The 57671-nt window shown below is 41.0% G+C and carries 47 protein-coding genes (1 of these 47 running past the window's edge); 30 read left to right on the top strand and 17 right to left on the bottom strand.

Going from position 1 to position 57671, the window contains the following annotated elements; genetic code table 11:
- A protein-coding gene (locus tag HWQ44_RS24115) for a Mu transposase C-terminal domain-containing protein (protein WP_292724041.1) crosses the window boundary here: on the bottom strand, positions 1 to 1417 show its 5' portion. It extends 323 nt beyond the left edge of the window; the window shows 1417 of its 1740 coding nt (coding positions 1-1417); its start codon is at positions 1415 to 1417; the stop codon falls past the left edge of the window.
- A 694-nt stretch (positions 1418 to 2111) separates the two neighbouring features.
- Here HWQ44_RS24115 and HWQ44_RS24110 point away from each other — a divergent pair.
- A complete protein-coding gene (locus tag HWQ44_RS24110) occupies positions 2112 to 2426 on the top strand; it encodes a YkvA family protein (protein ID WP_292724039.1) in 315 nt (104 codons plus the stop codon).
- A gap of 95 nt (positions 2427 to 2521) precedes the next feature.
- On the opposite strand, the gene HWQ44_RS24105 is transcribed toward HWQ44_RS24110, so the two are convergent.
- Together HWQ44_RS24105 and HWQ44_RS24100 are read right to left on the bottom strand one after the other, a co-directional pair.
- Positions 2522 to 5728, bottom strand: coding sequence for a glycoside hydrolase family 15 protein (locus tag HWQ44_RS24105; protein WP_292724037.1), 3207 nt, complete (start codon positions 5726 to 5728; stop codon positions 2522 to 2524).
- Between the two features lie 237 nt (positions 5729 to 5965).
- Positions 5966 to 6157 carry a hypothetical protein gene (locus tag HWQ44_RS24100; RefSeq protein WP_292724035.1) on the bottom strand — a complete coding sequence of 64 codons (192 nt, stop codon included), beginning with the start codon at positions 6155 to 6157 and terminating at the stop codon, positions 5966 to 5968.
- Between the two features lie 455 nt (positions 6158 to 6612).
- On the opposite strand from HWQ44_RS24100, the gene mgtE reads away from it, so the two are divergent.
- The 5 genes from mgtE (at position 6613) to HWQ44_RS24075 (ending at position 11617) form a co-directional block, all read left to right on the top strand.
- Positions 6613 to 7965, top strand: a complete 1353-nt coding sequence (mgtE, locus tag HWQ44_RS24095) for a magnesium transporter (protein WP_292724032.1) — start codon at positions 6613 to 6615, stop codon at positions 7963 to 7965.
- A gap of 193 nt (positions 7966 to 8158) precedes the next feature.
- Positions 8159 to 9238, top strand: a complete 1080-nt coding sequence (locus HWQ44_RS24090; RefSeq protein WP_292724030.1) for an aspartate carbamoyltransferase catalytic subunit — start codon at positions 8159 to 8161, stop codon at positions 9236 to 9238.
- Positions 9239 to 9258: 20 nt separating this feature from the next.
- Positions 9259 to 9429, top strand: a complete 171-nt coding sequence (locus HWQ44_RS24085) for a hypothetical protein (protein WP_292724027.1) — start codon at positions 9259 to 9261, stop codon at positions 9427 to 9429.
- 276 nt (positions 9430 to 9705) lie between these two features.
- Positions 9706 to 10557, top strand: a complete 852-nt coding sequence (locus HWQ44_RS24080; protein ID WP_292724025.1) for a hypothetical protein — start codon at positions 9706 to 9708, stop codon at positions 10555 to 10557.
- Positions 10558 to 10624: 67 nt separating this feature from the next.
- Positions 10625 to 11617, top strand: coding sequence for a pentapeptide repeat-containing protein (locus tag HWQ44_RS24075; protein WP_292724023.1), 993 nt, complete (start codon positions 10625 to 10627; stop codon positions 11615 to 11617).
- 60 nt (positions 11618 to 11677) lie between these two features.
- Here the strand turns inward: HWQ44_RS24075 and HWQ44_RS24070 are convergent, their stop codons facing one another.
- From HWQ44_RS24070 to HWQ44_RS24035, 8 genes are all read right to left on the bottom strand, one after another.
- Positions 11678 to 13018 (bottom strand): TldD/PmbA family protein, encoded by a 1341-nt coding sequence (locus HWQ44_RS24070; RefSeq protein ID WP_292724021.1) that lies wholly within the window; start codon positions 13016 to 13018, stop codon positions 11678 to 11680.
- A 143-nt stretch (positions 13019 to 13161) separates the two neighbouring features.
- Positions 13162 to 14634 (bottom strand): TldD/PmbA family protein, encoded by a 1473-nt coding sequence (locus HWQ44_RS24065; RefSeq protein WP_292724018.1) that lies wholly within the window; start codon positions 14632 to 14634, stop codon positions 13162 to 13164.
- A 695-nt stretch (positions 14635 to 15329) separates the two neighbouring features.
- Positions 15330 to 16154 carry a glycosyltransferase family 2 protein gene (locus HWQ44_RS24060; protein ID WP_292724016.1) on the bottom strand — a complete coding sequence of 275 codons (825 nt, stop codon included), beginning with the start codon at positions 16152 to 16154 and terminating at the stop codon, positions 15330 to 15332.
- Positions 16155 to 16199: 45 nt separating this feature from the next.
- Complete coding sequence (locus HWQ44_RS24055) at positions 16200 to 17504, bottom strand: NAD(P)/FAD-dependent oxidoreductase (protein WP_292724014.1); 1305 nt, start codon at positions 17502 to 17504, stop codon at positions 16200 to 16202.
- Between the two features lie 91 nt (positions 17505 to 17595).
- Complete coding sequence (locus HWQ44_RS24050; RefSeq protein WP_292724012.1) at positions 17596 to 17952, bottom strand: EamA family transporter; 357 nt, start codon at positions 17950 to 17952, stop codon at positions 17596 to 17598.
- Between the two features lie 34 nt (positions 17953 to 17986).
- Positions 17987 to 18370, bottom strand: a complete 384-nt coding sequence (locus HWQ44_RS24045) for an EamA family transporter (RefSeq protein ID WP_292724009.1) — start codon at positions 18368 to 18370, stop codon at positions 17987 to 17989.
- Between the two features lie 274 nt (positions 18371 to 18644).
- Positions 18645 to 18767, bottom strand: a complete 123-nt coding sequence (locus HWQ44_RS24040) for a hypothetical protein (protein WP_292724007.1) — start codon at positions 18765 to 18767, stop codon at positions 18645 to 18647.
- A gap of 1372 nt (positions 18768 to 20139) precedes the next feature.
- Positions 20140 to 20358 carry a hypothetical protein gene (locus HWQ44_RS24035; protein ID WP_292724004.1) on the bottom strand — a complete coding sequence of 73 codons (219 nt, stop codon included), beginning with the start codon at positions 20356 to 20358 and terminating at the stop codon, positions 20140 to 20142.
- A 550-nt stretch (positions 20359 to 20908) separates the two neighbouring features.
- Between HWQ44_RS24035 and HWQ44_RS24030 the strand changes: the two genes are divergently transcribed.
- From HWQ44_RS24030 to HWQ44_RS24015, 4 genes are all read left to right on the top strand, one after another.
- Positions 20909 to 23068 carry a Tex family protein gene (locus HWQ44_RS24030; protein ID WP_292724002.1) on the top strand — a complete coding sequence of 720 codons (2160 nt, stop codon included), beginning with the start codon at positions 20909 to 20911 and terminating at the stop codon, positions 23066 to 23068.
- Between the two features lie 13 nt (positions 23069 to 23081).
- Complete coding sequence (locus HWQ44_RS24025) at positions 23082 to 23423, top strand: 2Fe-2S iron-sulfur cluster-binding protein (RefSeq protein ID WP_292724000.1); 342 nt, start codon at positions 23082 to 23084, stop codon at positions 23421 to 23423.
- Positions 23424 to 23769: 346 nt separating this feature from the next.
- Positions 23770 to 24171, top strand: a complete 402-nt coding sequence (locus HWQ44_RS24020) for a phage holin family protein (protein ID WP_292723998.1) — start codon at positions 23770 to 23772, stop codon at positions 24169 to 24171.
- A 128-nt stretch (positions 24172 to 24299) separates the two neighbouring features.
- Positions 24300 to 24491: a YqaE/Pmp3 family membrane protein gene (locus tag HWQ44_RS24015; protein ID WP_292723996.1), complete on the top strand. Its 192-nt coding sequence runs from the start codon at positions 24300 to 24302 to the stop codon at positions 24489 to 24491.
- Between the two features lie 205 nt (positions 24492 to 24696).
- On the opposite strand, the gene HWQ44_RS24010 is transcribed toward HWQ44_RS24015, so the two are convergent.
- Complete coding sequence (locus HWQ44_RS24010) at positions 24697 to 25497, bottom strand: histidine kinase (protein ID WP_292723995.1); 801 nt, start codon at positions 25495 to 25497, stop codon at positions 24697 to 24699.
- A 191-nt stretch (positions 25498 to 25688) separates the two neighbouring features.
- Here HWQ44_RS24010 and HWQ44_RS24005 point away from each other — a divergent pair, with 191 nt between their 5' ends.
- The 6 genes from HWQ44_RS24005 (at position 25689) to HWQ44_RS23980 (ending at position 29251) form a co-directional block, all read left to right on the top strand.
- The gene (locus HWQ44_RS24005; protein ID WP_292723993.1) at positions 25689 to 25913 is read left to right on the top strand and encodes a hypothetical protein; all 225 of its coding nucleotides are present in this window, start codon (positions 25689 to 25691) and stop codon (positions 25911 to 25913) included.
- Between the two features lie 65 nt (positions 25914 to 25978).
- A complete protein-coding gene (gene petJ / locus HWQ44_RS24000) occupies positions 25979 to 26314 on the top strand; it encodes a cytochrome c6 PetJ (protein ID WP_292723991.1) in 336 nt (111 codons plus the stop codon).
- A gap of 162 nt (positions 26315 to 26476) precedes the next feature.
- Positions 26477 to 27496: an aldo/keto reductase gene (locus HWQ44_RS23995; RefSeq protein WP_292723989.1), complete on the top strand. Its 1020-nt coding sequence runs from the start codon at positions 26477 to 26479 to the stop codon at positions 27494 to 27496.
- A 58-nt stretch (positions 27497 to 27554) separates the two neighbouring features.
- Positions 27555 to 27743: a hypothetical protein gene (locus HWQ44_RS23990; RefSeq protein ID WP_292723987.1), complete on the top strand. Its 189-nt coding sequence runs from the start codon at positions 27555 to 27557 to the stop codon at positions 27741 to 27743.
- Positions 27667 to 28119: a tetratricopeptide repeat protein gene (locus tag HWQ44_RS23985; RefSeq protein ID WP_292723985.1), complete on the top strand. Its 453-nt coding sequence runs from the start codon at positions 27667 to 27669 to the stop codon at positions 28117 to 28119. Before HWQ44_RS23990 ends, HWQ44_RS23985 begins: the two co-directional genes overlap by 77 nt.
- A gap of 274 nt (positions 28120 to 28393) precedes the next feature.
- Positions 28394 to 29251, top strand: coding sequence for a sulfurtransferase (locus tag HWQ44_RS23980; RefSeq protein WP_292723983.1), 858 nt, complete (start codon positions 28394 to 28396; stop codon positions 29249 to 29251).
- A gap of 97 nt (positions 29252 to 29348) precedes the next feature.
- On the opposite strand, the gene HWQ44_RS23975 is transcribed toward HWQ44_RS23980, so the two are convergent.
- On the bottom strand, positions 29349 to 30044 hold the full coding sequence (locus HWQ44_RS23975; protein WP_292723981.1) for a pentapeptide repeat-containing protein: 696 nt from the start codon (positions 30042 to 30044) through the stop codon (positions 29349 to 29351).
- 493 nt (positions 30045 to 30537) lie between these two features.
- On the opposite strand from HWQ44_RS23975, the gene HWQ44_RS23970 reads away from it, so the two are divergent.
- From HWQ44_RS23970 to HWQ44_RS23940, 7 genes are all read left to right on the top strand, one after another.
- Positions 30538 to 31176, top strand: coding sequence for a glutathione S-transferase (locus HWQ44_RS23970; RefSeq protein ID WP_292723979.1), 639 nt, complete (start codon positions 30538 to 30540; stop codon positions 31174 to 31176).
- 471 nt (positions 31177 to 31647) lie between these two features.
- On the top strand, positions 31648 to 32316 hold the full coding sequence (locus HWQ44_RS23965; protein ID WP_292723975.1) for a cysteine dioxygenase family protein: 669 nt from the start codon (positions 31648 to 31650) through the stop codon (positions 32314 to 32316).
- Complete coding sequence (locus tag HWQ44_RS23960; protein ID WP_292723973.1) at positions 32306 to 33061, top strand: class II aldolase/adducin family protein; 756 nt, start codon at positions 32306 to 32308, stop codon at positions 33059 to 33061. Before HWQ44_RS23965 ends, HWQ44_RS23960 begins: the two co-directional genes overlap by 11 nt.
- A 151-nt stretch (positions 33062 to 33212) precedes the next feature.
- Entirely contained in the window at positions 33213 to 34331 is a 1119-nt protein-coding gene (locus tag HWQ44_RS23955) for a sulfonate ABC transporter substrate-binding protein (protein ID WP_292723971.1), read from the top strand.
- 101 nt (positions 34332 to 34432) lie between these two features.
- Positions 34433 to 35254: an NADPH-dependent oxidoreductase gene (locus tag HWQ44_RS23950; protein WP_292723969.1), complete on the top strand. Its 822-nt coding sequence runs from the start codon at positions 34433 to 34435 to the stop codon at positions 35252 to 35254.
- Positions 35255 to 35301: 47 nt separating this feature from the next.
- Positions 35302 to 35544, top strand: coding sequence for an SDR family oxidoreductase (locus HWQ44_RS23945; protein ID WP_292723968.1), 243 nt, complete (start codon positions 35302 to 35304; stop codon positions 35542 to 35544).
- A 288-nt stretch (positions 35545 to 35832) separates the two neighbouring features.
- Entirely contained in the window at positions 35833 to 37179 is a 1347-nt protein-coding gene (locus HWQ44_RS23940; RefSeq protein WP_292723965.1) for an NAD(P)/FAD-dependent oxidoreductase, read from the top strand.
- 218 nt (positions 37180 to 37397) lie between these two features.
- Here HWQ44_RS23940 and HWQ44_RS23935 read toward each other — a convergent pair whose 3' ends face one another.
- The gene (locus HWQ44_RS23935) at positions 37398 to 40019 is read right to left on the bottom strand and encodes a DHH family phosphoesterase (RefSeq protein ID WP_292723962.1); all 2622 of its coding nucleotides are present in this window, start codon (positions 40017 to 40019) and stop codon (positions 37398 to 37400) included.
- Between the two features lie 192 nt (positions 40020 to 40211).
- Positions 40212 to 40709 (bottom strand): quercetin 2,3-dioxygenase, encoded by a 498-nt coding sequence (locus HWQ44_RS23930; protein ID WP_292723959.1) that lies wholly within the window; start codon positions 40707 to 40709, stop codon positions 40212 to 40214.
- A 300-nt stretch (positions 40710 to 41009) separates the two neighbouring features.
- On the opposite strand from HWQ44_RS23930, the gene HWQ44_RS23925 reads away from it, so the two are divergent.
- Both HWQ44_RS23925 and HWQ44_RS23920 read left to right on the top strand, forming a co-directional pair.
- Complete coding sequence (locus tag HWQ44_RS23925) at positions 41010 to 42278, top strand: GAF domain-containing sensor histidine kinase (RefSeq protein ID WP_292723956.1); 1269 nt, start codon at positions 41010 to 41012, stop codon at positions 42276 to 42278.
- A 143-nt stretch (positions 42279 to 42421) separates the two neighbouring features.
- On the top strand, positions 42422 to 42862 hold the full coding sequence (locus tag HWQ44_RS23920; protein ID WP_292723953.1) for a thermonuclease family protein: 441 nt from the start codon (positions 42422 to 42424) through the stop codon (positions 42860 to 42862).
- Between the two features lie 104 nt (positions 42863 to 42966).
- Here HWQ44_RS23920 and HWQ44_RS23915 read toward each other — a convergent pair whose 3' ends face one another.
- Entirely contained in the window at positions 42967 to 44004 is a 1038-nt protein-coding gene (locus HWQ44_RS23915; RefSeq protein WP_292723950.1) for a low specificity L-threonine aldolase, read from the bottom strand.
- Positions 44005 to 44748: 744 nt separating this feature from the next.
- On the opposite strand from HWQ44_RS23915, the gene HWQ44_RS23910 reads away from it, so the two are divergent.
- From HWQ44_RS23910 to HWQ44_RS23895, 4 genes are all read left to right on the top strand, one after another.
- Positions 44749 to 45531 (top strand): ABC transporter ATP-binding protein, encoded by a 783-nt coding sequence (locus HWQ44_RS23910; RefSeq protein WP_292723947.1) that lies wholly within the window; start codon positions 44749 to 44751, stop codon positions 45529 to 45531.
- A gap of 101 nt (positions 45532 to 45632) precedes the next feature.
- Positions 45633 to 47147, top strand: coding sequence for an MlaD family protein (locus HWQ44_RS23905; protein ID WP_292723945.1), 1515 nt, complete (start codon positions 45633 to 45635; stop codon positions 47145 to 47147).
- 378 nt (positions 47148 to 47525) lie between these two features.
- Positions 47526 to 52829 (top strand): AAA family ATPase, encoded by a 5304-nt coding sequence (locus HWQ44_RS23900; protein ID WP_292723942.1) that lies wholly within the window; start codon positions 47526 to 47528, stop codon positions 52827 to 52829.
- A 34-nt stretch (positions 52830 to 52863) separates the two neighbouring features.
- Positions 52864 to 54300, top strand: coding sequence for an ATP-binding protein (locus tag HWQ44_RS23895; RefSeq protein ID WP_292723939.1), 1437 nt, complete (start codon positions 52864 to 52866; stop codon positions 54298 to 54300).
- Between the two features lie 43 nt (positions 54301 to 54343).
- Here the strand turns inward: HWQ44_RS23895 and HWQ44_RS23890 are convergent, their stop codons facing one another.
- Positions 54344 to 54640 (bottom strand): DUF3288 family protein, encoded by a 297-nt coding sequence (locus HWQ44_RS23890; RefSeq protein ID WP_069070021.1) that lies wholly within the window; start codon positions 54638 to 54640, stop codon positions 54344 to 54346.
- A gap of 322 nt (positions 54641 to 54962) precedes the next feature.
- Here HWQ44_RS23890 and HWQ44_RS23885 point away from each other — a divergent pair, with 322 nt between their 5' ends.
- Entirely contained in the window at positions 54963 to 57416 is a 2454-nt protein-coding gene (locus HWQ44_RS23885; protein ID WP_292723934.1) for an ATP-dependent Clp protease ATP-binding subunit, read from the top strand.
- Positions 57417 to 57671: the final 255 nt, after the last annotated feature.

The raw sequence follows: 57671 nt of genomic DNA, 5'->3' as shown, positions 1-57671 counted from the left end.
GTAGTACTTCCTTACCTGAATCTTGACGGTATACAAAAACAGTTGATATATCTCTGGGGTCATATCGCAGCAATACACTTTCTCCTGCATAAGCTGCCAGGTAATCTCCCCGATACATAATATTTTCAAAGCTTACATATCCACCTTTGTAAATGCTGCGACGCGTCTTTTTCATCAAACAGATATCTAATTGCCGCTCCTCAATTAAACTTGGTAGCGCAGGTAATCCCGCTTCCCAGCGTTGAAACCGTGTTTGATCTCCACTGCGAGCATCTATTCGCTGATTGTAGTTATCAATGATGTAACGCACTATCAGCAGATTTAATTCCCGCAGAGTAATACACGCTTCTTCTTCCGCTTGTTCTGGGCGTTCTTGAATATTTGAACCTAGATAACCGTAAAATCCCGACAAAAAATCTGTGTTGATAGTCCCAAATCCACGTTCTTCAATACCACCTTCTGGTGGGCGATCGCGTAAATGGCACTCAAAACCAAGTTGAAAACCAATTTGCTTCAAATGCTCGGAGCGAAAATCCTTTCCGCCATCAGTAAATAGGTTTTCTGGAACCCCGCAAGTTCCCCACTCGCAATGAAGTTTATATTCCGAACTATACTGCTTGCGTAACATCGCATGACGCATAGCTAAGGCAACTACCAGAGAACTAGGTGCATCAAAGCCTAAATGGATGCCCATAATACAGCGCGAATAGCTATCTGTAATTTTTGTGAACCAAGGACGTGCCAAAGTTTCACCGTACTGGTCAACTAGCATGACATCCAATTTTGTATGGTCGCACTGCCAAACATGGTTACTATGATGTACATCGAGTGTCTGTCCATCACGAGTTTGATGGGAAACTCTCGATCCACGCCAACCAATATTTCTTACCTTTTGCTTCTGCTCTTTACGTTCAATAATTGGGTTAAGAAGGCGATAGACCGTCATGTGGCAGGGATATTTCTCTAAACCTAGCTGTCCGGCTCTAACCTGAACTCGAATTGCGACTTGAGCCGGTGTCATTTTTCTACCGTCCTTGTTACCTTCTTTATAAGTTTTGACGATAAAATCTTGCCAACCATCATCAATCCGATAGCCACCTTTATCAGAACGTTCGGCTTCAGTAACGCCTGATAACCCTTGTTCTTGATATTTTTTGACGAGTCGCTGTACTGTCCGAACCGTCTTGCCAAGTTTTTCTGCGGCTTGCTTTAATTTAATTCCGTAGGTTTTGCGATCGCATGGCCCAATCAGACTTTGTAATACCTCCACTCTCAACTTAGCCTCTGCCGAAAGTTCAGTAACAATTACATTGTTTTCTTTTGCATCTGCACTCTCCGAAGTTTTATCAACCTGATCCGAGCGATCGTGCAAAAGCAAAGATTCATCAACCTGATTGGAGTTTGGAGTTTCACCCATAAACAAACTTCATAGCTTGAAACTAATTGATTAGGCGTACAGCAAGTCTCTCTAAGAAAAGCCAAGTTTACAGATTTAGCTTGCATCGAAATGAAGCCGGAATAGGAGTATGACTTCGCAGGTAGAGAGAAACAATAAGACATATATGTACTAATGTCTTATTTATTACTTAATGTTGTTTGTGTGTTAATTAACATAATACTACTTTGTTCCAAAAAGCGACATTTAAATTTTTATTTTTCCCTTATTTCAAAAAAAACGACACTTATTTAGTTATGGTTAGGCAAAAAAATTTTAAAGCTTTTTTTGAAAAAACGACGCTTAAAGTGTTATGTATGTAATTTACGACAGCTAATGAGTTAAATCCTACATGGCATTAAATATAGCCGAGAAAAGCTATATCCTTTATGCTGTAATACTTGTAGCTATTTTAAATAAACGACATTAATTTGTTAAGACGACAAACAATTAGTTAATCGACAGTTGTTGAATAACTAATTATTTTTCAAGCTAGACAAAGAGGCAAACTATTTGCCCTCTAAATTAACACAGTTATAAATATTCCTGCTTATCTACTTATTTGTATTTCTTGACAGATTACTAGTAGCGTCTTCCAGACTAACTAGGGCGGTTATTCGCACCGGGAGTTTTTAGCATAATTTGTCAAAATTAAAGATAACTGGAGGTTCAAAATATGAAATTTTCAATCCAATCACTTTACACCTGGTATCGCAATGTGCTTCGTAACCCCAAGTATCGTTGGTGGGTTATTTTAGGAACGTTGGTCTATTTGGTCAGCCCATTTGATGTTCTCCCAGATTTTATACCCGTTGTGGGACAGATTGATGATGTTTTCCTTTTGACTCTGCTAGTTAGTGAGGTGTCTGGGCTAGTAATTGAAGGCTGGAAAGCTCGTAAGGGTGAGGTGGGTACTGAAGTACCTAATACTACTGAGGGTTCTACCTCTAGTGGAAGCACTATTGATGTTGATGCTGTTTCTGTTAAGTAGTTTTAATAAAACCCCTGCTTTTGGAATCGGAGGTGGGGGATATTTTTTTTCAACGCAAAGGAGAACCCCCGCAATGCGCTGCCTCCCCTCTGCGTTTAAAAATCTTTCACAAATTCCGTCAAGAACCTAAACGCCTTCAAAATATAACTAGCGCAATCTCTAGGTGAGGTGTTGTAAAACGATCGCCACGCACTCGCCTTATCTTCATCATAGCGATCGCTGCGTTGACTATGATTCTCTAACCACGCCAATCGCACTGCATGGCCAATTAACACATCCAACACGATATATTCTTCGATTTGCAGCTTTGGATTATTGGCGGCGATCGCAGCTAATTCGATCAATGCTTCAATATTAACTTGGCGGTATTCTGGAGCTTCGATTTTATTCAGTAAATGCTCAACTAACAGAGCAAAATTTCTTTCTCCAGCTGTCATTTCCGACAGCATTATCTCGCTATCTAAACGATTGCGCCGCTCTAGTTTATCGCCAATTACTAGACCCTTGCAATGTTGCATTAATAGCCAAACTTGCTTAAAAAACTCTTTTGGTACGCGCCCCGTCGCCCCCTCGGCTTGGCGAAACCGTCGCCAACCGCCTGGCGGAACTTCTATTCCTTCGGCGATTCCTGGTAACACCACCCAAGCAATATCACTTTCTTTTTGTTTGACGTGCAGTGATTCTTGCTGGCGCAACAGGTTACTCATGCCAGTATATCCAGTTAATACCTGACGTAAGCGCATTTTCACTTCAAAGGGTGAAAGTTGCATTAAGTAATCATAAGCTTCATCTTGAGTTACGTGTAATTCCCGCGCTAATTCGCTGGTTATCAATAAGATGAGATAGCCGACTCTCAGCGTTAGTAGTCCCTGAAAAAGTTCGGGTTCTGAGCGAATTAAGATGCCAAGATAGATTAAAATCTCTTGCGTGAGGACGCGATCGCGGATATCCTCACGACAGAAATGATTAATTTTATCGGCAATTTCATCATGGGACATGGGTACGGTAATCAAGGACGCTTCACTGTAAGCTTTACCCACAGCAATTTGCTTACCTCGCACCAAAATACTTGTTACTGCATCTGATAGGCTGATATCAACCATTTGACGTAACCCCGCAGCCCGCCGTACCACTGCCCAAATACCTAAATCTCCAGCTTTGGTGTAAACTTCATCTAGTAAATCGCCTACGGTGACGCGATATCCTGGGCCACCGTACCCTGTATCAAATTCCATTCCCTGCAAGCGAGTTAAAGTTTGCAATAACTCAATTTGCTCGTAGATATTCTCTGATGAGCGCAAATGAGAAAGTAATAATCCAAAGTTGGTTTCACACTCCATTTGAAATTCTTGGGTATGTCCTAAGCGCCAGTTTTTCTCAGGGTGATACGCTAAATAATAGCAACGTGGACTAGCATTTTTCACAGGCGATCGCGAGAATTCTGCATTGGGGAGAAAATCAATTCTTTGGATTCCGGCTGTTAGCATTAGCTGATTTAGCCGCCCTAATTTCACCCGCACGCCGTTACAAACACCATCTTTGAGTTCTTGCATCAGTTCTAGTAATGCTTCAGAACCACTTTCTAACATGGTGTGCGTTAACATTAAAGTCAGAGTAGGACGTCCTAAGTCGCTCCAATATTTTTGAATGTAAGCTAGTTCGCTTCTAATTTGATCTAGTAGAAAATGGTAATCAAGGGTTAAATAAAACTGTTGAGAGTCGGAAAATGAAGGCAAAAATACAATTGTTTCACCACGAATCCGAAAGATTCTAGATGTTGTTAAACTCCGCAGCCGCCGCACTGGCCGCCCAGTTAACCCAAGTTTGTCGTTAAGTCCAATTTGGGTATAAATAGCTGAAAATTCTCCAGCTTTTCTCACCTGAATTGGTTCTACTTGGGTAGGCGTTTGTGCTTCAATTCCGTGAACTTCTAGTTTTGTCTGTAAGTCTTCATCTTCTGCTAATAAGGCAATTTGTACCAATGCTTCGCGCTGTTTTCCTACACACAAATGTCTTCCCAAAGGGTCGATATCACCAACCGCCAGTAAACCTTCACTCAACATTTGGCTAAGGAAATATAAACTCTGCGCCCACACCAAAGGAATATTTTCATTGGGTAAACGTGGTTGCGTTTGAGGTGCTGACTTTTCTGCCTCTATATTTTCTGCTGGGACATAATAAAGTTCAGGCAATAAACGCAAACCATCTTGTTCTATGAGTAATGATTCTAAAAGCTCTTGGTATTTTTTAACTTGTTCTTGTTCGCCGCGAAATAATCCATCTAGAACTAGATAAGTGAAAAATAACGGCCATTCACATTCAATATGCTCAAATTGCTTGAGTTCCCACGGTTCGTAGTGTAAACGTTGATGATCTTCTAAAACGGTTTGGTGTCCATCACGCAGAAAGCGTTTACAGCCGTACTTACCTGCAAGTTTATTAATAATATCGTTTAAAGTGCGATCGCGTAACTCCAAATCTTCCACTGCAAAGGCAGGATAACTAATAATACTTAACAGCGCCGCATCAATTTCTTTAGAACCAGATTCTCTCGGTAATAGTGATTCTAAGGTAATCCGAGCGCGGGCGATTTCATCTGGTAGCACATGAATTACTGATGCTTGACTACCACGCACACCAAACAAATCCAGTCCGTTGATAGCTTCTAAAGCAGCTTTTGCCATGCCTACAGAACTGGCATTTAACTCAGCACTACCACGATTAATTTTATTCCCACGTTCCCAAATGCCGTAATCTGGTGTGCGGTAAGCTCGTCCAATGTAGTAAACTAAGTTTTGGACGAAATTTACTTCATCAATAGTATAAATTATTTGCAATCCCGCAGCCGTCATTTGCCCCAAAATCAGCAAAAATATAGATGTGGCATCAAGTTGCAAATGTCCCCATTCGTCATCACCAACAACAATATCGCCAGTCGCGGTATTGTATTTGGCGTGCAGTCCATCTAGTAGCGACTGAGTATGTTTAAATGTTTCTACTTTATGAGCCTGTCGCATCATCGCAAATAGCAACCCGCGCATCAGTTTAATGACACTGTGTTCGAGTTCATAAGTGCGTCCCTCATCGTCGTCAATCTTGCGGTATGCAAGTCCTAAACCCCAAACAGCCAAAATGCTGTAAACGTTGTCTCGCACCCAGGCATCAGTATAATCGCCGTGGGCTGTAATCGCTGTACTCGCCGGTAGTAAACCAGTAATCGGATTTTGCCGAGTCAGGATGATCGTTTTGATTTGCTGGTAGTAATAGTCCAAGCGAGCCAGCAATTTGGTAGATGTTTTCATGATTTGGTTCAGAACTACTTGCAAAATTCGACCCTGTGACTGTGCAGTGAATTACCTAAACCACGCCAGAACATGTTCTGTAATAGTTGATGGGACAACAGCTGAGGGTGATGTGAGTTTATTATTATCTCGTGTTAATAGGTTTCTGGGTACTTAATTTTAGCGATCGCAAACTAAAATATAATATTTGTGCAAATATTCATTACTACGGATGAGAGTTTATACGTTAGAAACTGTCTATATATCAGTTTCTTCTTGAAAGCTATTATCTCTAATTTTCACGCTAAATAAGTTAAGTGAACGTCTGGCAAATACCGAGTTATTGCTGATGTGGGTGCGACGCATTATACCCGCTTTCTTGCACACGCGCCAACCAATGGCTACCAACAGTAGATTACATCTGAAGCGATCGCTAAAGCTCAAACACATTATCGCAACAATGAAGTAAAACCTGCCAACCCATTTTTGATTCTTTGTCGTCTAGGTAACTATGCATGAAGTTGCTTGATACCAAATAATACTGATGATGTTGTAAATATTTTAACTTTATGAAGTTTGCGAGTAAATTCGTTGATTGTCTTGACATAACTTCTAGCAGTAGTAAAATCTACCTTAAGTTACACGAAAATTCCCTGAAACTCAGGGAATTGAAGTTAGTCGTTAGTCATAAATATTATAAGTACTCAATACTGATATCTCAGTATCTACCGGAGAGTGCTATTCCGGGTTAGGATGATGAACAGCGATGCCTTAATCCTTAATTTAGATATCGATATTGAATTGTTGAAATTTTATGGGCAATAGTCCACCAGATGGCAGTATCAACCTCCTCTGAGCTGGCGAGGAAGTCTCCCAGCGCGGGGGAGACTTAGGAGATATATCTCATGCTCACACAAGATATTCGTGATTTGCTAACTGATACTACCGATTTAAACCAATTGAAATGGGATTTAAATCGCTTGCAACCTGTGGATGTGGGAGACTACATTACACAATTGCCTGAAAAACAACGGGCGATCGCATTCCGTTTACTCAACAAAGCTCAGGCAATTGATGTATTTGAATATCTGCCCACAGAAGTGCAGGAAGAACTAATTAATTCTCTGCATGATGTCCAGGTAGTGCAACTTGTAGAAGCCATGAGTCCCGACGAACGGGCAGAATTGTTTGATGAACTACCAGCTGGGGTAATCAAACGGCTATTACAAGAACTGAGTCAAGAAGAAAGGCAAGCAACAGCAACGATTCTCGGCTATCCAGAAGGCACGGCTGGGCGGGTAATGACAACCGAATATGTCCGGTTGCGTCAAGGATTGACTGTCGGTGAAGCCTTGAGCAAGATCCGCCGTCAGGATGAAGACAAGGAGACTATTTACTATGCCTACGTCACAGACGACAACCGGACGCTGGTAAGAGTAGTTTCACTGCGCCAATTGCTGTTTACCTTTCCCGATGTTTTCATCAAAGATATCGCTAGCGATCGCGTCATTAAGGTGACAACTGAAACCCCTCAAGAAGAAGTGGCGCGAATCATGCAGCGCTACGACTTAATCGCTATCCCCGTAGTTGATCGGGAAGACCGATTGGTTGGCATTGTCACCATTGATGATGTTATGGATATTTTGGAAGAGGAAGCCACAGAAGATATCCAAAAACTGGGGGGGGTGAGTGGTGATGAAGCAGCTTTATCCTCTCCCTTACTTACCATCCGTAACCGCTTGCCTTGGCTGTTGGGGATCATGGCACTATATATTGGTGCTGCCAGTGCGATCGCGCCTTTTCAATCTGTAATTGCCGCAGTCCCAGTTCTAGCAGTAATCATGCCGATTTTTTCTAACACTGGTGGTACTGTCGGTATTCAATCCTTAACAGTAACAATTCGGGGCTTGGGAGTGGGAGAGGTAACACCCAAAGATACCTTGAAAATTCTCCGCAAGGAACTTCTAGCTGGTTTAGGTACAGCCCTAGCTTTAGCCACGACTATGATACTGCTTTCTTTAATTTGGGCGCGACCCCAAGAACGATGGGTGGCTTTAATTGCCGGCATGGTAATGGCAACTAATACAATTGTGGCTGTTACACTTGGTACTTTACTGCCAATGGGTTTGAAACGCTTGAAACTTGACCCTGCTTTGGTTAGTGGCCCATTAGTGACTACAATGCTAGATACAATTGGGTTTTTAACTTTCCTCAGCCTAATTTCTTTAGCTTTAAACGTTTTCCATTTACCGACATGAAGGGATTGGGGATTGGGGATTGGGCAGAAGAGGCAGAGGAGCGGAGGGGCAGAGGAGCAGAGGGGAAAGAACTGCTACTTCTCTTCGGTTACAGAGCATAGCCGTTGGCGCAGCCTCTCGTAGAGAAGTGCTGCTCCCCTGCTCCCCCGCTCCCCTGCTCCCCTGCTCCCCTTATCCCCACTCCCCAAATTCTATGCCTACTACCACCTGGAATCGTCATCACATTCTTTCCCTGGCTGACTTTACTACCGCTGAATACGATACAGTTTTGCAAACTGCTGCCAGTTTTCAAGAGGTGCTATCACGGCGGACAAAGAAAGTGCCGACCTTGCAGGGACAGGTGGTGGCGAATTTATTTTTTGAATCGTCTACCCGCACTCGCAGTAGTTTTGAACTCGCAGCCAAACGCTTAAGTGCAGATACGCTTAACTTCGCCGCCGCCACCTCTTCTATGACTAAAGGAGAAACAATTCTCGACACGGCGAAAACCTATTTAGCTATGGGAACTGATATCATGGTAGTCCGCCATCGAGAGGCAGGAGTACCAAATGCGATCGCGGCTGAAATGGATCGTCTAGGTGTAAAAGTTAGTGTCCTCAATGCTGGTGATGGTCAACATGAACATCCTTCCCAAGCACTGCTAGATTTATTTACTATTTGTACTTTAATTGACCCAGATCACCCCCGACTAGAACTTTTAAAGGGGAAAAAGATTGCCATTGTTGGGGATATTCTCCATTCTCGTGTGGCGCGATCGAATATCTGGAGTTTAATTGCCAGTGGTGCCGAAGTGCATCTCGCAGCACCACCCACCCTCTTACCCAAGTTATTTGCTGAGTATATCTTGGAGGAGGCAGGGGACAGAGGGCAGGGAGCAGAAGGAGACAAATTACTTCTCGCATCTCCCATCTCGCATTTCCCGTCTCCCTCATCCCACTCCCCAAATCAAAAACTATTTCTCCACTGGCAATTAGAACCAGCTTTGCAAAATGCTGATTTTGTCATGACTTTGCGCCTGCAAAAAGAACGGATGACGGCTCATTTGCTACCAAGTTTGCGAGAATATCATCAGCTATTTGGTATTACACGTGCAAAGCTGCAACTTTGTAAACCTAACGTTAAAGTTTTGCATCCAGGCCCAGTCAACCGTGGTGTTGAAATTAGTTCTGATTTGATGGATGATCCGGAATTTAGTCTTATTCAATCGCAAGTTACCAGCGGTGTCGCCGTTCGTATGGCGCTGTTGTATTTGATAGGAAGCGGTAAGGTTTAAGGAATTTAACATTCAGTGGAGTGTGTCACGAGTCCGAACCGTTGAGAAACGAAACCCAACATCATCAACCCTTCGTTGGGTTTCGCTACCGCTTAACCCAACCTACCATTCTTATCCAAGAAGTATTGAATCCCAATCAGCAACTCCAACCTTGGGCAAAGTGGTTCGATATGACTACACAAGCTAGATAAAAAGGGTATAACATAAGACCAGCCCTTTCAAAGTGAGAGAGAAATTCTAGAAAAATAATTTCTCTCTAAAGCTCTATTATCCGTGTTTTCTGTCTTATAAAGCCTAACTGGAGGTTTCCTGCTCTCAGACTTTCCACTGTGTTTTTTGGTGAAATAAATAACTTATAAACTAGTTAAGACACAGAGAGTGATTAGAGAAAGAGATTTTACGAGTCACCTTGAAAAGGCTAGTTCTATCATCTGTTACTACTTGATACCTGTGCCGGAGATTTGCCGATGAAAACTATATCTAGCCTCAATGCAGTAACTAAAAATTTAGAACAGCATGAAAACTCAAAACAGATTAAAAAATTAATCTACTCAGCTTGTAAGAGTATTTGGGAGAATGATGAAAATACGCTAGATAGGTTTAAATTACAAGAATTAATTCAAGAATTATGCAGATTGAATCCAAGTATCAATAATTTAAATTATCGTTTATCTAAAGTTGTAAAAACCCTTAATAAACAAGCTGAATACACCCTAATCGCTAGTGTCATTTCTCATGAAATGCAGAAGCTATATATAACGCCGGATGAATCAACAGGAATATTATTAAATCAACCTCATCAAGAGGAAAAAATATTTTATCATCCTGGACAAATATCATCAAATTCTATAGATAAATCTCCAAACAACCAAATCAAACATCAATATAATCAGTTTGATTTGCGCCAAAATATTATGAAGTATACTAATCCACTTAGGGCTAAAATCGTTCTATTTTCTGCACTTTACAAAAAATTTACTTTCAATGAAGAAGACTCGTTGAAACTGAAGTCTGAAAAACTTGATGATTTATTGCTGAGATTATTTGATACTTGTCCAACTCTCCAAGAGCTTGAATCTAAACTAAATAGTGCTGTGATATCTCTAGGAAAGCCGGATGAAAATATTCAAGCAGCTAGTGCAATCATCCAATCTATGCGAGGCTTCTATGGCAATATATTATCCAGTGCCAACGGATATCAACCCTTTAACAGCGATTCTTCTCCAGAAATGAGAACACTAGTTAATCCTAATTATAAAATGGGACTCAAAGATGACAATAATACCTGTCAATTTATTGTACCCCCTATCAAAGAATAATGGCAATTTTTAACTATCTTTAACTGGCAAAATTGGGAAATGTTATGGTGATTGATATAGGAAAAATATGGATGCTAATGAACTTTTGAAGCGATATGAAAATGGAGAAACAAAATTTATTGAGGCAAACTTAAATGGGGTAAATTTGTTTGGTGCAGACTTGATCAGTATAGCCTTGAATAAGGCAGATTTGCGTAATGCCATCCTAACTTTTAGCTATCTAAATCGGGGAATCCTAAATAAGGCAAATCTAGTTTGTACAAACCTAAGTGGCGCGAACCTAAATCAAGCAAGTTTAATCAGTGCCAACTTGCATGATGCTAATTTACATGGTGCAACTTTGCAGGGTGCTGATTTGCGTAACGCCAATTTAACTTTGGCGTATATGCTGGATACTAACTTGATGAATGCCGATTTGCGTGGTGCAAATTTGAGTGGTGCAAATCTAACTGGTGCGTGCCTACGTGGTGCTAACCTGCGAGAAGAGAAGAGAATGTACTCTGCTAGTCTACGGGGTGCTAACCTCCATAAGGCTGACCTGCGGGGCGCTGATTTAACTGGTGTAGACTTGTCTAAAGCTGATTTGAGTGGTGCTAACTTAAGTGAGGCAACGCTACGTTATGCCGATTTGAGTGATGCTAACCTGAGTGAAGCGATTTTGTATAATGCCTCTCTGGCAGATACTAACATCGGAGGTGCAAATTTGAAAGGTGCTAACCTGATGAACGCTAGATTGGAACGGTCAAATCTCATTGATTCCGAACTGACAGGTGTTAACTTGTATGGTGCAATTATGGCAGATGCTAAACTGACTAGATGTCAGATGATTGGAGTAAACCTGAGTTTTGCAAGGCTAAATAGAGTTGATTTAAGTAGGGCTAACCTGCGTGGGGCTAACCTCACTGAAGCAGACTTAGTTGATGCCTATCTTGCTAGAACAAACTTGACTGGTGCTAATTTAAGTAAGGCAAATCTAATCAGAGCGGAAATGAGTAGTACAAATCTGACGGGTGCAGATTTGCGTGGTGCGGTCATGCCTGATGGAACAATTAACGACTAAAAATCTATATGGGCAATACCCACTATTTTATCATGGTAGGTACTGCCCAAATACTAACTTCTACTCACCGGTAATTGACAGTTCGTTAACCCAGATTTTTGGGCAAACTCCCCCTGGCGTTAACTCTGGCTCTTTTTCTACATAAATAATTGACTTCAAGAGTTCCAAGAAATCGCCAGCAACAGTTGCTGATTCAATACTTGTCTTAACACCCTTGTTAACTAGCCAACCATCAAACGGCAAAGAAAAAGAACCTTGCAAGGCTTTAACTCCAGCATGGAGAGCTTGTAAATCATCGATAAGAATCACATTTTCAGCCGTTTCTAAGCTCAACTCCTGCTCAGGAGTTGCTGTTGAAAAAACGTGATAAAAGTTGGGACTGACACTGACTTTTGCGCCAATACTGGCATTACCAGTTGGCTGGGTATTTAACCTTTTAGCAGTGCCTGCACTATGGAGAAATCCTGTTAAAACGCCATTTTCAATCAGTGAAATCTGACGAGTAGGAGTTCCTTCGCCATCAAAACTTTCTGCACCTACGTTAGCTGAGTGAAGTGCATCATCATAAACTGAAAGTAAAGGAGAAGCAATTTGCTTACCTAAATCATCAGGAGTAGATAGGCTTTGATTGTCCAAAATACTTTGGGCATTGAACAAATTAGAAAAACCACCCAACAGACTTAAGAAAGCTTCTGCTGAGAAAACAACTCGATATTTACCAGTTTTGATTTTTTCATAATTCAAGTGGCTGATAGTTTTATCGGCTGTTTCTTTGATGCAACCATTAATATCTAGATTATCTAAACTCTGGTTGATTCTAAAAGCACCTGCACTGCGTGGTTTTTTCCCATCTTCCTCAGTTTTGCTGTAAAGATAAACTGATGCCAAAGAGTGAGATTCAGTTCTTACTGCGCCGTCGCTATTGAGATAGAATCTGTCAATATCTCTTTGCGATAAACCGTTATAAGGTACACCTTTAATTGCTGGATGAGCGGCCAGTAATTCTTTTTCGGCTACCAACAATTTTTCTATGAGTTCAGCAACAGGTGCTTGGGGTGTCTTATCCTGAGGTTTATTTGGAATAGGAACAGTAGCCTCTGGACTAAAATCAGGAACATTTTCCTTAACACCAAAAAAACTAGCTTCATAGGCAGTTTTCAAAGCTAGTTCTAGTCCCTTGGGGTCTACATCTGTAGTGCTGGTGACACCCATTGTATTATCTTCATTCCAAACACGAACAGTAACACCAGAGCGATTTGAAGCTTTGACTTGTTTTGGCTCACCTTGGTCTACTTGCACGCTAGTGTCATCTACTGTTGAGCCATAAATGTCGAATTTCTTAATGCCAAGCTTATCAGCATTGTCCTTGGCGGAATTTGCAATCTCATTTATATTCGGCATAGTCAATTTTGGATTTGGGATTTTTTCGCTCCCTGCTTCAGCCTGGGAGTGTAATAATGAAGGGCTTCTGCTGCTTCCTAGATAAAATAAGTGGCAGAGTCAGGAAGAAGTCGTTTCCAGGTAGAACCTGGAAGTTGAGAAGGTTATCGTCCACCGACGGTAATAGAATCAACCTTGATGTGGGGTTGTCCTACTGTGGTGTAAATACTGCCACTGACGGAACCACAAAAACCTGGTGCAATTTCCAAATCTTGGGAACACATGGAAATTTTATTCATAATTTCCTTGGCTTCACCGATGAGAATTGCTCCCTTTAGCGGTTTAGTAATTTTGCCATTTTCAATCAAATAAGCTTCATCAACACTAAAGTTAAATTGACCTGTAGCACCAACGCTACCACCACCCATCTTTTTACAGTAAATACCTTTATCAACAGAGGCAAATAACTCATCATTGCTATATTCGCCAGAATCAATATAAGTATTACGCATCCGGCTAGCAGCGGCATAAGTATAATTTTGGCGGCGGCCACTTCCAGTTCTGGGGTGTCCGGTGCGTGAGGAACCTGTTCTATCTGCTAGGAAGTTTTTCAGAACGCCTTTTTCAATTAAGAGGGTTCTTTGAGCAGGCATACCTTCGTCATCCATGTCAATTGTCCCGAAGGCATTTTCAGAACGTCCTTCATCCCAGGCTGTCAAACTTTCATGGGCAATTTTTTCGCCTTTTTTGTCAGCAAAGGGAGTGGTATTGCGTTCAATTTGAGTGGTTTCTAGCAAGTGTCCACAAGCTTCGTGGAAGATGACGCCGCCAAAGTGATTGGCCATAATGATGGGATAAGTACCCGATTCTACATAATCTGCGTAGAGCATTTTTCCAGCAGATTCTGCTATTTTCTCAGCGGCTTGTTGAGAATCCCAAGTTCTCAAGAAGTTGGCATCGCTAGTGTTACCCGCGCGATCGCCAATTGAGCTACGATTAGCACCATCAGCACACAATAGGTTAAATCCTACTGACTGGGTGAGGCGAATATCACGGGCAAAAGTACCGTCACTAGCGGCGATTAAAACTTCTTGCCAATCTCGGAAATAGGTAGCACGACGTGATTGGACGTGGCTAGCTTTTTGTTTTAGGTGAGCAGTACCATCAAGGAGGACTTCTCCCATTTCTCGGATGGAGCTACACACTGGTAGCCAGGCATCTTTACCTCTTTTCGTGGCGTAATCTCTCAGTAATTCTAGGTTTATTTCTGGGATGAAAGCTTTCGGAGTGGGTAGTTGTAATCCCAAGATAGAAAGACCTTTTTCTAAGGCTGCTTTCAAACCGGAAAAAGAAAGGTCATTGGTGCTAACATAGCAGTCAGCTTTGCCGCGAAATACTCTGACTCCCGCACCTGTAGACAGACTGGGTGAAATACTAGTGATAGAGTCATCTTCTGCAAGACAACTAATATAGTTACGACGCTCTAAAAATAATTCGATGAAGTCAGCGCCGGCGGCGCGTCCTAATCCCAGGAGAGTAGCCAGGGGGGCTTCCCAGGTTTCATCGAAACGCTCTGGTGTGGAGGAATATTGGAGGGTAGGAAGTTGATTTGAGAGAAGTAGCGTACTTGTAAGCATGGGTAGCCTCGTCTGCTGGCGTAATTCAGAGATTTGACTGAAAAATCTTGGTGTGTTTAGTCTAACAAATGAGTTAAAGCCACAGTCAGCAGAAAGGCGGTGTGGATTTCCCTCCTCTTTAGCAACACCTTGGCAAATTCGTCTTCAGACTAGAAGTTTGGGACTATATAAAAAAGCCCGCAAAGGCGGGCTGAGATTTTGAAAGTTCGCACCCTTGAGAATGTAGGTGTAAAGTAAGGTGTATTTATATATACAGCAGTTTTCAAGTAGATGAGGTACAAAATACAGGACTCAAAATCAAACACAAAGAGTTTCTACTTCCTTCCTCCTGCCTCAAAACCCATAGCTTTGTACTTCATGTAAAAGAAAACTGCTGTATGTATTTAACTGGCACTCTTCTCAACAAAGGCAGTCATGAGCTAGGAGTGGCATAAGAAAAACTCCAACTATGGCCAGAATACAGAAGCTTTTTGATGACTAACTCATATTAAATATACAATCCAATACTGCTCGGTTAAGAATATTCGTAGGTTGGGTTGAGGCAATGCGTTACCCTAAATTTTGCGGGGTTTGTTGGGTTTTGTTCCTAAACTCAACCCACACATTTTTATTTTTTAGACAAAACCTACGCAGTATTGATATACAATCTTGTTTGCCGCAAACCCTTAATTTAATCCAGACTATCATTCTCAAGTTTATTTACGATTTGCCATTTTCAGCGGAATTCTTGTTGTTTCTTGCTCATTGAAAGTCTGACCTAAATTAGAAGTTGGCGCTGTCGATGTTAAATTCTTAAACAATAGCTTTAGGGTTCGAGTAATAGTTTTAAGAATTTTCATTTTGCTGGCACTGGGCTTTTGATCATATCTCAAAACCATTGGAATTTCTGCGATTTTTGGTTTGAGTACTTTGGCTTTCAGCAGTAAATCTATCATGCAAGCAAATCCACTTTCAGTAAATAAACTGTCCCCATAATACATATCCAGTTTACTGACGAAAGTACGGTTATACAGCCGATAACCACAAGTATAGTCTTTTACACCTGGAACACGGGCAGCAATTCTAAAAAGCCAGCTGGCTCCGTAACTCATTAGCTCTCTAAATTTTGATAAGCCGATGACTTTAGAGCCTTTTCGATATCTAGATGCGATCGCAATATCATAGCTCCCAGCTATCATAGTGTCATACATCTTTACTAAAAGTTCTGGTGGTTGAGTGTTATCACAATCCATCGCAGCTAAAAAATCACCTTCTTGAGAAATTTCTAAGAAAGTCGTAAAACCTGTTTTAATTGCTTGACCTAAACCAGCATTTTTGGGATGTTGGACTAATTTCAGTAATATCCCCAGTGATTGAGATTCTTCTAAAGCAGTCTGAGCAGTTGCATCACTACTACCATCATCAACAAGAATCAGTTTTATCTCCATATTAGAGATTTGCTGCAATGTCTGAAATCTTTTGAACAAAGGGCGAATTGATTCTTGCTCATTGTATGCGGGTAAAAGAACAAAAAGACTCATAAAGACCTCGTGTGATTTTTAAAATAAAATATCATTACTCAAATTTCAATAATTCAGTAATGTTGAGTTTTTAAGAAATTCATCGACCTGTCGCACAACTGCGTTGTTGTTGACGCTATCATTGACCAACTGTGAGGTATTGACGACGAAAAAATCATCGTTTTCTGTACTCACTCTTGGAACAAGACTTGAATAATTTAAAACTTGTAGTGGCTGTACTTTAATAGCTCGATTAATGTGTGCTGCCACAATGTCATCTGTTTTGAGTTCAGGGAACATCAAACGTATACCCTGGAAAAATACTTGCCGCAATTCATCATCTGGCTGTTTTAATAACGGGTCAGTGGAAAGTATATATTTTGGTAGGAATGTCATGTGATATCCTGCTGTCTCTTGTAAAGAAACTAAGTTACTCATACCGATGACTCCGGTAAAAGGAATATTTCTATCAGCAATATTTACTACGTAATAAGGAACTAGAGCCTTGCGAGTAATAAGTACCATACAAATTACACCCAGGTATTCTACTGTTTCACCAGTGTCTGAAACTTTCACCAGTTCCTTAGCAGCAACCTGTTGCAGAATATTAACTGGCCCAGTAAAAATGACTTTATCAAAATGCTCTTTTTTACCCTGATATTCTACCCACATTCCACCCCCTGAATGAGGTGCGATATATTCTACCGCAACACCTGTGTGGATATGACCTCCAGCCGCGTAAATTAATTTTTCTATATGGTCAAAAACAGTTTTGTAACCTCCTGAGACATAACCAAGTTGCTCTTTATTTAATGAAGAATCACGCGCTGAAAATAGTCGTTTGATATAAGCCCAGATAAAAACTGCCGATATTCGCTTATAATTCTCTCCTAATTTGGATAGAAGCAATGGCTTCCAGAGCTTTTCGTATGTATTTTTACCACCAAGTTTTAATAGCCAATCTTCAACTAAAATCTTCTCTAATCGTCGCCAGTCATTAAGGCGTGAACCATACAGGAGAGTAAAAGCTAATCTAATTTTACCTATAAGTCCAAATAGAGGAAAGCGCAGAAACTCTATAGTGTTACTAATAGAATAAAGCTTTTTATTATCATAAAATCCTGTTAAACTTCGATGCCAACGCAGTTTATCTCCAAGACCAATATCTCTTAGAAAGTTTATTAAATGAGTATCAGAAGGTAGGATAACGTGATAAAAGCGATCCCAGGTAAATAACCCGTAATCATGATAGGTGGTAAGTCCACCAAGTTGCTTGTTGCTATCGAATACAGTGACTGTATGTCCTTGATGTGAAAGACGTTGGGCTAATACTAACCCAGTTATACCCCCGCCAACAATGCCTATATTCATAAATTTAGATTTTTGTAGGGATGTTTTTGAGATTTGTCTTCAGAGGCTTTTATTTTAATATTAATAACCTGGTTTATTACCTATACAGCTATTAGTTTACAACAAGAACTACACCAGTTATGATAATAGAAATTCCTAACCACTGGGTAAATGCAACCTGCTCTTTTAGAAAATAGTGGGAAGCAATGGGTATAAGTGCATACATTAATCCTAGAACTGGAAATGCTTGACTCAAAGGAATTGTCCGCAATACATAAAGCCACAATAGAGTCATAAATGTATAGCAAATAAACCAGATAAAAAAGTAACGAGAAAGTAACAGATTTAGGATAGATGCGCTTTCTCCCTTAGTAGAGCTAGAAATGTAAAGTCCATATTTTAGTGACAAGTTAGCTGTTGTTCCCAAGAAAACTACAACCATTAAAAGTAGCCAATTAGTGATGTTCATTTGTCAATACTTTGTTGTGGATTTTACTATAAACTTATATAGATTTTTTGGGTGGAATAGCTACTAAAAGAACACCCATAAAAATAGTGATGACTCCTGCTATTCGAGTTAGTGTAATTACCTCATTAAAAAAGTAGTATGAGCCAAAAAGTATCCCAACATAATTTAAACTAGTCAGTGGATAAGCAATACTCAATTTGACGGATCGCAAGGCCAATATCCAATTTGCTATTCCTAAACAATAAACACTAACAGCTAATGCTAATTGTTGAAGAAATTCCCAAGTAAATAATCCTTCATTTGTATTACTCATGGTATGCTTCATCAGCAATTGACCAGAAATACTAAATAAAATACTGACAAACAAGATGATATAAGGAGTTATTTGAAGACGGGAAATTTGCGATATTGATTTCATAGTATATTGACCTCAATCGAGATAGTAGGTATGAACCGGACAGTAAACAGTCTATTGTTTTTAACGTTTCGGATTTCGGTCACACCTTCTCTGCAATTCGACCTCCACTTCAGTAAATAGACAACAAAATTAGGAAGGCTATGTTGAAGGGACTGATATCAAAATGACCGTTGAAGCCCATGTCCTATAGTTAGCAACTAAATACTATGAAACTTCCAGGTTGTTTGATCGTGGTAGAATTCGACATTATCGGAGTAGAGTACGCTAAATTGGTTTACTGGGTATACTCCCAGGCAAACAAACCAGTTTTTTGCTTGGTAATTGGCACAATCAATTTAGCGATTGTCCAACTGTGAATTACAGATATCTTCTGCACCACCCAGTTTTGCTTCAACACTACTTTTAGTGCGATCGCAATTTTTAGGTTACAAAGTATACAGATGTAGTGAAGTTGAGAGTTTTGCCAAGAACCTAGCTGGATTGATCAATGTTCTCTATTTGTTTGTTCTAGGAAAGTTTGTTAATTTACTGATGTACCATAGAACTTCTCCAGGCTCACAGACATATTTATAACTTTGGCTGGGAACTTAGCCGATTAATAAAATTTTTACTCAAATCGATTGTATATATGCTCTTTTTGGACATGGGAACAAAATGAGTAACAAAAGTCTACTTTGCTGCGTAAATCATAGATTAGATGAATCCGTCTACAGTAATATGCTTTACAGCTTTCTAGAGGATTTTACTGAATGTATTAAGTAGAGTTTTTGACGACGCTAACAGCTAATGGAGACTAGAATCGGCTGCTCAACTCGGAGTTGACATTGATAGCATCGGATTTGGGATGTTTTTAAGCAGTTTAGTATTAGGCTTACTTGATTGTTCTTCGTAATTCTAACTAGGATTTTCCCTCCAAATTTATTGTTACATATAATCACCTACTAGAATACCACGAGAAAAGCATGTTGCAAATTTATCGTCATACTTCATCAAAAATTCATTTACCGAAAATATACTTAAACAAAAACTTCATAAAATCGAATCTTTCTTTCTATATAAATTTTTATTTTGAGGATTTGTACATTTATCAGGCACTTTTCAGGTACTAAATTTGCAGAATTAGCAACTTAACATTAAAAATTTATTTACAGTAAAGATACCTAAACAAAAACTTCATAAAATCGAACCTTTCTTTGATATATAAACTTTTATTTTGAGGATTTGTACATTTATGAAGCACTTTCTGAGTACTAAACTGGCAGAAGTCGGGACTTAGTATCAGACTCCATAAGTGCAAAGCTCAGGATTTCCGAAAGCAGAATTTAAACTTGAACAACAGTGTAAGCTTTGAATATTGTAGTGCGAAGATACACTACATTACAATAAAAATTATAGAGGAATGTCGAGAGTCTGAATCGTTTTCTATCCACAAGAATCTCAAAATTCAGATATCTCAGGCAGAAATGATTTAAGATTAATTACCGCACTAAATGAGTTAGAATCCCCTATTTTTGATTTGAATATTAAATAAAATTTGATATTCTATTGATTACAAGTATAGTTTTAAAACTTGGGGTGGTTTTACTGATCAAAATTTCAACACCACTTAAACTAAGCATAGCTTTCATCGGCTCAGGGGAAGATAAAGCTACTTTTATTAATAATAAGAATCATTCTATTTAAAAACCTAGTCTTAAAGTAGTTAAGACCATAGCCACACAAATGATTTTCTGGTGGTTGAGATTATTCAATTTCTCTAGGTTGTTTTTCTATAGTTTTGACTCATTTTTCTGTAAAAGTCTGTTGGTAATGATGAAGACAATGATTAAAAATCCAAACTGAATCTGCCAGGGTGCTAATACTAAACTTAGAATCAAGCTAATAGCTGCAAATACACCTGCAAGATATGCAATTTCATCAGTACTCTTTTTAAATAAGTAGCCAGTAGCTAAAGCAGTACACAGTGGTATCAAGAAAAACAAAGGCATTTTACTAACCTCTGAACTAAAAGTTGTTGTGCTTATAAAACGAAATTGTTTCGGGAATTTCGATTAATTTTACATCCAATCAGGTTTTAGCCACAACAGTCTATGGAAATAAATATTAGAGATAATCAAGATTACGTAACGGCGGATTTTATATCAATTGGAATAATTATTGCGACAGATGAAGCGCCCAAAAGCTTATCGAATAACTCCTTCTTCTGTAGTTGATGGTGCGCCAAGCTTACTTTAAGAGTAGGTTACAAGATGCTACGCGAAGCTTGCTTGGTATGTAAGCATACACAATGCCTTTCGACGACACTCATTGTATAGTCCCGACTCAGTATAGCTGCGCTATGCTATACAAACTCATACTCATTTACGCGGATTGGAAGGGTTTAAAACTTGCGTAAGTGGGTTTTGTCTATTTCGCCAATTACACTCTTGTAAGTAATCATCTGGTAAATTAGCTTAAAACTTTGGCCTTGCGCCAGGATAAGGATTTAGCATATTACCTTTAGAAGTAGGATTTTCATTTTTTCATTTTAGACACCTAATGCTGAACATTCCTCAACTACTGGCAACTGAAATAAACCTCAAACCCCATCAGGTGCAAAACGCGCTGGAACTTTTGGCGGAGGGTGCAACAATTCCCTTTATTGCACGTTACCGTAAAGAGCGCACCGATGAGATGAATGAAGTGCAACTACGTGAACTGGCTGATCGATATACTTATTTAACAGAACTAGAAGAACGGAAATCGGTAATTCTAAGTGCGATCGCTCAACAAGGTAAACTTACAGATGAACTCAAAGCCAAAATCTCATCCTGCTTACAAAAAACCGAACTTGAGGATTTATATTTACCCTATCGACCAAAACGACGCACCCGCGCCACTATCGCCAGAGAAAAAGGACTTGAACCACTGGCTGAGTTCATCAAATCTTTAAATGTCAAAAATGCTGCAACAGCTTCCCTGGAGGAAGCAACGGCTAAGTATATTTCGGAAACGCAGGGAGTAAAAACAGCAGAAGAAGCGCTGAAAGGTGCTGCTGATATTTTGGCAGAAGAAGTAGCTGAAAAAGCTGAGTTACGTGCGTATATCCGCGATTATCTTTTAGAAGAAGGGGTATTTGTCTCCCGCATCAAAGATGATTATCCTGAAGGTACAACCAAATTTGAGATGTACCGTAACTATCAAATTAGGGTAAAAAATATTGCACCCCACAATATGCTGGCGTTGTGTCGGGGTGAAACCGAAAAAATATTAAGCTTTGAAATTGCTTTCGATGAGGATACGGTACTTTACTATCTTGAGTCGAAAGAAATTAAAACCAAAGTACGGACAATTCGAGATTTTTATCAGGCGATGCTGAAGGATGCATTCAACCGTTTGATGAAAGTCTCTCTTATGGGAGAGGTGATTTCTGAGAAAAAAGTTTATGCAGACATAGAATCAATCAAGACATTTGAAACTAATCTGCGGGAGTTGCTGCTATCTGCACCAGCAGGGATGAAACCAACCCTAGCGATAGACCCTGGTTTTAGAACTGGATGTAAAGTTGCAGTCCTCGACCAAACTGGACAATTTTTGGAATATCAGGCGGTATTTCCCCACCAAGCGGCTGAACAACGACTCAAAGCAGCACAAACTGTCAAAAATCTGATTGAAAAGTACAAAATTGAGTTAATCGCTATTGGTAACGGTACAGCGTCCCGCGAGACAGAGGAGTTTGTCACACAAATATTGCAAACTATAGAACGCAAACCAGTTAAGGTGATGGTGAATGAGTCTGGCGCATCTATATATTCTGCGAGTACTGTAGCGCTGGAAGAGTTTCCTGATTTAGATATTACCGTGCGCGGCGCTATTAGCATCGGCCGCCGTTTGCAAGACCCCTTGGCAGAACTGGTGAAAATCGACCCCAAATCCATTGGTGTGGGACAATATCAGCACGATGTCGATCAGAAGTTGTTGAAAAAGAAATTGGATGACACTGTAGAAAGTTGCGTCAACTACGTCGGCGTAGACTTAAACACCGCCTCCAAAGAACTTCTGACATCCGTCTCTGGGATTACGGCAACAGTTGCCAATAATATTGTCGCCCATCGCAACCAGAATGGAGCCTTTAAAAATCGCCGACAACTGTTGAAAGTTGCTAAATTGGGGCCGAAAGCCTTTGAACAAGCAGCGGGTTTTCTGCGGATTCGCGGCGGTGATAACCCATTAGATAATACAGCAGTGCATCCAGAGAGTTATTCTGTAGTAGAAGCGATCGCATCTGATCTAAATGTGTCATTAAATCAGGTAACACAAATTGCCGAAAAACTCAAAAAGACCAACCTGAAAAAATACGTTACCGATAGCGTCGGCGAACCCACACTGCGCGACATTCTCAGCGAACTGGAAAAACCAGGTAGAGATCCTCGGGCTGAGTTTAAGTATGCCACCTTCAGAGAAGGAATTAAGGAAATCAGGGACTTAAATGTAGGAATGGAACTAGAGGGAATTGTGACGAACGTCGCCAATTTCGGTGCTTTTGTCGATATCGGCGTACATCAAGATGGCTTGGTGCATATATCCCAACTTGCTGATAGATTTGTAGACGATCCCAACAAAATTGTCAAAGTTGGACAAGTAGTCAAAGTCCAGGTGTTAGAAATCAACGAGAAACTCAAACGGATTAGTTTGTCGATGAAAGCAGTTAAACAATAATTATAAACAGCAGATGGCAGTTTATCAAGTTCGATTTATCAATCCTCCACTTGGATTAGATCGCACCATTCCAGTACCAGACGATCAATATATTCTGGATATGGCGGAAGAAGCTGGTATCCGCCTCCCATCTGGGTGTAAACAAGGCGAATGTTCTGCGTGTATTGCTAAACTTATTAGTGGTGAAGTCGATCAAAGTGAGCAAAAATTTCTGCGTCCAAGCGAAATACGGGCTGGTTATGTTGTTACTTGTGTAACTTACCCTTTGTCTGATTGCACTTTAGAAACTCATCAAGAACAAGTCTTATATAAATCAGCCCTTTACTATAAGCCTGAGTCTGGAAAATCTGAGTGATTTTTGCGGTGTGACATTAAATTAATCTTAAATTTATAGGGTGTGTTAAATTTGTTTAACGCACCCTGAAAACATTGAAATCCGTTAGATATCTCCACAAATTAATATGTGTTATCCAGAACTCTTGTAGAGACGTAGTAGTGCTACGTCTCTACTCCTATGTCTAAATGTATGGGTGTGCAGATGTGCGCCCATACTATGTATTGATAACTGCTATAGTTTTCTCAATGATAGACCTAATGGTAGAAGGAAATTCTATCTTGCAAGAGAGGTGAAACTTTAGCAGATAGTTAAAGATGATATAAGAAGTTGCAAATAGAAAATCTCTAGTTATTAGGTAAAAACAATGTTGACTCCATTATTAACCGCCCTAGCTACAGCTTTGAGCCTATTGATTGTTGATTTAGTTGTTCCAGGCGTTAATATTGCTAATTTTCCCGCAGCTTTGATTGCTGCTTTAGTAATTGGTTTAATTAACGGTTCAGTTAAACCAGTTCTGTCTGCTCTTTCTCTGCCACTTAACTTTCTTTCATTTGGAGCATTTTCGCTCATCGTCAACGGTTTATGTTTCTGGTTAGCAGCAGTGCTAGTTCCTGGGTTCGCAGTTCGCGGACTTATTGGTTTCCTTCTAGGCCCAGTAATCCTAACTTTTGCTAACACCTTCATTAACAACTATTTTGTTGAAAGAAACCTTTTAGCTAGTAGTGGTGATGTAAAGAGTCAAGCTGAATTACCTTCTTCTAGATAAGTTAGTTAGAAGCGGTAGAAATGCCAGTTACATAACGTTTCTACCATACATAAAATCTCCGAAGGTGGATTTCCTCATTCGGCATCCTCAAATGAATGTATTAAACAAAATCACAAAATTGTAACATCATGAAATTAGTTCGTTTTCTTCTAGGTTTGTTAGTGCCTCCTTTAGGCGTTTTCTTGACAGTTGGAGTTGGCCCAACTCTGTTTATTAACATTCTGCTCACAGTTCTAGGTTGGCTTCCTGGTAGTATTCATGCAATTTGGGTTATAGCCAAGCATGATGAGCAAGTTAATCGAGAAGGACGTATTTACTAATACGCAATAGCAATTTGATAAATAAATGGGTAATTGTAGTGTCACAATTACCCATTTATTTATCATACCGCAATCAGCAACATCGAAAAGATGAGTTATATCTGTAGTTCAATTAAATAGAAAAAATCTGTAAATAAATTTTCACCAAAATAGGGTGGGGAAATTCCCACCCTATTTTTCTAAGTCAATTAAATGCCAAAGCAGTCTATTTATGAATCGTCTCCCGTTCTTTATCAGCAGGTTCTTTATCTTTGAATAAGTCAGCCGCTGTTAGAAGTAACTCTCTCAAGGTTTGTTTAATTTGGCGTTCTTTTCTTGCTAGAGATGTACCAGCTTCACCTAGTTTATCTTCTAGTTGCGATCGCTTTTGTCCTACCTGTACAGCTACAGACTCCGCTTGGGGACGAGCTTTATCATACCAGTGTTTAGCCTCGTCTAGATAATCTTGAACCTCCATATTACGTCCGCCGTAGCGTGCAGCCATATTAGCTCGGACAATGGCTAGCTGTGCTTGCAGTTGTGCGTAACGCTTCTTTAACAATCCGACTTCTTCACTATCTTTAATCGCATTGACAGCAGAATCAATTGCAGTTTTGGTACTCGCAGATTTTTCCTTACCTGTCTCTTCAATCTCTGCCAAGATTACATCAACCTCTTGTTGGAGTTGTTCTTCTTCACCATCCAGTTGAGCTTGTAACCTTTTTATATCTGTTTGAGTTTGAGCAATGCTCTCGTGTCTTTTGCTATTAATCCCTTCCAGCGCTCCTTCAATAGAAGCTGTCACTTCATCTTTGAGTTCGCTACCTTTTTCTTGGAAGTTTTCTATTACAGCAGAAACTGCATCTCTTACAATGCTACGAACTTCAGTAGAACCTTGTTTAAACTCAGAAGCTACTTGAGAGACTGCGGATTTTACAATTTCTCGAATCCGATCAGTTCTTAATTGTCCGGTTTCTTTAGCTTGTTGCAAGTCGGCTTGAATTTGTTGTTTGATATTGTTAGGCATTTTCAACTCTTGGAATTTAACTAATTGGGATAAAAGTTTTTAGACATGTTCCTACACCCACATTATGGCGTAGCCTGATTGAGCTAGGCACTTCCTTTAGATAGAAAATTCCAGTCCCAAAGAGGTGATGTGTAAGATGTTGCCCATTTGTGAGATGATTAATATTTGTTGGTAGTAATTGAGATGAAAATATGTGGCGAGTAAATATTACTTGTTCGGGTGATGCCTGGAAAATCTATGGTGTTGATTTTAAAGCGATCGCAGAGAAATATCAAGGTGAATTGATTGGTTCCAAAAAAATGCCAGATGGGACGCGCATCATGTCTTATAAAATTGAAGATGTTAGTGATGCAGAGGCTTTTCAAGAAGATTGTGCAAATTTTGCTGGATTTACAACTGACTTTGAATCACTTTAGTATTAGTTCTGATACTTATAGCTGTAAATAGCTGTAACCAGGATGTCAAAATATGGAGAATTTAATTGAAAAAATTACTCACATTAGTATTAGTAACGTTTTTGTTATTAATCAGTACTTTTACTTTACCTGCTAGTGCAGTAGACACAGTTAATGGTGAACAAATATTTAGTGTTCATTGTGCTGGTTGTCATATCAACGGTAGCAACATAATTAGGCGAGGTAAAAATCTCAAAAAGCAAGCGCTGAAAAAGTATGGCATGAATTCAATAGAGGCAGTTACATCTATCGTTACCAATGGTAAAAATAATATGTCAGCTTACAAAAAGCGTCTCACTGAACAGCAAATTCAAGACGTTGCTGCTTACGTTATTGAACAATCTGAAAAAGACTGGCGTTAGAAAGCTAGAAGTTGGGAGTTGGGAGTTATGAGTTAGGAATTAATAATGATCAGCTATGATTTATATATCATTAAAATCTTAATTCCTCCCTTTTCAACGCACTTGCTAGAACTCTCTTGAGCAGAGCAAGGCAGTGGTTCCTCCTAACTCCTAAACTTGAAAATGAACTTACCCGCAGCTAGCCGTCTCCAATTTACTCCTGATTTGAACATCTGCCGCATATTAAATGGGATGTGGCAAGTCTCTGGCGGACATGGACAGATCAATCCCCAAGTCGCTATTGAGACGATGTTCAAATATGTAGATGCAGGCTTCACTACTTGGGATTTAGCAGATCATTATGGCCCCGCAGAAGACTTTATTGGTGAGTTTCGCTGTCAACTAATTGATACTCGTGGAAAAGAGGCTTTATCTCAGGTACAAGCCTTTACAAAATGGGTGCCTCGTCCAGGCAAAATGACAAAAAAACTCGTTGAGGAAAATATTGATATTTCCCTGAGAAGAATGAATGTGCAATCGTTAGATTTATTGCAATTTCACTGGTGGGAATATCAGGATAAAAATTACCTGGATGCCCTAAAATATATGGCAGAACTTCAGACTGAGGGTAAAATTAAGCATCTAGGTTTAACTAATTTTGACACGGAAAACTTGAAGATTATTACCGAAGCAGGTATCAAAATCGTTTCTAACCAAGTACAATTTTCCCTTGTTGACCGCCGTCCCGAAGTTAATATAATGCAGTTTTGTCAACAGCATGATATAAAGCTTTTTACTTATGGTACGCTGTGCGGCGGTTTGTTATCAGAAAACTATTTGGGGAAACCGGAACCGCGAGGATTTGATCTAGCTACTGCTAGTTTGAAAAAATATAAAAATATGATCGATGCTTGGGGTGGGTGGCAATTATTTCAAGAGTTGCTAGCTATCTTAAAGGAAATTGCTAATAAGCATAGGGTAAGTATTTCCAACATAGCAGTGCGTTACATTTTAGATCAGCCAACTGTGGGCGGTGTGATAGTTGGTGCCAGACTTGGTGTATCTGAACATATAGAAGATAACGCCAAAGTATTTAGTTTTAGTTTAGATGCTGACGATCGCGATCGCATCAATGCAGTATCTCGCCAATCACGCGATTTATACCAGCTTATCGGCGATTGTGGCGACGAATATCGGCGATAATTTCGGGAAAAAGGTGATAATACGGTGAAGGTTACTGTGGAAACTCCTGCTGTCAGCCATGTCCCTAAGCTTCACCTTCGCCCTCAGTCAACAGCAAACTTTTGAACTGCGCTGTAATTACGGCTCGCGTCGCCTGGATAAAACGGAGTTAGCAGCACTCATTGATTTGTGTGGACATCCCAAAAGCGATCGCACTTTGGGAACAATCCTTAGAAATATCCGAGCAGATTGGCGATGTCAAAGGTAAAGCCACTACCCTCAACAACATGGCACTGGTAATCGCCCAACAAGGGGATATCCCAAAAGCGATCGCACTTTGGAAGCAAGTTGCTTCCACACTTGCACAAACAAGTGCATACGGTGATTTGGTAACAGTTCTGAATAACTTAGGTGTAACAGATGAAAGCAACGGTTTGGTTTACCTAGCTCAAGCAATCTGGTTGACGCTGAGAATTCAAGCTACTTTAGCACTGACTATTCAATTAATGCGTGCTTTATATAATGCAGTGCCTCAAGGTCATGAACTAGAAACTGTGCTAGTAGCAACGGCAACGTTCTTTTGCAACTACCGAGGTGAAGATCATCCCCAGTTAGAGGAACTCAAAAAGCTTATACCAATTTAATATGAAGCTGCATAGAATAAAGCTTCCAGGATAAAGTTGTAAGAAGAGACAGAAATTACCTGCTCAAAAGTAAGTTGGTCGAATATTTCTTGGATGCGCTCGCGTAAAGCTTGTAAAGAAGAAAAAAGTTAGTTAGCGAAAGCAGAGTGTATTGATTAGCCACAAAAGTTCTCTCGTAACATTCAACATTCATTCTCCTGTGATTTCCATGACAAAACGCTCTCTCTACTGAACGCGATAATGCCTAATGGTACGATAACATCAGCATGAAAGCGTGAATACAAAACTCCTCATTTCTCCTCAACAACTCACGTCTCTGTTAGCAGAAAAGTTATCACAGACTGTCATTATCGATACGCGAACTCCCGAAGATTATGCTATTTCTCATATTCCTCAATCCATAAATATTCGAGATTTTTTCACCTATCTTTTAGAGAATTCCTACCCAGCAGGATTAAAGAAATTGCAAGAGTATTTTGCACAAATTCTAAGCAGGGTCGGAATATCGGGTGCAGAACGGTTAATTGTGTATGAAGATACTTTAAGTAAAGGTTATGGTCAATCTTGTCGAGCAGCTTTCTTGCTGAAGTATTTAGGTTGCGCTCAGGTATCTATCTTACACGGTGGATATAGAGCATGGCTTAGGGCGGGATTACCTACTACCGATGAAGTACCATTACGTGAAAGCAGCATATTTAGATTGCATCCTAACGCTGATATGATGGTGACTACCACCGAGATGTTGCAAGCAATTGACAATCCAGCAATTATTAAATTAGATGTGCGCGACAGCGAGGAATGGCTTGGGTTGAGTTCTTCTCCCTACGCTGTTGATTTTTGTCCTCGCAAAGGCAGAATCCCTAACGCTGTATGGCTAGAATGGCATCGGTTGATGACATTTGAATCGGAAATCCCCACCTTTCGATCGCCAGATGAAATCCGAGAAATTTGTCAGTCAGTAGGTATTACTTCAGATTCCATTGTGTACATTTATTGCTTTAAGGGTTCAAGAGCTGCTAATACATTAATAGCACTAGAAGAGGCAGGAATTTCTGCCAGAAATTATTTTGGCTCGTGGAATGAATGGTCTCGTGAATTCTCACTACCGATTGATAGCAGAGTTATGCAATGAGCGTGTAAGCTTGCTGATAGTTAGCGATGTCTAGGTTGGGCTACGCCTACGCACATTATTATCGTTGGTTACTTAAGCAAAATGCCTCTAGGCGCGATCATTGTTTAGCAAAAGCCAAGTCACTTTCAATTAACTTAGCATTTGTTAGGTTAGCCCCACTCAAATTGCATTCGTGAAAATTTGCCCCTCTTAAGTCTGCTAGTGCTAGATTAGCTCCTGTTAAATCTGCATCAGTGAGGTTAACTTCACTTAAGTTAGCGCTACTTAGGTTAGCCCCCTGAAGTGAAGCTTGTTGCAGGTCTGCCCCCTTTAGGTTTGCCCTCATTAGGTATGCCTTACTCAGGTCGGTTCCACTTAAATTAGCTTGACTTAGGTCTGCTGCTGTTAAATCAGCTTTACTGAGATTGGCTTGATTTAGGTCTGCCCAACTCAACTGAGCATAACTTAGGTTAATTTCACTTAGCTTCACTGATGTAAGTACTGCACACCTCAAATTAGCATTAATAAAATTTCTTTCTCCTATTGCATAACGGCGTAAAATTTCATCAGTTGTTACTCTGTCTAAAACAGCTTTGGAAGCTCCTTGATAACACCATGTAGCTTCTAATATTTTGGCAGCAGTGTTAATAGCTACCTCATCACATTTGTCTACCATCACACCATTGCAGCCATCCCACTGACCGTTAAGCATCAGGGCAATCTCACTAGCGGCAACAATTGAGTCAAATAGTAAAACAGAGTCTTTGTGTCGTTTTAACCAGTTATTCCAAACAATCGAGATAATATTTTTCATTTCTTTCAGTTTTGGCACTTTCAGACGATTACGGCTCTAACTTCCAGATATTAATCAACTATGCTGACTCTACCTCTGTCTGGAGTTAAATATTGAGGGTTAGTTCCACCAGCCGCCAGTACAAAAGAGTTACAATCAGCTTAAGTACAAACGTCTGCAAGAACTAAGTGTAATATATTGCACCACTACATTCTGACTAATAACAATCAGACTGGTGTGTGTAACAACCGACCATTATTGTACGGTCTTAACGAACGCTTGCTAAAAATCGTCTCTTGAAATGGTGGAAGTATTTGACCAGACTGCATCAACTCTTCCCACTCCAATACGGTTTGGATAAGCAGGGGAAGCAGAAGAGAAATTGTTAATTATTTTACATACCTCTACTTACATACCCAAGACAAACCACCAGATAGATGAAGAGTGGGGAAACTGATGATAGGTTGAGACGATGAAAAGCTCCTAATAACCCCATTGTCAAAAAGTAGCTATTATGATCGTTGTCCATCATCTCAACAACTCGCGATCGCAGCGCGTGCTATGGCTGCTTGAAGAATTAGGTATCGAATACGAGATTAAGTTCTACCAACGCGATGAGAAAACGATGCTGGCACCGGCATCGTTGCTCTCAGTCCATCCACTCGGTAAGTCACCAGTGATCACAGATGCAGAAGAAACGGTTGCTGAGTCGGGCGCTATCATTGAATACATAGTGGGTCGCTACGGCAATGGTCGGCTAATCCCACCATCCGGTACGCCGGAGCGTCTGCGCTATACCTATTGGCTGCATTACGCTGAAGGCTCTGCAATGCCACCTCTGGTGATGAACCTCGTCTTTAACCGTTTTTCGACAGGAGACAGCAGCGTCAACGATGCATTTATCGCGCCCCAGATCAAGCTTCACTTTGACTACATAGAAGGTGAACTTCATAAGAGTACCTGGTTTGTAGGCGAAGAATTTACCGCCGCTGATATCCAAATGAGCTTTCCTCTAGAAATAGTTGCTATGGAAGCCGAACTGATCTCAAGCCGACCAAAGATTAAGCAATTTATCGAGCGCATCCATGCACGACCTGCTTACGAACGCGCCCTTGAACGTGGAGGCAAATACGACTTCGCCAAGAGCATTTAAAAATTCGGCGTTGCATATTTGCGGGATGATTTTGCTAGTTTTGTGGGATGGGCATCTTGTCTGTCCCTTGTATTTCAAGGCTCTCGTGTCGCCCACCCTACAAGAATCATCCCTTGATTCAGCAACGCCAAAAATTCTTGTACCCCGACAATGGCTTCAAGCAGACAAGCAAACTAGGACTGGACTAACCTCACTTTAGCTCTGGGGTTTTTGTTTTGATTCTCGATACCAACCAACAACCGTTATATCTAGTCCGTATCAGCCGTACTAGGCTGCTCTTGTCACAAGGTAAAGCTACCGGATTCTAGCTATATCCTTTTAGTATCATTCTGAAAGAGTCCCTTTCTCATCTAAAACTTGAGCAACTTGGCTGCAAGATTCACCCTGGTGTTAAAACTACTAGTACTATTGTCAGTAAAGATAAAATAAATTGCTATTTATCTTAGTCGCCTCCCAAACTGAGGAATATAGATGACGAACCACACCATCTTAGAACCATTGCCAGAAGACCAATGGTTTATTGAGAGCCAGGAACTACAATCCTTTGTAGCAACAGTGCGGGAAATTAGCGCTAGTACTGTTGGCGATCGCACCCAAACTCTCACCAAACTAGAACCCTATTTTCAAGAACTCCTTGCCCAACAGCAATGGCTACCGGAAAAGTTTGCCCAAGTCAATCCCGAAAGCCGGATGGGTGGCGGTATTGGTCAATGGTTGCTTTATCGCGCCAAAGACCGTTCCCTGTCAGTATTCAGTTTGGTAATTCCCCCAGATTCAACGACTCCCGTCCACGATCATTTGGCTTGGGGATTGATTGGTTTATATAAAGGTAATCAAGAAGAAACAGTCTATCGCCGTGTAGATAGCGGTGATGCAGAAGGACACGCACAATTACAAGTAACTGAAGTGCGATCGCTTCAACCAGGAGATATCTACGGCCTCTTACCCCCAGATGGTGATATCCACGCCGTCAAAACCACATCCCAGAGCGCATCTGTATCCATTCATATCTTGGGTAATGATACTGGTTGCATTTTGCGTCACCAGTTCATCCCAGAATCTCACAGCGTCAAATCCTTTCGCTCTGGATATTCTAACGCTCCCTGTAAAGAAGAGGAAGAAAAAGAACATGCCCAATAGACCACAACCCCCAGTCTTCGAGCGAGTTGAAGACGAACGCCTGCACCGTAAACAACGCCTCGCCGCTGCCTTTCGCCTGTTTGGTAAGTTTGGCTTCAGCGAGGGCATCGCAGGCCATATTACGGCTCGCGATCCTGAGTTTACAGACCATTTTTGGGTCAATCCATTCGGGACATACTTCGGTCATATCCGAGTTTCTGACCTGATTCTAGTTAACAGAGAAGGTGAGGTGGTTAAAGGCGATGCTGAAGTGAATCAAGCTGCTTTCGCGATTCATTCTCAAATTCATGAAGCTCGAACTGATGTAATCGCGGCGGCTCACGCCCATTCACTTTATGGTAAGGCCTGGTCTAGTTTGGGGCGTCTCCTTGACCCCTTAACTCAAGATTCTTGTGCTTTTTACGAAGACCATGCCCTGTTTGACGATTTTACAGGTGTTGTTTTAGAAACTTCTGAAGGTCTGCGACTGGCGCAAGCCTTGGGGCCAAAGAAAGCCATAATCCTACGTAACCATAGCATTTTAACTGTGGGACATACAGTAGATGAAGCTGCCTTTTGGTACATTAGCTTAGAGCGATCGTGCCAAGCCCAACTGCTGGCTGAAGCTGCGGGTAGACCCACAACTATCAAACACGAAACAGCCCGTTTAACACAGACTCAAGTGGGATCGCATACAAGTGGGTGGTTCAGTTTTCAGCCCCTTTACGACCGGATTGTGCGCGAAGAACCCGATTTGCTAAATTAGTGCTGTGTTTTTTGGCACTGGGATAATAGGCGGAGAAGTATCAATTTACCCAACTTCCCGCTATTTTTATGTCAATCAAACCTAAATTATTTATATACACCGTTAAACCTATAGGTTTATAGTATTAATATAATTCAGAGAACTCATTTTGATGATTAACTTCATCTTTCGCCGTTTCATTGCCAAGTGGATATCGTTGATAAAATTCACGAATATCTTCTTTAACGACCAACATAAATTATTCTTTTCTTCTCCTTTGCCAATAGTGGGGGCTTTTGTTACAGGTTTTTGTCTGAGCCTGCTATTTGCTGCTTGTTCATCGACACCGACTGTTAATGCCCCTAATTCCAGTACTACATCTCAGGGTAATTCTGCTTCTAGTAAAGCAACAGTAGTCAGATTTGGCTATCAAAAAACGACCATTCTGCTGAGAACTAAGGGTGTTTTAGAAAAGCGTTTAGCGCCACAAGGTATTACTGTACAGTGGACTGAATTTCAAGCGGGGCCACAACTACTAGAAGCGATGAATGTGGGTAGTATTGATATTGGCCCTGTGGGAGAATCACCGCCAATATTTGCTCAAGCAGCGGGAACATCACTAACTTATGTTGTTGGTACTGCGGCTACTCCAGCTAGTTCCGCAATTCTTGTTCCTCAAAATTCGCAAATTCAAAAAGTTACTGACTTGAAGGGCAAAAGAGTTGCCTTTCAAAAAGGATCTAGTGCCCACTTATTGTTAGTCCAAGCTTTAGAAAAATCTGGATTAAAATATACAGATATTGAACCTAAATATTTGGCTCCGGCTGATGCGCGTGCTGCATTTGTGAAAGGCAGTGTGGATGCTTGGGTAATTTGGGACCCATTTTATGCAGCGGCTCAAGAGGCAACTAAAGCTAGAGTCCTGATTGATGGCACAGGAATTAATAAACAGGGAGGATATTATTTGATGACTCGTAAATTTGTCACTGAAAATCCCCAAACTGTCAAGACAATACTGGAGGAAATTCAAAATCTCGAAGAATGGTCTAAACAGAATCGAGAAGAAGTAGCAAAAACTCTCGCGCCTGTGTTAGGAATTGATTTAGAAACGATGAAAAAAGCAACTAACAGGCGGACTTTTGGGATTGTACCAATTGACGAAAATTTGATAAATCTACAACAAGGTGTTGCAGATACATATTACAAATTGAAGTTAATTCCCAAAGAGGTAAATGTGAAGGATGCAATGTTGACAAAAGAAGAATATGCTGCATTTTCACCAAAAACTTAAACTAGTACAATGAATCGGCTGTAGGGACATAGAGATGTATGCACCTACAGATGAAATTGATATTAGTAGCAAATTTGAAAATGTAAATCTTGGAATTGATTATGACTAATCCTACAGAACTACTGCGATCGCGCTACGGTGAAATTCCCTTCAATCCCGAAATTGCATGGAATGATTCGCTCACAGCACTACTATCTCACCGTTCAATTCGTTCTTATCTAGCCGATCCTTTACCACCGGGAACTCTGGAGTTGCTAATTGCAGCCGCCCAATCTGCATCTACTTCCTCTAATTTGCAAACTTGGAGTGTGGTAGCAGTCGAAGATCAACAGCGCAAAGAGGAGTTATCCAAGCTGGCGGGAAACCAAGCACATATTAAGCAGGTTCCTTTATTCTTGGTTTGGTTAGCAGACTTGGCGCGTCTAAGTCACGTTGCTGACAGTCGCGGCATATCTCATGATGCGCTGGAATATTTGGAAATGTTTGTGATGGCAACAATTGATGCAACGTTGGCGGCGCAAAATGCAGCAGTTGCAGCTGAGTCGCTTGGTTTAGGAACAGTATATATCGGTGGAATCCGCAACCGTCCGCAAGAGGTAGCAGAGATATTGAATTTACCCTCCTCTGTGTATGCTGTATTTGGGCTGTGTGTAGGCTATCCAAATCCTGAAGTCGAAGCGGCGATTAAGCCAAGGTTGCCCCAATCAGCGATACTGCATCGTGAAACTTATAAATTGGCAGAACAAGAAGAAGCGATCGCTCACTACAACGACATCATCAAAGAATTCTATACTGAACAAAAGATGAATATTGCTGGTGATTGGTCAGAACACTCAGCCCAACGCATCGCCACTGTAGAATCATTGAGAGGACGCGATCGCTTGCGTGAAGCTCTCAATAACCTTGGCTTCAAATTACTGTAAATTATGGTGGTTCTCGTTTACGTGAGGTACACCCATAGGGGCACGGCATGCCGTGCCCCTACTGGACATATACAGAACGGGTAGAAAAATTAATCAACGCCCGCATTGCTAGAAATGGTGAAACGAAAGAAGCAGAAATTGCTAGAATCAATGGGACAGTCCCTTTGGGTCATATCGGGACACCAGAAGAGTTTGCCAATGTTGCGGTATTTCTGAGTTCACCAGCAGCCTCATTTGTGAAGGCAGTCATGCTGCAAGTAGATGGCGGAATTATTCAAAGCACATTTTGAGCGGCTTGATTGATAAAAATAATGAGCGGTAACAATATTGCCGCTCATATCATTAAGGCAGCAGAGGAGAAGCACTTCAGATACGCTCAGTGACCGAGGAGAGGGGTTTTTGGGCTTTCTGCATAGATTCGGAAATTAAAACTAATTAGCCGGACTTGATATCAAAACTAACTTTGACTACTTTCATCATTTCTTCAATTGTTCTAAATAGACAGCAACCAGTATCATAATGCTGTTACATCTTTGTTAAGAATAGTTACAACTTCTTAACACAAGGAAATATTTCTGATGGAAGTCTCACTTGAAAAGAATGCACCACATCGGGTTGTTGTCGTTGGTGGCGGCTTTGGTGGACTGTATACAGCAAAAGCTTTGAAGAAAGCAAATGTAAATGTTACTCTCATTGATAAACGTAACTTTCACCTATTTCAGCCACTTTTATATCAAGTTGCCACAGGTACGCTATCACCTGCTGATATTTCTGCACCATTACGATCTGTATTCAGCAAAAGCAAGAATACAAAAGTGCTGTTGGGAGAGGTAAATGATATCGATCCAAAAGCGCAACAAGTTATTTTGGGTGATGAAGTAGTACCTTATGACACATTGATTGTCGCTACAGGTGCTAACCATTCCTATTTTGGTAAAGATAACTGGAAAGAATTTGCTCCTGGTTTGAAAACTGTTGAAGATGCCATAGAAATGCGTCGCCAGATATTTTCGGCATTTGAAGCGGCAGAAAAAGAAACCGATCCTGAAAAACGCCGTGCTTTGTTGACTTTTGTGATTGTCGGGGGTGGGCCTACCGGTGTAGAATTATCGGGAGCGATCGCAGAATTGGCATACCAAACTCTCACAGAAGATTTCCGCAGCATCAACACCTCAGAAGCGAGTATTTTACTATTGCAAGGGGGCGAGCGCATCCTCCCACACATTTCACCAGAATTATCGAAAGTAGCAGCAGAATCTTTGCAAAAGTTGGGTGTGGCTGTCTACACTAACACCAGAGTGACAAAGATTGAAGATAACATCGTTACTTTCAAGCAAGGCGATGAATTGACAGAAATTAACTCAAAAACTATCTTGTGGGCAGCAGGTGTTCAAGGTTCGCCGATGGGGAAAGCCCTAGCAAAAAATACAGATGTAGAGTGCGATCGCTCAGGACGTGTGATTGTAGAACCGGACTTGTCTATCAAGGGTTATAAAAACATTTTTGTAGTGGGAGATTTAAGCAACTTTTCCCATCAAAATGGTAAACCCTTACCTGGTGTTGCACCTGTAGCCAAACAACAAGGAGAGTATGTAGCTAAACTCATTAAACGCAGGCTTAAAGGTGAGACTTTGCCACAATTTCGTTACAATGACGTGGGTACTTTGGCGATGATTGGGCAAAATTTAGCTGTTGTAGATTTAGGCTTAGTCAAACTCAAAGGTTTCATTGCTTGGCTCTTTTGGCTAGTAATTCACATCTACTTCTTAATCGAGTTTGACACTAAAATAGTAGTAGCAATTCAGTGGGGATGGAATTATATTACTCGTAATCGTCGCTCTAGATTGATTACAGGTAGAGATGGTTTTGTAGAAGGAAAAACTGTTAACAAGAGGGTGCAACAGCCTTCTGGTACACCTCTTTAACTTCAGGGATGACACCCGATAGAACTCGTATTGTGTCTTGCTAAAGACTTATCATTTAGACCGCAGGGGGCAGGGGAGCAGGGGGGCAGGGGAGCAGGGGAGCAGGGGAGCAGAGGAGCAGGGGAGCAGGGGAGCAGGGGAGCAGAGGAGCAGAGGAGCAGGGGAAGCAGGGAGCAGGGGGAAAGAGGCTGTGTAGTAAACGCTATAAACCCTTTAAATTATTTACTGTCATAGCTGGCGATCGCCACAATCGTAGATAAGGGAACTTCTGCAAAATACTGTTGCTGAAATTGTTCTTCTCGGACAGCAGCTAAAAATCGCGCAACTGCTTCGTCAGCAAGGTTTTCGGAACTATCGTTTGGATTCCAGGTAATTTGTAAAGAACGGTCTTGTCGTTGAACTGTGAACCCTAAGTATTTTAAAGCTTTGATGCCGACAAGTAAAGTTTGGTCGCTGATACCGATTTTCTCTAAAAGTTGTCCGCGGGTAACTAGTTGATTTGTGCGACTTAGATATTTAGCAATTCCGACAAGAGTCAGCCAAATTTGATTGGGTGGTTGATGCTTAGGTTTAGACCAAGCGATCGCTAATTGTTGCTGATTGTCAAGCCCGGACGTAGAGCGACTTATTGCCAAACATCGCCGCAACCACATACGTAAATCATCCCAATTCGTGGGACAATCTTCAATAATTAGTCCTGTTAGCGGTAGCGGGGCGTTTAGCCCATGTTGAGTTGCTGAGTGTTCCTGATTCCGTAAATCTACGATGAAGGGTAGATGCTGAGTAGTGAGTGCTGAGTTAGCAGAAGAACGCACGGCAATTAATCTAATTTCATAACGTTTTTTGAAGGTGTTGTAGTCTAGTTCTGCTATGCAATCACACCTTCCTATGGGCAATTCATCTTTGTAATGTCCCCACCATAAGCCAGGAAAAGCACTTCTGCTAGAATCATCCCGAATATCAAACTCAGCTTTAATGTACTGTACCTTTTTCCCTTGCCAATCCTGCTGATTGCGATGCCAAGAATTTTCAAACCAGCAGTTTTGAATTAGCAATTTCGGAACAGGATTACCCATTCCACAAGGTTCTAGCAGTTTCAGTTCCAAAAATAACTCTTTCCCCAAGTCTGCTACCGTTACCGTCAAGTCTGCTTGCACAGTTGGCGTTAGAGTTGTACTACCTAAAGATTGCCGCAACTGCTGATTAATCGCCGCTGTAAATAAAGGAATATTCTCCACCAACAAACTCAAACCAGCTGCAAAGGGATGTCCTCCAAAGCGGTGTAACAAATGTGCTTGCTCTTTCACCAGTTGGTATAAATCGACAGAATTCACCGAACGGGCGGAACCCCTTGCAAGCAGAGGGGCAGAGGGGCGGAGGGGCAGAGGAGAAGAATTGCTCCCCTGCTCCTCTGCTCCCCTGTCACTGAGCGTAGCCGAAGTGCTGTTCCCCTGCTCCCCTGCTCCCCTGCTCCTCTGCTTCCCTGCGCCTCTGCTCCCCTGCTCCCCTGCTCCCCTGCTCCCCTGCCCCTCTGCTCCCCTGCCCCCCTGCTCCCCTGCCCCTCTGCTCCCCTGCCCCCCTGCTCCCCTGCCCCCCTGCTCCCCTGCGCCTCTGCTCCCCTGCTCCCCTGCTCCTTCCGTACTCAACAAAATCGTCGGGCGTCCTGTTTCCTGTGCTATCTGTCCGGCGACTAAGCCCAATACACCCGCAGGCCATTGGGCATCTTCTAAGACAATGACGCTGGTGGTTGATAAATCTAGTTGAGTAAGTTTTTGTGCCACTTGTGCTTGCACATCTTTTTGTAAAGATTTGCGGCGGGCGTTGGCGAGTTCTGTAACTTCGGCGAGTTCGTTACAACGTTTGACATCCCGACTAGTTAATAATTCCACGCAGAAACTAGCATCACCTTGGATGCGACTAACGGCGTTAATTCTTGGCCCCAAACCAAAGGAAATATCTGTGGGGCGATCGCCACTTTTCTGGCACAATTCTAATAATCTTCCTACCCCTGGCCGCCGCCGTGCTGCTACTGGCTGTTTAAAATCTTCTTGCAGTCGTTGAATTCCCATCTGTGCTAAGTAGCGACAATCTCCACTTAACTGCACTAAGTCGGCAATTAATCCAACTGCAACTAAATCTAATAAATCCTCCAACGGATATTTTGCAACATTGGGCAAGCTTTGATATAGTGCTTCGACCAACTTATAAGCTACTGCCACCCCAGAAAGATTAAATAACTGATGTTCCTTTGGAAAATAGCGGGGATTGATAATCGCTGCAACCGGTGGGCGTTCGGCTGGTAAAGTGTGATGGTCTGTAACTATTACATCTATACCTAGCTGTTTGGCATAGATAATTTCTTCAACATTTGTGCTACCTGTATCGCAAGTAACTATTAATTTGCAACTTTGTTTTGCTAAGTTATCAATTCCTTGATTATTAAGCCCGTGGGATTCTTTCAGGCGATTGGGAATATAGTAAACTAACTGAGTATTTTGAGCGAAAAACTGCCCCAATCCATCCCAAAGTACCGATGTAGCGGTAATACCATCGGCATCGAAGTCTCCCCAAATGGCGATTTTTTCTTTAGTATTATATGCTTGTTGCAACCGTGCGATCGCTAGATGCATTTCTTGCCCAAACTCAAAGGGACTTGCTGGTTGATAAGTTTTATAGTTAATAAAAGCTGTTAATTGTTGACGATCTTTAATACCCCGTTGCCACAACAACTGCGCTGCATACAGTCCACTTGATGCAGGTGTATACTGTTTCACTGCTTGGATAAACCACTCTGGTGGTTGTTCAGTTGCTGTTATAGTCCACTGCTGTTGTTCTGGCATATAAATAAAGTTAGGAGTGAAAACTTTTAAAATACAAGGCTGTGTTAAAGCATTAAAGATGGCTAATACAGAATCACAAATATTTTCAGAAAGTCAAGTCCCTAAAATCATACGACTTAAATCTCATCGTATCTATAGGATTCCTTCTTTTCTATTCCCTCCACAAATAGATTCAATAATCAAATCGAAATACTATACCTGCAAAGATTCAGCAGACGGCGGAATAATTTCAAGACCATATTTTGAAGCAGCAGCCAAAGCTTTTTCCATGTCTGCGGGATTAACGCTAGGTAATTGCGTCTTCTCTGAGACTGGCACACCTATTTCCCTAAAAAACTTTTCTAACCCTGCTGGTGTGAACCAGCAAAGTAATTTTGCTGGCTTTGTACCGATATTTGTAAACCTGTGGAGTTGACCTTTAGGAGAGTGAAGAAAGGTTCCAGGAATTGCTAAGATAATCTTCTCATCAAGCTGAAATTCCAATTCTCCCTCTTGAATATAGAAAGCTTCATCTTCATGACTATGAATGTGGGGAGGTGTACCGTTTTGTGGTTGAACGGCGATTTCAATTAGAGCATAAGCTTGACCAGTTTCTTCACCTACCGCCTTAAAGGTATACAAATCTCCAAGCACCCAGTACGAAGAACCTTGTCCTGGTTGCTGTAATATTCCTTGTAAATTGACTGTCATAGTGATTTACTTGTGAGATGCTTTCTAGTAATTAGGTAATTTGTCGCTCAATAGCCATTGCCTATTATCTACTTTATCTACTTCTGAATTACCGAAAAATTGCTATTTTATAATTCATAACCACTTTTCAAGTAATTTTACTACATTACTCCCCACTCTCCACTCCCGTTGTATGCAAATAGGAGTTGTCTCTAGTAAAATCTTTCTATCAACTCACATCTTGTATTTCAACGATTAAAATCGCGGCTACCCAAACCAAGCTTGCGGAAACAGGCTGCAAAACCCATGCAATAGGCATCCATGAGCAAAACCAGTGATGACGAAATTTTGTTGCACAAGCAAACTTGGCATCGTGAGCGGCAAATAATATCACGTTTATCTTCTTTGAATTATCGAACTGGCGAACTGGGTAGTTATTTACACAACATTGCTTGCGGAGTCAGCGAACTCATTGGAGTTGACTGGACGGTTGTTACCTTTTGCCAAGAGGGCTTTGAAACTGTTCTAGCCAGTAGCCTTGAAATGGGCGAAGGCGAACATATTTATTCACTACATGGTTTACTAACTGGTACTGTTATCAAAATGGGTGAATCATTAGCAATAAAAGATGCTCAAAAACACCCAGAGTATGGACAGGCTCCAGAAGGTTATTGTGCATATTTAGGGATACCATTGCGGACTGCTGAAAGTGAAGTGATTGGTACTATCTGTTCTTTTAATCGTCTACCACATGATTTTACAAAAGAAGATATCCAAATTGTGGAATTGTTTGCTGAACGAGCTGCAACAGCAATTGAAAACTATCATTTCTATCAACAACAGTGCAAATTTAATCATATTCTAGAAGCTGAGGTAGAAAAACGTACCGCAGAATTACAAGCAGCCCAAGCCAAGCTTTTAGAGCAGGAAAGATTAGCAGCAATTGGTGAATTCGCTGCTATTATTGTGCATGAAATTCGTAATCCCTTGACTACAATGATTATGGGATTAAAATATTTCCGAAAAACCATTTTAACAGAATCTGCTCAAGAGCGATTAGCGTTGGCACTGAGTGAAGCTAATCGTTTAGAACGCCTATTAAGTGAAATTCTACTCTACGCCAAGCCCCAACTGTTGCAAGTTTTTGAATTAGACGTGAATGAATTCATTTATGAGTTGCTTGTATGCATTCGTGAAATGCCAGAAGCTTTAGAACGACAAATTGAATTTATTCCGGCATCACCTACGGTAATAATCTTAGGAGATAAGGACAAACTGAAACAAGTATTTATCAACATTGTTCGCAATGCTTGCGAAGCAATTCCAGCAGAAGATATTGTTAAATTGAAAGTAGATTGTTCCTATACAGATAAAGTTTGCATTAATGTCCATAATGGCGGTGAGCCAATTCCATCAGAAATTATCGCCAAACTTTTTCAGCCATTTTTCTCTACAAAACCTTGTGGCACTGGACTAGGACTTGCTATTACCAAACGCATCGTCAATGCTCATAGTGGAGAACTGTTAATCTCTTCTGACCTCTTGGCAGGAACTACTGTGAGTGTTCAATTACCTGTAGTTATTAAATGAAGTTTTGATTGATATAAATGCCAGGTTTTTGCAATGATAATATTTATTACTTTTATTTTGATTTGCAACTTGTGAGCTAAATCACACTAGCAACCTCAGCACTGAAATAAAATTCCATTTATGCATAAAAGATTACACACAAAATGATGGAATTACTTCAACTAATTTTGGTGCTAGGTACAGTCGTTGGTGTTGCAGACGGGAACACAATTTTGTTTAAAGATAATGCAGGACAAACAACTACAATCAAGCTAGCGTGTATTAATGCACCAGAGGCGACTGACAAGCGCTATGGTTTAGCAGCAACACAAAGACTAAAACAGCTATTACCACCTCAAACTCCTGTCGTAATTAGAAGCACAGAACAACTTAAAAATGGTCGCCCCGCTGGTGAAGTGTTTGTAGATAATCGGTCAGTAAATCTCCTTTTGGTAGAGTCAGGTAACGCCGTTGTTGACCAAGAGTCTTTACACAATTGCTACGAGAGCAAAACCCAATTTTTAATTGCAGAAGCTAATGCTAAAAATAAGCACTTGGGATTGTGGCAACAATCAAAATTACAGTTAAAACTTCATGCGAAGTAAGCGACGCACCATTCGTTAGGATTTGGTGCGTTACGCTGTCGCTAAAACATTTTAAGGATATTTTCAAAAATGAATTTTAGTCCTATACAAGTAGGCTAAATTGCTTACTTAGTTGCGTTTTTAATATCACCAATTAACTCATCAATCCTTGATTGAGTAGTGTTCCAAGAACACATAAAACGTACTCCTCCCACACCAATAAATGTATAAAACTGCCAATTATTGGCTTTTAAGCTGTGAATGACTTCTTCAGGTAGTTTTACAAATACGGCGTTGGCTTCTCTAGGAAACATCAAGTCAACGCCTTCTATATTTAATAGTTGATTTTCTAAGTATTCAGCACATTGATTGGCATGTCTGGCATTTTTTAGCCAAGCACCAGTTTCTAATAAACCCAACCAGGGAGCCGAAATAAACCGCATTTTTGAGGCTAGCTGGCCTGCTTGCTTGCATCGATAATCAAAATCCTCTGCTAACGCTTTGTTGAAAAAAAGAATGGCTTCACCTAATGCCATTCCATTCTTAGTACCACAAAAACACAATACATCAACTCCAGTTTTCCAAGTAATTTCAGCAGGACTTTTATTCATAGCGGCAACTGCATTTGCAAAACGAGCGCCATCCATGTGAATCTTTAAATTATGCTTTTTCGCAACTTCTTTAATACTTAAAAGTTCTTCAATAGAATATAAAGTTCCCAACTCAGTTGATTGTGTAATGCTAATCACTTTAGGTTTGGGGTAATGAATATCAGTCCGCTTAGTGACAATGGACTCTATAGACTCTGATGTTAATTTGCCATTTTTACCTTGAGCCAGTAGTAGTTTAGAACCATTAGATGCAAATTCAGGTGCGCCACATTCATCTGTTTCTATGTGAGATGTTTCATGGCAAATAACACTATGATATGACTGACAAAGAGCAGCTAAAGATAGAGAATTTGCGGCTGTACCGTTAAAGGTAAAAAATACTTCACAATCAATTTCAAAGAGTTCCCGAAAATAATCTGTTGCTTTTTGAGTCCATTCATCATTTCCATAGGCTGGAACACTACCTTGATTTGCTCTAATCATATATTCCAGCGCTTCAGGACAAATACCAGAGGAATTATCACTTGCAAACTGTTCTAATTGACTACTCATAATTTCTGCTTTTATTTTTAACAGTAATTGTTACAATACTAGTGAATAATCTTGGACTTTGCCAACTCCAATGTTGACGAATATACTATAAAACTCTCAAATTATCTAATAACTTTGCTACTTCTACCATTCTTGATTGGGAATCACTTCTGTGTCTCAGTTATGTTAATCTATCTGTCACACTCTTTTTTAAAACTTGTATTCCAAGAATTTTGGATTGCAGAAACTAAATCTTTATATAGCTATACTTAATAGTTATTGAAAAAAAGGTTTTGACTTATCTAAAAAGTTGTGAGTCTGAACCTTTTAATTTGTAAAAATTAAATTTGATTTCTATATTTTTTATCAACTTATTAATTAGCTTTTGCGATCGCAGCTTTTTTCTGAGTAATTATACTCTCAATTAGTATATTAATGCTATTAAATAACTTGGCTAATGTCTACAAAAAACTGGAGTCTTAAGTTCCTGTCACTGAGACGTTTAATTACTACGGTGTCTTCGTCAGCCTTGCTTTGAGGGTATTTTGAGACGTTAAACATCGCAAATAACTAAATAATTATGCTAAAAAAATAAAGTTTGCTAATTAGAATGCTAATCATGTACTTATAATTTAGTATACAATATCCTACCAATAACTATGACATCACTATTGGGCATATTTGTCCTTTGTTAGTTCTCAGTAGTCATTTGTTTATTTTCTACTGACTAATGACCAATGACCAATGACCAATGACTAATAACTAATGACTGAACCATTGATTGAACTGAAAGGTGTTTCTAAGTCCTTTGGTAGCCGTAAAGTTCTAGATAATGTAGACTTGACCATTTATAGGGGAGAAGCGCTGGGGATTATTGGCCCATCAGGGACTGGTAAATCAACAATTTTACGGGTAATGGCGGGATTACTTATTCCTGATGAGGGAGAAATTTATGTACAAGGAGTGCGGAGAGACGGTTTGATTGAGGATGGTGGCCAGCAGGTTGGCATTGGTATGGTGTTTCAGCAGGCGGCGCTATTTGATTCGCTGACGGTGGAGGAAAATGTGGGATTTTTACTTTATCAAAATTCAAAGCTGCCGCGATCGCGCATCCGAGATTTGGTAAAAGAAAAATTGGAGATGGTAGGTTTGCCAGCAATAGGCCACCTCTACCCCGCCGAACTTTCCGGGGGAATGCGAAAACGGGTAAGTTTTGCCCGTGCGATTATGTCTAATCCCGATAATCCCAGTGAAGGCCCGGAAGTTCTACTATACGACGAACCAACAGCCGGACTTGATCCCATTGCCTCAACAGTAATCGAAGATTTAATCCGGTATTTGCAATGTTTACATGGAGTTTGTAGTACATACGCCGTTGTTACCCACCAAGACAGCACTATCCGCCGTACAGCTGATAGACTTATATTTCTCTATGAAGGTAAAGTGCAGTGGCAGGGTACAGTTAGTGAAACATACAACACAGAACATCCCTTGATCAGACAATTTCTCAGTGGAAGCGTGAAAGGGCCGATTCAAGTCGCCGGCTAGAAACTTAAAAGTGAGGAGTGAGGAGTGAGGAGTGAGAAGTTAAATTCAACTACTAACTCCTAACTCCTAATTGGTTGTTGGTTGTTGGTGGAGGCAAAAAAATGCGAGGTCTTATGACAAGCCGCTTCGCGTCTGGGCGAACATTTAGAGAAGGTTCTGTGGGGTTATTACTCCTGCTAGGACTAGGGGTATTTGGATTACTCTTTCTGTGGTTAAATAGATTCACTGCTGCTGGTCGTTCATACAAAATTATTGTAGAATTTGCCAACGCTGGCGGAATGCAAAAGGGGGCAGCAGTTCGCTATCGTGGCGTTAAGGTAGGAACTATTTCCCAGGTTCGACCAGGGCCAAATGCCATTGATGTAGAGATTGAAATTGCCCAAACTGACCTAATTATCCCCCGCAATGTAGTGGTGGAAGCTAATCAAAGTGGGCTAATTAGCGAAAGTATTATCGACATCACACCAAAAGCAACCTTACCTACTGGGGTTGTGATTGCTAAACCCCTAGATAAAAGTTGTAATACCAGTCTCATAGTCTGTAATGGCTCTCGGTTAAAAGGTCAGGTTGGCATTAGTGTTGATGAACTAATTCGCAGTTCAACTGACCTAGCTGCTGCATACAATAACCCGAAATTTTATCGAAATGTTAATAGGGTTCTAGAAACTACCACAGGTGCAGCATCCAGTTTTAGTGAGTTAAGTCAGGATTTACAAGGTTTGACCAAAAGCTTACGACAACAACTTAACACCTTTTCCGCCACGGCTAATTCAGTGCAACGGGCGACAAACCAACTTAATGCATCCGCAAATCAAACAGTAAATAAATTTGGCGCAACTGCAACTCAAGCAAATAGGTTGCTGAATAACCTGGATAATTTGTTGACAACAAATCGTTCGGCGCTGGTTGGTGCTTTGAACAATATCACCGAAACCAGCAACCAACTGCGGGTTACAGTCAGTAGCTTATCACCATCTGTGAATCGATTGACTCAGGGAGAATTACTCAACAATTTAGAAACGCTTTCCGCAAATGCAGCGCAAGCCTCAGCTAATTTACGTGATGCTTCTAAAACCTTAAACGATCCCAAGAATGTGGTGTTGCTGCAACAAACTTTAGATTCAGCACGAGTAACCTTTGAAAATACCCAAAAAATTACATCTGATTTAGATGAATTGACAGGCGATCCTAATTTCCGTAAAAATCTACGGCAATTGGTTAATGGTCTAAGTGGTTTAGTATCTTCTACACAACAAATGCAGCAGCAAGTGCAGGTTGCTACTACTCTAGATTCGGTAAAAGCTGCTGTGAGCAAACCAAAGAATCTAATTCCTACCCCAGCGCCAACCCAACAGGCGATGTTTCATGACAAGTCGCTACCTGTCTATGTAATTAATCCCTCACCTACTAATTTTGCAAGTACCGACACTGACCTTCAACCAAGTCCCAGTCCATCTATCCCTAACTCATCCCAAGAAAACCTGTTGAAGCAGCTGCGGGAGTATGGCAAGCAACGGGGGCAACTGGAGCCAGAGAAAGAGGAAATAAAAGTTGACCCTTCGGCTTCGCTCACTGTTGACTCTGAGCGAAGCCGAACTGTTGACAATTTTAAGTAAGATATTTTACTTTCAAGTAAGTGTGTTGAAGCTCATCGACACCACTCACCAGAACTGGAAAACCGCATAATTTCGTTAACTGGTGTCGATTGTTTGCACAGTAAGGGTTGCAGAAGGTAACTCTTTCCATAACCACTTCCCCTAACGGGGATGGAAACGTTCATGTACATTCGCAGTATTATGCGGGGTTCTACACTAACTTTCCATAACCACTTCCCCTAACGGGGATGGGAACTCGTGGGTTGTTCCATTAACTTTGTAACAAAATCTCCAGAATCAGCGCCGTACTTGCATAAGACTCCACCAAGCTGATGGGTACACTAACTCTAACAAAGTGACTGGGACAGCATTGACCCACTTTTGAGGAGTACCCAAATTATGCTCACGCTTTCCGGCTATCAAATTATTGAACAAATCTACGAAAGCAGTAATTCTCTGATATATCGAGGCTATCGGGAAGCGGATAATCAACCTGTAATTCTCAAAACCCTGCGAGATGTTTATCCCTCGCCAGAACGCATTGCTTGTTACCAACGTGAATATGACATTATCCACAATCTCCATCTCACAGGAGTTGTCCAAGTTTACGCTTTGGAAATTCACCAACAACGACCAGTCTTAGTGTTAGAAGACTTCAGCGGTAGTTCTTTAGCTCAATTGCAACTAGCTGGAGAAATTGAGTTAGAACAGTTTCTTCGATTGGGTATTTCTATTGTCGAAAGCCTCAGACAAATCCACGCTGCTAACATCATCCACAAAGATATTAATCCCTCTAATATTGTCTTTAATCCCAACACTAGACAGATTAAGATAATCGATTTTGGTATTTCCACAGTTTTGTCACGAGAAACTCAATCATTTAAAAATCCCAATGTTCTAGAAGGTACTATTACCTACATTTCTCCTGAGCAAACGGGGCGAATGAATCGGGCGATTGACTATCGCAGCGATTTCTATTCTTTAGGAGTAACTTTCTACAAATTACTAACAGGAGAAGTGCCATTTTTAGGAGACGATCCTCTAGCGTTGATTCATTGCCATATTGCGAAACAACCACCACTTTTAGGGCACAGAGAAGAGATTCCCCAAGTGTTATGTGAGATTGTGATGAAACTGATGGCGAAGAATGCTGAAGACCGCTATCAGTCTACTTCTGGGATTCAGACAGATTTAGAACAATGTTTGCATCAACTGCAAAGCAATGGGAAAATTGATGTCTTTGCGTTAGCTAGTCAAGATGTCTCCGATCGCTTTATAATTCCGCAAAAGCTCTATGGACGAGAACCAGAATTAGAGACGCTATTGGCAGCTTTCGATCACATCGCCAATGGTACAAATGAACTAATGCTGGTTGCAGGTTATTCTGGAGTCGGCAAATCAGCTTTAGTAAATGAGGTTCATAAACCCATTACAGCCAAACGCGGTAATTTTATTACTGGTAAATATGACCAGTACCAACGTAATATTCCCTACTACGCCATTTCTCAAGCATTCAATGACCTGTGTAATCAATTATTAACTGAAAGCGAATCTGTTTTAAAACAATGGCAAGAAAAAATATTAGTTGCTGTTGGCAATAATGGACAGGTTTTAATTGATGTCATTGCCAATTTAAAATTAGTGATTGGCGAACAACCTCCTGTAGCTCAGGTAGGTGGACAAGAAGCCCAAAACCGTTTCAATCTGGTCTTCCAAAACTTTATCAAGGCGATTTGTCAGGCTGAACATCCCCTAGTTTTGTTCGTTGATGACTTGCAATGGGCTGATAGTGCTTCGCTAAAACTGCTGAAGATTATTTTAAGCGATCGCAGTATTCAAAATTTACTCATCGTCGCAGCCTATCGAGATAATGAAGTGGATTTCATTCATCCCCTGGCGATGACTTTGGATGAGATTGAAAAAGAGGGCGGATATGTATCCAAGATTCATTTAGGAAACCTGACTTTAAAAGATGTGAATGCTTTAATTGCGGAAGCATTGGGCTGTTCAACCATCTTTAGTCAGGCATTAACTAATTTGGTTTGCCAGAAAACTCAGGGTAATGCTTTCTTTATCACTGAATTTTTGAAATCTCTCTATACAGATATGTTACTCAGCTTTGATTACACAAAAAAGCAGTGGTGCTGGGATTTAGAGCAGATTCAAGCCAAGGATATTACCGATAATGTAGTAGAATTAATGACAAAAAAAATTGTCAATCTGGCAGAAGAAACTCAGAAAAATTTGCAGTTAGCTGCTTGTATAGGTAATAATTTTGATTTGTCCACCTTGGCAATTATTTCTCAACAATCAGCCAAGCAAGTGTTAGAGCATTTATTACCAGCACTAAAAGAAGGTTTAATTATCCCCGTAAATAATCAATATCATCTGAGAATTCTCAAGGATGAGAAAAAAGCTAGTGAAGCTATTTGGAAATTCCAGCACGATCGCGTCCAACAAGCTGCCTATTATTTGATTCCAGAAGCGCAAAAGAAAGCAACCCACCTGAAAATTGGGCGACTGGTGTTGAGCAATACATCAGCAGCAGAGCAAGAAGAAAAAATTTTTGAAATTGTTAACCAATTAAACATTGGTGCAGAGTTAATTGACACCCAAAGCAAACAGAATGAATTAATCAAGTTGAATTTATTGGCAGGAGCTAAAGCTAAGGCATCTGCTGCTTATGAAGCTGCTTTGGGATATTTTTTAATGGGCAGTAAATTACTAGCAGTAGACTGTTGGCAAACAAACTATGACCTCACATTAACATTATTCGAGTCAGCAGCAGAAGTAGCACTTATGTGCAGTGACTTCGCACAAATGAATAAATGCGTGGAAGAGGTATTACAACACGCTAAAACTTTGTTAGACAAGCTAAAAGTTTATGACATTAAAATCACAGCCCTTACACTTGAGAGCAAGTTGCAGGAAGCGCTCGCAACGGGTCTAGAAGTTCTGCAAGCCTTGGGAATTCATTTTCCCTCTACTCTGAGTCAGTTAGAACTGAGCAAAGTGTTACAGCAAACAGCAGTTCATCTGGCGGGAAGGGAAGTCGAAGACTTGATCAACTTGCCCGAAATGCAGTCAGTTCAACAACTGGCAGCAATGCAAATTATTTCCAGCATCATGTCACCTGCCTTTCGGGTAGGACATAAGATACTCCCATTCCTTATTTTAGAGATGGTAAATTTATCTCTAAAACATGGCAATACGGCACTATCAACACTTGGCTATGTGATGTACGGTTTAATTCTCTGTGGAACATCGGAAGAGATTCCATTGGGCTATCAATTTGGTCAACTTGCTTTAAGCCTATTAGAACTTTACGATACTCAATATATCGAATGTCACATCAACTTTGTGTTTAATGTTTCTATCTACCATTGGCAACAACCAGTCCAGAAAACCATCAAGCCCTTAAAAGAAGCCTATCAAATTGGTAGAGATAGAGGAGATATACAATTTTCTGGTCTTTGTGCATTCTATGATAGTCTGCATTCCTGGGTGTGTGGACAAAACTTGGTGGAAGTTGAACGGCAAATTGCTAGCTATCATCATGCCATTGGTCAAGTCCAGAACAAAATGGCTTTTGAGTATCTAGCTATTTATTGGCAGTTAACCTTAAATATGCTAGAGGTAACTGAAAATAGTTGTCTTTTAAGTGGGGCAGCTTATCACGAGGAGCAAATGCTACCTTGGCATCAGCAAGCGAACGATCGCACTGGACTAGCATTTCTATATTGCTCAAAGCTTATTCTCTGCTATCTTTTCCAAGATTTCCTGCAAGCCGCAGCCAATGCCCAAGAGTTGGAAAAGTGTCTAAATGCAGTAACCGGAGCCATAATCGTACCACTTTACAATTTTTACGATTCTCTAACGGCATTAGCAATATATGCTGATGCACTGCCGTCAGCACAAAAAGGCTTATTAGAAAAAGTCACAGCCAATCAAGCCAAAATGCAGAATTGGGCGAACTACACGCCGACAAATTTATTGCACAAATTTTATTTAGTGGAAGCTGAACAGCATCGAGTTTTAGGACAGAAAGCAGAAGCAATTGAGATGTACGATCGCGCGATCGCCAAAGCGACAGAACATGAATATCTTAACGAACAAGCGATCGCCAATGAACTCGCTGCCAAATTTTATCTCCAATGGGGCAAAGATAGAATTGCTCAAGATTATCTACTTAATGCCCACTATGCCTACACTCGTTGGGGAGCTAAAGCAAAAGTAGCAGATTTAGAAAAACGCTATCCCCAATTTTTTACCCAAATCGGAAGGAACTCTCAATTTATAACCTCTAAAAGTATCACCAATACTAGTACCTCCCTATCAACTTCCTTAGACTTAAACAGCGTCCTCAAAGCCTCCCACGTTCTGGGCCGAGAAATCAAGCTCGATACTTTACTGACTAAACTAATGACAATCGTCATCGAAAATGCTGGGGCACAAAAGGGTTATTTACTTCTCAAAGAACAGGAAGAATGGCAGATTGCAGCATCAGGAACAATTGACTCAGATGCAGTTAAAGTCAGAGAAGCGATGTCTACGACAGGCTACGCCTACGCCATCGAAACCTTCAGTAAATCAATATTATCTAATGCTATTATCGATTATGTTATTCGTACCAAAGATAGTGTTGTATTAAGCGATGCTGCTAATGAAGGTAACTTCACTCGTGATTCTTACATTCATCAACAGCAACCTAAATCTATCTTGAGTTTTCCTCTGCTCAATCAAGGCAAATTGATTGGGATTGTTTATTTAGAAAATAATCTCACAACTGGAGCCTTCACGCCAGAACGGATGGAAGTTCTGAATTTGCTATCTTCCCAAGCTGCCATCTCCATTGAAAACGCTACCCTGTACAATACCTTAGAACAAAAGGTAGCCGAACGAACTCAAGAGTTGTCTCAAGCTCTAAAAGACCTTAAGGCTACACAGAAGCAGCTGGTGGAATCTGAAAAAATGGCGGCTTTGGGTGGTCTTGTGGCTGGAGTTGCTCATGAAATCAATACACCTGTGGGCACCAGTATCACCGTTGCTTCTACTTTAGCTGACGAAACGCGATCGTTTATTACGGCTGTTGAACAAGGTCAATTAAAGCGCTCAGTTTTAAACAACTATTTGGAAATTGCTAAAGAAAGTACTGACCTGATTCTCAGCAACCTCAATCGTGCCGGAGAACTAGTGCAAAGCTTCAAGCAAGTAGCTGTAGATCAAACCAGTTTGGAACAACGGACATTTGTAGTCAAGCAGTATTTGGAAGAAATTGTTACCAGCTTAAATCCCAAACTCAAACAAGCTTCCCATACCCTGACTGTGGCAGGAGATGAAACTGTTAGAATCGACAGCTATCCTGGGGCTTTGGCGCAAATTATCACCAACTTAGTGATGAATTCCTTAACTCATGCCTATCAGCTTCACGAATCAGGGGAGTTGCGGATTCAGGTGAAGCAAGAAGGCGAGCGCGTTGTGATTGAATATAGCGATGATGGTTGCGGTATTCCGCAAGAAAACTTAAACAAAATTTTTGAACCTTTCTTCACTACTGCTAGGCAACAAGGAGGCAGCGGTTTAGGGCTACATATTGCCTATAACTTAGTTACTCAAAAGTTACAAGGAACAATTGATGTTTACAGTGAGGTAGAAAAGGGAACCCTATTTACAGTGACACTACCTCTGTCCACAAACTATTAAGTTTTCTTGTTCTTTTTCACAAAGTTGGTTGACAATGCTTAACGATACCGATATATCTCTCTCACCGACAGACGATGAAGTCTTGGTGTTTGAAGATGATCAAGAGCAGATAAGTGATAAAACTCAATTAACTCCGTTGGAGGTGGAGAGTCTGGGACAAGAGACTTCTGAAGCTTGGAAAATTATGATTGTGGATGATGATGTTGAAGTCCACCAAGCAACCAAGCTAGCTTTGAGAAGTTTTACCTTTGAGGGCAAACCTTTAAATTTTCTCTCAGCTTTTTCGGGAATAGAAGCCAAAAAGCTGATTGCAGTTCACTCAGATACCGCGTTTATTTTATTAGATGTGGTGATGGAAACTAATGATGCTGGGTTAAGGGTGGTTAAGTATATTCGGGAGGAGTTGAAAAACCAGATTGTGCGGGTGATTTTACGCACAGGACAACCGGGAGATGCGCCTGAAGAATCAGTGATTTTGAATTATGACATCAATGATTATAAGTTGAAAGTGGAATTAACTCGCCAAAAGTTAATTACAAGTGCGATCGCGGCTTTAAGATCATATCGCGATTTAATCACCATAGAACAACAAACAGCACAATTAACTCAAGCATTGCAAGATTTGCAAGAGTCACAATACAATCTCGTCCAAAAGGAAAAAATGTTTGCATTGGGCAACCTGGTTACAGCCATTGCCCACGAGATAAATAACCCAATTAATTTTATTGCAGGCAACTTAAAACCTGCACAGGACTACATTCACGATTTATTGGCACTAATTAACCTTTATCGGCAAAGGTTTCCCGAACCGGGAGCAGAAATTGAAGAAGCGATCGCCACAATCGATTTAGACTATCTCCAAGAAGATTTACCCAAACTCATCGACTCCCTAAAAGAAGGTAGTGATCGGATTCGTGGCATCAGCGCCAGTCTCCGCACCTTCTCTAGAGGAGATAGCGATCGCAAGGTTCATTTTAATATTCATGAAGGTATTGAAAGTACATTAATCATCCTCAAGCACCGAGTCAAACCCAATGAGCATCGCCCTGCCATTGAAGTAGTCAAAAATTACGGGCAAATACCTCAATTAGAATGCTTTCCTGGGCAACTCAACCAAGTTTTTATGAATCTGATCGCCAACGCCATTGATGCTTTAGAAGAATCTAACAAAGGGCGTAGTTTCCAACAAATTAAAGACAATCCCAATCGTCTCACAATTACCACCACCTTGTCTGAAGATCGGCATCACGTCTCGATCCTAATCCAAGACAATGGTGAGGGAATGTCCGAAAATGTCAAGCAAAAACTATTTGGTTATTTATTTACCACCAAACCAGTAGGTAAAGGTACTGGTTTAGGATTAGTCATTTCCCGGCAGATTATAGAAGAAAAACATGGGGGACAACTCACAGTGACATCTGAGTTAGGCAAAGGCACAGAATTAGCGATCGTTATTCCAGTGGCGAGTTAGTCATTTGTCATTTGTCATTGGTTTTCTCCCCCTGCCCCCTGCCCTAATTCCAATCCTGTTCATCCTTCTTGCCGCGACTTTTGTAAATTCCTCCCAAATCGTGAATTTGACGAGTTTTCTCAAAAAGCTCGGCTTCGCTCAAACCCCACTGCTGCAAGACTTTATCTAAGTCTTTTTGGATGTCTCTCGCCCCTGGAAACCCTTGATAACGCATTCGCAGTCTAGCCAATTCTGCTAAGTTGTAGTCTGTCGCCTCTTGAGCGAGTAAAATATCAATAAGGGGGCGATCGCGGTTATAAAGTGGATGTTGTTGATCTTTACCGGCCGTTGCTTCAGTCATTGTCAGTCCTGAGTTGAGAGTGCTAAGTCCTGAATTTTAAGTTTACCTGACAGTGGAAAACAGGACAGACAAAAGAAAATTGTCAAATACCGAAAGCTTAATTGTCAACTTTGCAACTCTTGACTTCCTACATACTCCACTCAGCACTCACTACTCAGCACTCCTAGTAGACGGCAAGTACACCTGATGTCTTACGGCTCTCACCACTGCCACTTAACTTTAAATAAAGTTACATTAGTCCTTAAGAAAATACAAAAAACTTTAGATGAGGGTGAATTTTATCTCACCCAAAGTCCAAGCAGCGAGGGAGCAATAACCCATTATGTTTGAACACTTCACTTCCGAAGCCATTAGAGTAATTATGTTAGCTCAGGAGGAAGCACGTCGCCTGGGACATAACTTCGTAGGAACTGAGCAAATTCTCCTGGGTTTGATGGGAGAAGGAACTGGGGTTGCTGCTAAAGTGCTAGCTGAATTAGGCGTTACCCTCAAAGATGCACGTCGCGAGGTAGAAAAAATTATTGGTAGGGGTTCTGGCTTTGTACCACCAGAAATTCCTTTTACTCCTAAAGTAAAAAGCCTCTTCGAGCAATCGTTTAAAGAAGCTCATAGTTTGGGACAGAATTACATTAACACTGAACACTTACTCTTAGGATTAACCGAGGCTGGTGAAGGTGTCGCCGCCAAAGTACTGCAAAATCTAGGGGTTGACTTCAAGAGTGTCCGCAGTGCCATAGTTCGCCGTTTGGGTGAAAATGCACCGGCTTTTGCTGGTAGTGGTAATCAAAAGCGCACCCAACCGCTAACGATGGAAGAGTATGGCAGGAATTTGACCAAATTAGCCCAAGAAGGCAGACTCGACCCCGTAGTTGGTCGTCAGAAGGAAATTGAGCGGGCGATCCAAATTCTTGGTCGCCGGACTAAGAATAACCCGGTGTTGATTGGAGAACCAGGAGTTGGTAAAACTGCGATCGCAGAAGGTCTAGCTCAACGGATTATCAACCAGGATGTTCCTGAAAGTTTGCAAGACAAACAAGTTATCAGCCTCGATATGGGGTCATTGGTAGCTGGAACTCGCTTCCGTGGGGATTTTGAAGAACGCATCAAAAAAGTCGTGGAAGAAGTCCGCACTGTAGGCAATATCATCTTGGTGATTGACGAAATCCACACCTTGGTTGGCGCTGGTGGTACAGAAGGTGGCTTGGATGCAGCCAACATCCTCAAACCTGCTTTAGCACGGGGTGAACTCCAGTGCATCGGCGCAACTACCCTCGATGAGTATCGCAAGCATATTGAGCGTGATGCTGCCCTAGAGCGTCGTTTCCAACCGATTAAGGTCGGGGAACCCTCAGTAGAGGAAACCGTACAAATTCTTTACGGCTTGCGCGGCGCTTACGAACAACACCACAAAGTCACAATTTTGGATGCGGCACTTGTAGCAGCAGCAGAATTATCAGACCGCTATATTAGCGATCGCTTCTTGCCCGATAAGGCAATAGACTTGATTGATGAAGCTGGTTCTCGCGTTCGTCTGCGGAACTCCCAAAGTTCTCCTAATAAAGAACTGAAGCGGGAACTCGCTGGCGTTACCAAAGAAAAAGAAGCAGCTGTCAGAGTCCAAGATTTTGACAAAGCTACACAACTGCGCGACCAAGAGTTAAAACTCGCAGAACAACTGCAAGCAACGTTTACACCAAACGAGCAACCTGTCAACTCGACTGTGGTTGACGAAGAAGACATCGCCCAAATCGTTGCTTCTTGGACTGGCGTACCAGTTAATAAGCTCACTGAATCTGAGTCGGAGTTGCTTCTACACCTAGAAGACACTCTGCATCAGCGGCTCATCGGACAAGAGCAAGCAGTTACAGCTGTATCTCGCGGTATCCGTCGCGCCCGCGTTGGCTTGAAAAATCCCAATCGTCCCATTGCTAGCTTTATCTTCTCTGGCCCCACTGGAGTCGGTAAAACAGAATTGGCGAAGGCATTAGCTGCCTACTTCTTCGGCGCGGAAGATTCGATGATTCGGCTAGATATGTCCGAATACATGGAAAGCCACACCGTCGCCAAGCTCATTGGTTCGCCTCCTGGTTATGTAGGATACGACGAAGGCGGACAACTTACAGAAGCGGTGCGGCGGAAACCATACTCAGTGCTGCTATTCGACGAAATCGAAAAAGCGCACCCCGATGTATTCAATATGCTACTGCAACTCTTGGATGACGGTCATCTTACCGATGCCAAAGGTCGGAAAGTGGACTTCAAGAATACGCTGATCATTTTGACTTCAAACATCGGTTCCAAGGTGATTGAAAAAGGTGGTAGTGGTTTAGGCTTTGACTTCGACACTCAAGCCGACGCTAGTTATAACCGCATCCGCACCTTGGTAAATGAAGAATTGAAAGCTTACTTCCGTCCTGAGTTCCTTAACCGTCTTGATGAGATTATCGTCTTCACCCAGCTTTCCAAGGATGAAGTTAAGCAAATCGCCGAAATTATGCTTCGCGATGTTGCTAGCCGCTTGACAGAAAAGGGAATTATCCTAGAAGTTAGCGATCGCTTCAAAGAGCTTGTGGTACAAGAAGGTTATAACCCCAGTTACGGCGCTAGGCCATTACGTAGGGCAATTATGCGCCTCCTAGAAGATTCTCTCGCCGAAGCAATGCTGTCTGGTGAAATTACAGATGGAGACACAGCGCTTATCGATGTTGATGATGACTCTCAGGTGAGAGTACAAAAATCAGAAAAACGAGAGTTACTTTTGGCAAGTGCTGGCTAATTTATACCCGATCGCTTTTTACTGTAATATTTGAGAAATAACTCCAGCCTTTTGCGTAGAGCAGAGGCACAAACAGGGTCATCTCAGACAAACATTAAGTGAAATGGTATTATTTCTTACCCCTAGTATAAATACCGGGGGTTTTTTTATGCAATTTTCTTTTGGATGCAACTGTTCTACCTTTGTATTCCCCATAAATAAACGTGAGTTCGACGGATAGAAAACGGCAAAAAGCTTGCTAGATATGAAACATGA

It is taken from the genome of Nostoc sp. JL34 (assembly GCF_017114945.1).
Lineage (GTDB): Bacteria > Cyanobacteriota > Cyanobacteriia > Cyanobacteriales > Nostocaceae > Nostoc.
Note: the sequence above shows the minus strand (reverse complement) of the source record. Positions and strands in the feature narration are given on the sequence as shown.

Bases quoted from the DNA above. Each gene is read 5' to 3' on its own strand.
- HWQ44_RS24090 (WP_292724030.1), top strand. From the start codon at position 8,159: ATGCCTACTACCACCTGGAATCGTCATCACATTCTTTCCCTGGCTGAC.
- HWQ44_RS24065 (WP_292724018.1), bottom strand. From the start codon at position 14,634: ATGCTTACAAGTACGCTACTTCTCTCAAATCAACTTCCTACCCTCCAA.
- HWQ44_RS23900 (WP_292723942.1), top strand. From the start codon at position 47,526: ATGCTCACGCTTTCCGGCTATCAAATTATTGAACAAATCTACGAAAGC.
- mgtE (WP_292724032.1), top strand. From the start codon at position 6,613: ATGCTCACACAAGATATTCGTGATTTGCTAACTGATACTACCGATTTA.
- HWQ44_RS23960 (WP_292723973.1), top strand. From the start codon at position 32,306: ATGCCCAATAGACCACAACCCCCAGTCTTCGAGCGAGTTGAAGACGAA.
- HWQ44_RS24035 (WP_292724004.1), bottom strand. From the start codon at position 20,358: ATGCCTTTGTTTTTCTTGATACCACTGTGTACTGCTTTAGCTACTGGC.
- HWQ44_RS23935 (WP_292723962.1), bottom strand. From the start codon at position 40,019: ATGCCAGAACAACAGCAGTGGACTATAACAGCAACTGAACAACCACCA.
- HWQ44_RS24060 (WP_292724016.1), bottom strand. From the start codon at position 16,154: ATGAGTCTTTTTGTTCTTTTACCCGCATACAATGAGCAAGAATCAATT.
- HWQ44_RS24025 (WP_292724000.1), top strand. From the start codon at position 23,082: ATGGCAGTTTATCAAGTTCGATTTATCAATCCTCCACTTGGATTAGAT.
- HWQ44_RS24030 (WP_292724002.1), top strand. From the start codon at position 20,909: ATGCTGAACATTCCTCAACTACTGGCAACTGAAATAAACCTCAAACCC.
- HWQ44_RS23945 (WP_292723968.1), top strand. From the start codon at position 35,302: ATGCCGTGCCCCTACTGGACATATACAGAACGGGTAGAAAAATTAATC.
- HWQ44_RS23975 (WP_292723981.1), bottom strand. From the start codon at position 30,044: ATGAAAAATATTATCTCGATTGTTTGGAATAACTGGTTAAAACGACAC.
- HWQ44_RS23905 (WP_292723945.1), top strand. From the start codon at position 45,633: ATGCGAGGTCTTATGACAAGCCGCTTCGCGTCTGGGCGAACATTTAGA.
- HWQ44_RS23925 (WP_292723956.1), top strand. From the start codon at position 41,010: ATGAGCAAAACCAGTGATGACGAAATTTTGTTGCACAAGCAAACTTGG.
- HWQ44_RS23965 (WP_292723975.1), top strand. From the start codon at position 31,648: ATGACGAACCACACCATCTTAGAACCATTGCCAGAAGACCAATGGTTT.
- HWQ44_RS24105 (WP_292724037.1), bottom strand. From the start codon at position 5,728: ATGAAAACATCTACCAAATTGCTGGCTCGCTTGGACTATTACTACCAG.
- HWQ44_RS24080 (WP_292724025.1), top strand. From the start codon at position 9,706: ATGAAAACTATATCTAGCCTCAATGCAGTAACTAAAAATTTAGAACAG.
- HWQ44_RS24050 (WP_292724012.1), bottom strand. From the start codon at position 17,952: ATGAACATCACTAATTGGCTACTTTTAATGGTTGTAGTTTTCTTGGGA.
- HWQ44_RS23970 (WP_292723979.1), top strand. From the start codon at position 30,538: ATGATCGTTGTCCATCATCTCAACAACTCGCGATCGCAGCGCGTGCTA.
- HWQ44_RS23915 (WP_292723950.1), bottom strand. From the start codon at position 44,004: ATGAGTAGTCAATTAGAACAGTTTGCAAGTGATAATTCCTCTGGTATT.
- HWQ44_RS24100 (WP_292724035.1), bottom strand. From the start codon at position 6,157: ATGTGTTTGAGCTTTAGCGATCGCTTCAGATGTAATCTACTGTTGGTA.
- HWQ44_RS23995 (WP_292723989.1), top strand. From the start codon at position 26,477: ATGAACTTACCCGCAGCTAGCCGTCTCCAATTTACTCCTGATTTGAAC.
- HWQ44_RS24020 (WP_292723998.1), top strand. From the start codon at position 23,770: ATGTTGACTCCATTATTAACCGCCCTAGCTACAGCTTTGAGCCTATTG.
- HWQ44_RS24055 (WP_292724014.1), bottom strand. From the start codon at position 17,504: ATGAATATAGGCATTGTTGGCGGGGGTATAACTGGGTTAGTATTAGCC.
- HWQ44_RS23910 (WP_292723947.1), top strand. From the start codon at position 44,749: ATGACTGAACCATTGATTGAACTGAAAGGTGTTTCTAAGTCCTTTGGT.
- HWQ44_RS23920 (WP_292723953.1), top strand. From the start codon at position 42,422: ATGATGGAATTACTTCAACTAATTTTGGTGCTAGGTACAGTCGTTGGT.
- HWQ44_RS24075 (WP_292724023.1), top strand. From the start codon at position 10,625: ATGGATGCTAATGAACTTTTGAAGCGATATGAAAATGGAGAAACAAAA.
- HWQ44_RS23890 (WP_069070021.1), bottom strand. From the start codon at position 54,640: ATGACTGAAGCAACGGCCGGTAAAGATCAACAACATCCACTTTATAAC.
- HWQ44_RS23930 (WP_292723959.1), bottom strand. From the start codon at position 40,709: ATGACAGTCAATTTACAAGGAATATTACAGCAACCAGGACAAGGTTCT.
- HWQ44_RS24070 (WP_292724021.1), bottom strand. From the start codon at position 13,018: ATGCCGAATATAAATGAGATTGCAAATTCCGCCAAGGACAATGCTGAT.
- HWQ44_RS23895 (WP_292723939.1), top strand. From the start codon at position 52,864: ATGCTTAACGATACCGATATATCTCTCTCACCGACAGACGATGAAGTC.
- HWQ44_RS24010 (WP_292723995.1), bottom strand. From the start codon at position 25,497: ATGCCTAACAATATCAAACAACAAATTCAAGCCGACTTGCAACAAGCT.
- HWQ44_RS24005 (WP_292723993.1), top strand. From the start codon at position 25,689: ATGTGGCGAGTAAATATTACTTGTTCGGGTGATGCCTGGAAAATCTAT.
- HWQ44_RS23950 (WP_292723969.1), top strand. From the start codon at position 34,433: ATGACTAATCCTACAGAACTACTGCGATCGCGCTACGGTGAAATTCCC.
- HWQ44_RS23885 (WP_292723934.1), top strand. From the start codon at position 54,963: ATGTTTGAACACTTCACTTCCGAAGCCATTAGAGTAATTATGTTAGCT.
- HWQ44_RS23940 (WP_292723965.1), top strand. From the start codon at position 35,833: ATGGAAGTCTCACTTGAAAAGAATGCACCACATCGGGTTGTTGTCGTT.
- HWQ44_RS24045 (WP_292724009.1), bottom strand. From the start codon at position 18,370: ATGAAATCAATATCGCAAATTTCCCGTCTTCAAATAACTCCTTATATC.
- HWQ44_RS24110 (WP_292724039.1), top strand. From the start codon at position 2,112: ATGAAATTTTCAATCCAATCACTTTACACCTGGTATCGCAATGTGCTT.
- HWQ44_RS24015 (WP_292723996.1), top strand. From the start codon at position 24,300: ATGAAATTAGTTCGTTTTCTTCTAGGTTTGTTAGTGCCTCCTTTAGGC.
- HWQ44_RS23990 (WP_292723987.1), top strand. From the start codon at position 27,555: ATGTCCCTAAGCTTCACCTTCGCCCTCAGTCAACAGCAAACTTTTGAA.
- HWQ44_RS23955 (WP_292723971.1), top strand. From the start codon at position 33,213: ATGATTAACTTCATCTTTCGCCGTTTCATTGCCAAGTGGATATCGTTG.